Below are 57,671 nucleotides of genomic sequence, written 5' to 3' on the forward strand. Positions count from 1 at the left end.
TGCTGACCAGTGAGGTGGAAGAAGAAAACACCACGCTGAGCGCTGAGTACGTGATCCGTAACGAACACGGCCTGCATGCCCGTCCGGGCACGGCGCTGGTCAATGTGATCAAGCAATTCAGCAGTGAAATTACCGTCACTAACCTGGATGGCAGTGGCAAACCGGCCAACGGACGTAGCCTGATGAAGGTGGTGGCGTTGGGCGTGAAAAAAGGACATCACCTGCGTTTTACCGCCAAAGGTGAAGATGCTGAAACGGCGCTGAAGGCGATCGGTGAAGCGATTAACGAAGGACTGGGCGAGGGCGCAGCATGAGCAGAAGAGTAGCAACAATTACCTTGAATCCGGCTTACGATCTGGTGGGCTTTTGCCCGGAGATCGAGCGCGGTGAAGTGAACCTGGTCAAAACCGCCGGCCTTCACGCCGCCGGGAAAGGCATCAACGTCGCCAAGGTGCTGAAGGATCTGGGTATTGATGTGACGGTGGGCGGCTTCCTGGGAAAAGACAACCAGGACGGTTTCCAACTGCTGTTCAGCGATCTGGGCATTGCCAACCGCTTCCAGGTGGTGCCGGGACGCACCCGTATTAACGTCAAACTGACCGAAAAAGACGGTGAAGTCACCGATTTCAATTTCTCCGGTTTTGAAGTCAGCGGGCAGGACTGGGAACGTTTCGTGACCGATTCCCTGAGCTGGCTGGGCCAGTTCGACATGGTCGCGGTCAGCGGCAGCCTGCCGGCGGGGGTCGATCCCGACGCTTTCACCGACTGGATGATCCGTTTGCGCGCCCAGTGCCCGTGCATCATTTTCGACAGCAGCCGTGAAGCCCTGGTTGCCGGCTTGAAAGCGGCGCCGTGGTTGGTGAAACCGAATCGCCGCGAACTGGAAATTTGGGCCGGGCGTCCGTTGCCGCAGCTGGCTGACGTGGTCGAAGCGGCGCATGCGCTGCGCGATCAGGGCATTGCCCACGTGGTTATCTCCCTCGGTGCCGAAGGCGCGCTGTGGGTCAACGCGTCCGGCGCCTGGATTGCCAAGCCACCGGCCTGCGAAGTGGTCAGCACCGTGGGTGCCGGCGACTCGATGGTCGGCGGCCTGATTTACGGCCTGCTGATGCGTGAATCCAGTGAACACACTTTGCGTTTGGCCACCGCCGTGGCTGCGCTGGCGGTAAGCCAGAGCAACGTTGGCGTGACCGACCGTCCACAGTTGGCCGCGATGATGGCGCGTGTCGATCTGAAACCTTTTAATCAATAGCAGGAGGCAGAATGAAAACACTGCTGATGATAGACAATTCGCTGGGGCAGGCACGTAGTCACCTGGCGAAACGCATGCTTGGCGCTGCTGCGGTGAAAACCGGCCTGACGTTGGTTGAGTCAGCCGTCGACGCTGAACTGGTGGTGGTGGCAGGGCAAACTGTACCTGCTGACGCCGCGCTGAACGGCAAACGGGTTTATGTGGGTGATGTGGCGCATGCGGTGCGTGAGCCGGAAGCCTTCCTGGCGCAGGCGATGGCCGAAGCGAAAGCCTATCAGGCACCGGCCGCGGCAGCCGTCGAACCGGCTAAAGCTGCCGGTCAAAAACGTATCGTGGCCATCACCGCTTGCCCGACCGGCGTGGCCCATACCTTTATGGCGGCCGAAGCCATTGAAAGTGAAGCCAAAAAGCGTGGCTGGTGGGTGAAAGTTGAAACCCGCGGCTCCGTCGGCGCTGGCAATGCCATTACGCCAGAAGAAGTGGCGGCGGCCGACCTGGTGATCGTGGCGGCGGACATTGAAGTGGATCTGGATAAGTTTGCCGGCAAGCCGATGTACCGTACCTCTACCGGCCTGGCGCTGAAAAAAACGGCGCAGGAACTGGACAAGGCGCAGGCCGAGGCCGAGATTTTCCAACCGCAAAAAAGCGGTGCGCCGGCCACCGCCGGTAAGAAGAAAGAGAGCGCCGGCCCGTATCGTCACCTGTTGACCGGCGTGTCTTACATGCTGCCGATGGTGGTGGCGGGTGGTTTGTGTATCGCATTGTCGTTCGTGTTCGGTATCAAGGCATTCGAAGTCAAGGGCACGCTGGCAGCGGCGTTGATGCAGATCGGCGGCGGCTCAGCCTTTGCGCTGATGGTGCCGGTATTGGCCGGTTTTATTGCCTTCTCGATCGCTGACCGTCCGGGCCTGACGCCGGGGTTAATTGGCGGCATGCTGGCCGTCAGCACCGGCGCCGGTTTCCTCGGCGGTATCATTGCCGGTTTCCTGGCGGGCTATGTGGCCAAATTTATCAGCACCAAACTGCGTCTGCCGCAGAGTATGGAAGCGCTGAAGCCGATCCTGATCATTCCCTTGGTCGCCAGCCTGATTGTCGGCTTGATCATGATTTTCATCGTCGGTACGCCGGTAGCGAAAATTATGGAAGGCCTGACTCACTGGCTGCAATCACTGGGTACCGCCAATGCGGTGCTGCTGGGGGCGATCCTCGGTGCCATGATGTGTACCGATATGGGCGGTCCGGTTAACAAGGCGGCCTATGCTTTTGGTGTGGCGCTGCTGAGCTCGTCGGTATATGCCCCTATGGCGGCCATTATGGCGGCCGGTATGGTGCCACCGCTGGCGATGGGTCTGGCAACATTACTGGCGCGTCGCAAGTTCGAGAAGTCCGAGCAGGAAGGCGGTAAAGCAGCGCTGGTGTTGGGCCTGTGCTTTATCTCCGAAGGTGCAATTCCGTTTGCCGCCCGTGATCCGATGCGCGTGTTGCCATGCTGCATCGCGGGTGGCGCATTGACCGGCGCACTGTCGATGGCATTCGGCGCCAAGCTGATGGCACCGCACGGTGGGTTGTTCGTTCTGCTGATCCCTGGCGCTATCACACCGGTGCTGTTGTATCTGGTGGCGATCGTTGCCGGTACGCTGCTGGCGGGGGTGTCTTACGCACTGCTGAAACGTGCTGAAGTCCCTGCGGCTACGGTAGCGTAACGCTGGCGCAGGCAATAAAAAACCGGAGCTCAGGCTCCGGTTTTTTTTATCTGGCAATTACTGCTGCGCCTTCAGCCAGGCGATCTCTTCCGCCCAGATATCCGGGTTTACGGTTTCCAGGATCAGCGGGATATTGTTGAAACGATCGTCACGCATGATATAGCTGAATACTGTTTTACCGATATTGCCTTCACCCAGGCTGTGGTGACGGTCGACGCGGCTGCCAAACTCGCTCTTGGCGTCGTTCAGGTGCATGCCGCGCAGGTACTTGAACCCCACGATGTCGCCGAGCTCTTTAAACGTCTGCTCGCAGGTTTCTTCGGTACGCAAATCGTAACCGGCGGCAAAGGCGTGGCAGGTATCGATGCAAACGCCGACGCGGCTCTTGTCTTCCACGCCATCGATAATCGCCGCCAAATGTTCAAATTTGAAGCCCAGATTGCTGCCCTGACCGGCGGTGTTTTCGATAACCGCCGTCACGCCCTCGGTCTTGTCCAGCACCATGTTGATGGATTCAGCGATGCGTGCCAGGCATTTGTCTTCCTCAATTTGCAACAGGTGGCTGCCGGGGTGGAAGTTCAGCAGGGTCAGCCCCAGTTGTTCGCAGCGCTGCATTTCATCAAGAAAGGCTTCGCGGGATTTTTCCAACGCCTCGGTCACCGGGTGGCCAAGGTTAATCAGATAGCTGTCGTGCGGCAGGATCTGCCCTGGGCCGTAGCCGTACTGCGCACAGGCGCTTTTAAACTTATCGATCACGTCGGCAGGCAGCGGGGCGGCCTTCCATTGACGCTGATTTTTAGTGAACAGGGCGAATGCGGTCGCCTCCAATTCGTGCGCGCGGATAACCGCCTGATCCACGCCGCCTGACGCGCTGACATGTGCACCGACAAACTTCATTTTCATTCTCCTGTGTAATCGGCGTCATTATGGCATTGATAGCGGAAGGATTGAATGGCAGGAAAAGCGCAGGCCCGCGGTTGCGGGCCTGAAGGGAAGCAAATCAGATAAAATGCTGCACCAGAAGGTTAATGGCGCCGCCGCCCACAATCAGCCAAACGAACAGCAGCGTGGCGAGCAGGATTGGCTTAACCCCGGCCTGGCGCACCGCGCTGATGTGGGTGGTCAATCCCAGCGCCGCCATGGCCATCGCCAGCATCCAGGTATCGGCGGTAATCAGGTGTTTTACCAGTGCCGCCGGGATCAGGTCGAATGAGTTCAACCCGGCAACGGCGATAAACAGCACCGCAAACCACGGAATGGTTATCGCGGATTTTTCTGCCTGGCTACCGGTGCTTCCTGCGCTACGGCTGCGGCTGATATAGCCTGAGAGCAGCAGCAGGAAAGGGGCCAGCATCATGACGCGGATCATTTTGGCGATGACCGCGGCGTTTTCAGCATCCGGCCCGATAGCGTGCCCGGCAGCGACCACCTGCGCCACTTCATGAATGGTTGAACCGGTAAAGATGCCGAAACTTTCCTGATTAAACGGCAGCCACTGGAAATGCTCGTTCAACTGATACAGCCACGGATAAGCGAAGATCGCCAGCGTACCGAAGACCACCACGGTGCTTACCGCCACCGCCACCTTGTTGGAGTCGGCTTTCAGCACCGGCTCGGTCGCCATCACGGCCGCCGCGCCGCAAATGCTGCTGCCGGCGCCGATCAGCATCGCGGTCTGGCTGTCGATACCGAACACTTTTTTACCCAGCCAGCAGGCGAGCAGGAAAGTGGTGCTCAGGGTCAATGCATCAATAATGATGCCGGTGGTGCCTACGTCAGCAATTTGCTGAAACGTCAGGCGAAAACCGTAAAGGATAATACCCAGACGCAATAAACGCTGTTTGGCGAGCTGAACACCGCCATGGCAGCTCGGTTGTAGCCAGGGATACAGCGTATTGCCGACTAAAATACCGAGCAAAATCGCCAGCGTCAGCGCGCCCAGTCCCAGCCCGGCTACCCAGGGAATATCACCTATCCAGACCGCCAGCGCAGTGATGGCACCGGTTAGCAGCAGCCCCGGCACCAGCCGAGGTAGACCGAATAGCGGAAATTGCCGCGTTGGAAAATCGTGTGTGGTATTGGTCGCCATAAGTCAGCCCTTGTCATCAAATCCTTGAGCCAAAGACTACGTGCTGGCGACATAAAAGAGAAATTGATTATATATTTATAACCTATCTGAATAAGTGGTTAGTCTGCGGCCTGAAGCATGAGTGGCCCCCATGTCGATTTCTGCAAACGTGATAACCTTAGTGTTATTCACCCTGTGCGTTGCTGCTGGCCAGTGGCGCAGATTTAGCATTAGTTTCAGTGGCTTTACTGACAGGCCGCTTTTTTGTATATCGAGAAGTTTATGCATATCACCTTACGTCAATTGGAAGTTTTTACCGAAGTGCTGAAAAGCGGTTCGACCACGCAGGCCTCGGTAGTTCTGGCGTTATCGCAATCGGCAGTCAGTGCGGCGCTGGCCGACCTCGAAGGGCAGCTGGGCGTGCAGTTGTTCGATCGTGTCGGTAAACGTCTGGTCATCAATGAGCATGGGCGGCTGCTGTACCCGAAGGCGCTGGCGTTGCTGGAGCAGGCCGGAGAGATTGAGCAACTCTTCCGTCATGACGGTGGCGCGCTGCGCATCGCGGCCAGCAGCACCATCGGTAACTATATGTTGCCGGAGATGATTGCCCGTTATCGGCAAGATTTTCCCGCCACGCCGCTGGAGCTCAATGTGGGAAACAGTCAGGACGTGATTGTCGCGGTCGCAGATTTTCGGGTCGATTTAGGCCTGATCGAAGGCCCTTGCCATATGCCGGAGCTGGTCACTCAGCCGTGGCTGGAGGATGAGCTGGTGGTGTTCGCTGCACCTGACAATCCGCTGGCGGGCCAGCCTTTAACCTTGGCGATGTTGGCGAATGCGCCGTGGATCCTGCGCGAACGGGGCTCGGGCACGCGTGAAGTGTTGGATCATCTGTTACTGGCGCATCTGCCGCACTTTCAGCTGGTGATGGAGCTGGGGAACTCGGAAGCGATCAAACATGCGGTGCGCCACGGCATTGGCATCAGTTGCCTGTCGCGGCGGGTGATAGGCGAACAGTTGGCCAGCGGTGCGCTGGTGGAACTGCAGCTGCCGTTGCCGCCCTTGATGCGAACGCTTTATCTGATCCATCACCGGCAAAAGCACATCTCCAATGCCCTGCAGCGTTTTCTCAGCTACTGCACGCTTGCGTCCTGAAAATGCCTCCGTAAGCAGAAACGAAGCATAAAAATCTGCACCCTGTCACATTAATGACAGTAAGTAAGGCCTAGAGGGCCGTTGCTAATAATTAGCCCTGAATTATGAAGCTATCTTATATCAGTGCAATGTTACTAGTTCGCCGGCGGGTATTTGTTACAATCCGCCCTTATTTTTTTTGACCAGCAGATAGGGTAAGAATGGCTCAGCAGGATATAAAAACATCGGGGCAACCAGCACCCGGATTGCGGCGCGAGCTGAAAGCGCGGCACTTAACCATGATTGCTATTGGTGGTTCTATCGGCACCGGTCTGTTTGTCGCCTCTGGGGCGACCGTTTCGCAGGCAGGCCCAGGCGGGGCATTGCTGTCTTATGCGTTGATCGGGCTGATGGTGTACTTCTTGATGACCAGCCTGGGTGAACTGGCGGCCTTTATGCCGGTGTCCGGTTCTTTCTCCACCTACGGCGCCAAATATGTGGAAGAAGGCTTTGGCTTCGCGCTGGGTTGGAACTACTGGTACAACTGGGCGGTGACCATCGCCGTTGACCTGGTAGCGTCGCAGTTGGTCATGACCTATTGGTTCCCGGATACTCCGGGTTGGATCTGGAGCGCGCTGTTCCTGTGCCTGATGTTCCTGTTGAACTACATTTCGGTTAAGGGTTTCGGCGAAGCAGAATACTGGTTCTCACTGATCAAAGTGACCACTGTCATCATCTTTATCGCCATTGGCGTGCTGATGATTTTCGGCATCCTCAAAGGGGGCGAGCACGCGGGGTGGCAGAACTGGACCATCGGCGACGCGCCGTTTGCCGGAGGGTTCTCGGCGATGATAGGCGTGGCGATGATTGTCGGCTTCTCGTTCCAGGGTACCGAGCTTATTGGCATCGCGGCCGGCGAATCTGAAAATCCGGGCAAAAATATCCCGCGCGCGGTGCGTCAGGTGTTCTGGCGTATCCTGCTGTTCTATATCTTCGCGATCCTGATTATCAGCCTGATTATTCCTTATACCGATCCGAGCCTGCTGCGCAATGATGTGAAAGACATCAGCGTCAGCCCGTTCACCCTGGTGTTCCAGCATGCCGGTTTGCTGTCGGCGGCGGCGGTGATGAACGCGGTGATCCTGACGGCGGTATTGTCTGCCGGTAACTCCGGGATGTACGCCTCAACCCGTATGCTGTTTACTCTGGCGTCGGAAGGCAAAGCGCCGCGTATCTTCGCCAAACTGTCGAAGGGCGGGGTGCCACGTAATGCATTGTATGCGACGACCGTGGTTGCGGGCTTGTGCTTCCTGAGCTCGATGTTCGGCAACCAGTCGGTTTACCTGTGGCTGCTGAACACCTCGGGTATGACCGGCTTTATTGCCTGGTTGGGGATTGCCATCAGCCATTACCGCTTCCGTCGCGGTTATATGATCCAGGGGCATGACCTGAACGACTTACCTTACCGTTCCGGCTTCTTCCCGCTGGGCCCGATCTTTGCCTTTGTGCTGTGCCTGATCATCACGTTGGGTCAGAACTATCAGGCATTCCTGCAAGATCGAATCGACTGGTACGGCGTGACCGCGACCTACATCGGCATTCCGCTGTTCCTGATCATTTGGTTCGGTTACAAGCTGACGCGCGGCACCCGTGTCGTGAAGTACAGCGAAATGGAATTCCCGAAAATGGACGTGAATTAACGTCTTGTATGAAACGCGGCGGGAGCCCGCCGCGTTATCCTTATCCCCTGACTAGCTATTCCTTCCCTTTTACCGTCAGCGCCCGCTGCGCCGCGGCCATCAAACTATCAACCGATTGATAATCCTGGGTTAACGCCAATACTCCGGTATTGAGCTGCAGCGATACCTCACCGAATGCGCCAAAAGCGTAGGGGGCTTCCAGCGCCGGAATGAAGCGTGCCAAAAATTCACCTTCGGAACCGTAAGGCAGATCGTGAACCAGGATCAGAAACTGACCGCCGGTATAGCGGCAGACAAAATCACTGGGGCGCACCAACATTTTCAGGCGTTCGCCGATGGTGCGCAGCACGTCATCGCCGATCTGCACGCCGTGGCTCTGATACAACGCCGCCAGCGGGGTAAAGTCGAAAATAAACAGATGGGAAAGCGGATGCACCGTTGCCGAAGGACGACAAATATCCTGCATCACGGCTTCACCGCCTGCACGGTTGAGGAAACCGGTCAAATGATCCTGATGGGCGGCTTGCTGTTTTTCCGCGCTCAGGGTGACGCGCTCAGCGAGCTGGCGATGATAAGACGTGGTCAACCCATGGGCCAACACTAGCCACAGCGGGATGATATCCGCCAGTAAAAACAGGTTTTGCACGCGTGACAGCGGCGCGGCCAGCAAATAGGGGAGCGTCAGCACCATGATTTCCAGCAGGGCAAAACGCGGTGCTGCGGCGTGGCGTTGCATCAGCCAGAAGGCCAGTCCGGTAATCAGCAAGCCGGCAAACAAGATGAGCACCATGCGGCCAGAAAGCATGGCCATCAGGGCGACAGCGCCCACCAGTGCGCACCACAGCAGTACCGTCACCAGCATCGCGTTGGGCCAACGGAGCGGATTGGCTCGCGCCAGCCACCAACGTCCGCCGGTCAGCAACAACAGCAGCAGCATCAGACCCACGCCGATCGCCTTGTGGCTCAGCCAGATATAGCCCAGCAGCAGCAGCGCCACCCCGGCGGCATTCAACCATGGCGTGGCGGGAGAAGGCACCAAGGTAAGCCGCATCTGGCGTTGTAATTTGGCGTCATCAGCCAGCCGTGGGCTTTGCACCAGCCAGTGCAGCAGGGCGGGTTTTTTAGGCGTTAACGCAGGTGTTCGACTTCTCATTGCAGCCTCTTTGATAAGGGTCCCGAAAACCGGCCCTAAATATCCGGCCCGGCGCGGGCGCCAGTGACCAGTCAGGATTTGGATTCTATGTGGTTTTATTGCAATTTGTCACAGCTGTGCAGAGTGGGGCGATATTTTCGGAATTGTTAACCCTGGGTGCTGAGGCGAGGGTATGGCAAGGGTTTGGCTAATAACGTTATAAAATAAAGTGTTACATCTTTATATGGCAGGTAATAGCTATTGATATGATTGATAAGTATTATCGTTTGCTTTATTGTTAGCGGCTGCTTATTCCGTTCAGGCGGCCGTTTCCGCGCCGCTGTGGTCATTGTCGTAACAGGTATCCGAAATAATGAGCGTATCCACCGATCCTATGCCTGACGCCAAGGGTAAACCCGACGTCAACGCCATGGGGCGTTATCACCATATTCTCCGCCACCGTTTATTGATGATGGGGGTGTTGGCACTGGCGATTATGGGTTCGCTGCTGCTGGATTTTACCATGGGCCCATCCGGGCTCTCTTTGTCTTCCCTGTGGCAAACCCTGATTGATCCTGCGGCGGCCGACGCCGGCACGCGGGTTATCGTCTGGGATATTCGTCTGCCTTACGCCTTGATGGCGGTGGTGGTGGGCTTTGCGCTTGGCCTGGCCGGTGCAGAAATGCAGACCATCCTCAACAACCCACTGGCCAGCCCCTTTACCCTCGGCGTCTCTTCTGCCGCGGCTTTCGGTGCGGCGCTGGCTATCGTGTTGGGGATTGGCGTTCCAGGCATCCCCGATCAATGGTTTATTTCCGCTAACGCGTTTATTTTCGCCCTGTTCGCCGCATTGATGTTGGACGGCATTACGCGTTGGACACGGGTGGCCACCTCTGGCGTGGTGTTGTTCGGCATCGCGCTGGTGTTCACCTTTAACGCCCTGGTTTCCATGATGCAGTTTATTGCCAGCGAAGACACGCTGCAGGGGCTGGTGTTCTGGACTATGGGCAGCCTGGCGCGGGCTTCGTGGGACAAACTGGGCATTTTGCTCGGCGTATTCGTCGTGCTGCTGCCATTGTCGATGATGAGCTCGTGGAAGTTGACCGCGCTGCGTTTGGGAGAAGATCGGGCAGTGAGCTTCGGTATCGACGTGCGCCGTCTGCGTCTGACGACCCTGTTGCGCATCAGCATTCTTTCCGCGCTGGCGGTGGCCTTTGTTGGGCCTATCGGTTTTATCGGGCTGGTGGCGCCACACATCGCCCGAATGATCTTCGGTGAAGATCACCGTTTCTATCTGCCGGCCAGTGCGTTGATTGGCGCGCTGGTACTGTCGATGGCCTCCGTGGCGTCGAAAAACCTGATCCCGGGCATTATCATTCCGGTGGGCATCGTTACCTCGCTGGTGGGCGTGCCATTCTTCCTGAGCATTATTCTGCGTCATCGGGGGAATGTATGAATCAGGGATTGCGTATTGAAGGCTTCTCCGCTGGCTACCCCAAGCGTCAGGTTATCAGCAACCTGGCGGTCCCGATGCTGCCGCGCGGGCAAATCACCGTGCTGCTGGGGCCGAACGGCAGCGGTAAGTCAACGCTGCTGCGCTCGCTGGCGGGTTTAAACCCTGCACAGGGGAAACTGTGGCTGGACGACATCGATTTGATGCAGATGCCATTCGCCCGCCGTGCGGAGAAGGTGGTGTATTTGCCACAGTCTTTGCCAGCCGGTGTGCATCTGCACGTGCTGGAATCGATCATCGTGGCGCAACGCGCTTCGGGCGGCCGCAGCAATGCTGGCAGCGAGGCCGAGGTAATGGCGCTGCTGGAGCAGCTTGGCATTGCCCACCTGGCGCTGAGCTATCTCGATCAGCTTTCCGGCGGACAGAAACAGTTGGTGGGGTTGGCGCAGTCGCTGATCCGTCAGCCTTCGTTGCTGCTGCTGGATGAACCGCTGAGCGCGCTCGATCTTAACTATCAGTTCCACGTGATGGATTTGGTACGCAAAGAGACGCGCAAACGCAATATCATCACGGTGGTGGTGGTGCATGACATCAATATAGCGCTGCGTCATGGCGATCATGTGCTGATGCTGCAGGATGGCGAATTGATTGCCGACGGTGCGCCGGAAGAGGTGATCACGCCGCAGAGTCTGGCACGGGTGTATGGCGTTCGTGGGCGCATTGAGCGTTGCTCGCAGGGAACGCCGCAGGTGCTGATTGACGGGTTGGTGAACCAACCGTCGATTTGATCCCTGGTGGATAGCAAAAAACCCGGCACTTCACAGCGCCGGGTTTTTTATTACTTCTTGTTCAGCGCCTCGGCGACGCGTTCGACGATATGCTGGCTGGTGATGATGCCGCCGGAAAGATAGACCTCAGCCGCCGGCAGATAAACCACCTGACCTTTCTTGACCGCTGCGGTGTTTTTCAACGCCGTGGTGGTGAGGATCTTCTGCGGAGCTACCGCGTTCGGACGACCGGTGGCTGCATCGCGATCGATAATGAACAGCCAGTCCGGGTTCAACTGAGCCACTTGTTCCGGGGTGAGTTTATTGCCGCGGACATCGGCGTTGTCGCTTTGCAGCGCAGACTGGAACCCGAGGGCGTCATAGGTAAAGCTGAAACGGCTCTTGGGCGCGTAGGCGCTGATTTTCCCGCCGGAGAACAGCACAACCAGGCCACGCCCGGCTTTGGCCACCTGCGGTTTGATCGCCGCAATCTCGGCGTCCAGTTTGTCTACTGCAGCCTGAGCCTGCGGCTGTTTATCGAATAGCTCACCCAGTTGCAGGGTGCGTTGTTTCAGGCTGCCCAGTTGATCCTGCGGATCGATTGCCATATTTAACGTCGGCGCAATGCCGCTGAGTTCGGCATAGGCCTTGGAGGAACGACCGGCGATCAGGATCAGATCCGGTTTGGCAGCGCGTAGCGTGGCCATATCCGGCTCAAACAGGGTCCCGGCATTGAGGTATTTGGCATTTTGGTACTGTTTCAGGCTGTCCGGCAGCATGGTGCGGTTGCCCGGCAGTGCCAGCGGCTCTACGCCCAGCAACTGCAATGTTTCCAGCGAAGCATAGTCCAGCACCACTACGCGCTGTGGGTGCTTTTTCACTTCGGTGGTGCCGTTCAGATGTTGAAAACTGACGGTCGCAGGGGCATCCGCGGCCGGTGTGCGAACCTTGCCGTTACAGCCGGCTAGCGCGATACAGGCCAGCAGGGCGAGAACCATAGGGGAGCGGCGTAATGTCATTGTGGCTTCCTTGGGTGAGAGAAATAAAAAGGGCGCGCAGCGCGCGCCCAAAGTGGCATCAGAAGTTGTAGGTCATGCCGACGGTGTAACGGCGGCCATCCAGCACGGTATTGTAGTTATCGTAATCGACGGTCTTGTCGAGGATGTTGTAAACCCCGCCGGTCACCATCAGATTTTTATTCGCCTGGTAGCTCAGGCCGGCGTCAACAAAGGTATAAGACGGCGTGCTCTTGGCCATCGAAGAACGGCTCATGTAGTCCGAAGTCTTGCTGCGGAAGTTAACGCGCGACCACAGGCTGACGTCATGCGTGGCCTGCCAGTCCAGGACGCTGTTAACCATATGCTTCGGCATTTGGTTCAGCGGTTTGCCCTGGAAATCCCCGCTCTTCTGTTCGGAGGTGGTGTAGGTATAGTTGGTGGTCAACTGCCAATCTTTGGTGATTTCCCAACCGAAAGTGGCTTCTACGCCGCGCATATTGGCTTTATCGACGTTGGTGCGGTCGCTGATAAAGTAATACGGCGTATTGCCGATCATGCACTGCGCGTCACCGTCGCCGCTGTCACAGCGACGCACTTCGGTGATTTTGTCTTTGAAGTCGGTGTTAAACAGGGTAACGCTGGCGTTCAGACCTTGCAGGTTATCCCACATCACGCCGATCTCTTCGCTCAGGCTCTTCTCTGGTTTCAGATCCGGGTTACCGATAATGATTGAAGTGCGGCCACCGCCGGTGATTTGCCCCCAGCCGGCAGAGGATTGGCGCAGATCCGGCGAGCGATAGCCCGCGGAGACGCCGCCTTTCAACGTAAATTGCTCGGTCAGGTGCCAGACGCCATACATGCGCGGCGTCCAGTGGTTGCCGTAGTTCTGGTCCTGATCCATACGGATACCGCTGGTCAGGCTGAAGTCGTTGGTCATCGCCCATTCGTCTTCGGCAAACAGCGCCCAGCTCCAGCGCGTCAGCTGGTTCAGCTTATCGGCTGCGGCTAACTGATTACCGCCATCACTCAACTTTTCGTAACGGTACTGGCCGCCCAGGTTCAGCATATGGCTGCCGAGATCAAACTGGGTTTGCGTATTGAAGATGGTGTTGTACATCTTCATATCGCGGCCGGGGTTGTTGGTCTCTTCGCGCTGAATATAACTGGTGGTGTTGCCGAAGTCGTAATAACCGTTGTGGGTTAACGCGTAGTTGGTACGGGTGTACAGGCTGTCGCTGGCACTGTTCGGCGTACACTTTTTGTTGCGGCAGTTTTCGGTCGCCATGGATTTGCCCGGCGTACTGTTTCGATCCTGCAAAGAGCGGCCGATTTCGAAATCGAAGTCGTTCTGTTCGTTTGGCGTCAGGCTGAATACCGCGGTGCCGCTGCGCATGCGCTGTTCATTGAAGCCGTTGAGGATTTGGTCCTCGGCGCGGCGCGACAGCAGGCCGTTGACCCGCAGGCCCAGCAGGCCTTCAATCAGCGGGCCGGAAGCGTAGGCGTTGGTCTGGAAAATATCGCCGGAATTGCTGTTTTCCTGGAAGGTGGCGTCACCGTGCAGTGAACCTTTCCATGCCTGAGTGGTGGAGGTTTTGCGGGTGATGACGTTGATTACGCCGCCCATGGCGTCGGAGCCGTACAGCGAAGACATCGGGCCGCGTACCACTTCGATGCGTTCAATCGCTTCCAGCGGCGGCAGCCAGCCTTGTTCAATGCCTGCGTTGTCGCTGTTCGGGCGGGTGCCGCGGGTGTCTACGCGTTTGCCGTCGACCAGGATCAAGGTGTATTTGGAGGACATGCCGCGGATGCTGATATCGCTGCTGCTGCCACCGCCGGTTACGACGACGCCCGGCACGTCTTTCAACGCATCGGTAATGTCGCGGTAGGCTTTGTCTTCAATTTGCTGACGTGGGATGACCGAAATGGACGCCGGGGAGTCCTGGATTTTCTGCTGGAAACCGGAAGCGGTTACCACCATGGTGTCCTGAGCGTCTGGTTGCGCAGCGACGGCGCCGGCGCTGGTCAATGTAGCAATGATCAATGCGGTTAATTTGTTATAACGTGGCTTTTCCATGAGGCAAACCTTTCCTGGTCTGATGTAAATCGACAAAGTGTCGTTTTAACGTGTTGAATAATAATTAGAAACTTGCCCCGTCATTGCGGGGTTCGCCGTTTCGTCAGGCTATTGTAAGGATTTTCGACAAAATGTAAACGCAAATGATAATTCGTATCATTTGTATGTGTTTAGGGGAGGAGAATCATTAACCGCATGAATACAAGGGAAAAAGGGCGCAGCAGAATCTGCGCCGAGAGAGGGAGTTAGCGTTTCTGGATGTAGGTGATTGCCAGCGCCAGGGCCAACACCAAACCTTTGATAATGTCCATGGCATAGTAGGGAACGGAGAGCATCACCAGGCCGTTTTGCAACACGCCGAGGATCACCGCGCCCACCAGCGTGCCGAGCGCGTTGGGCTTGCCGGAGCCGGCCAGCGAGAAACCAATGTAAGCGGCAGCGACCGCATCCATCAGATAACCGCCACCGGCATTCACCTGCGAAGAGCCGATACGTGACGCCAGCAATATGCCGCCAAGCGAGGCCAGAAGGGCAGAGATAACATAGGCGGCAACCCTGTAACGTACTGTGCGAATACCCGACAGGCGCGCGGCTTCCGGATTACCGCCAATGGCATACATGCGGCGGCCATGTTTGGTCAGCGACAGGAAAAGCTGCACCACTACCGTGACTGCCAGCATGATCAACACGATCACCGGCACCTGGCCCAGTGAGGAAAAGACCTCCGGGATCAGGCCTTCGGCCATATCGCCGTTCGGCAGCAGCATATTCTGGGTGATTGATCCGCCGTAGCTGTAGGTCATCGCCACGCCCTGGATCACAAACAGGCTGGCCAGCGTCGCCAGCATATCGGGGATTTTCAACACCACGATCAGGAATGCATTGAACAGGCCGACCAGGGTACAAATCAGTAACGTCAGCACAATCGCACCGGTGGTGCCGAAGCCGTACCAGACGAACAGCGAAACCACCAGGGCGTTGGCCAGTGAAGCGGTGGAGCCAACGGAGAGGTCGAAACCGCCGACCGACAGCGATATCGATACTCCGATGGCGATGACAGTAACGATGGCAATCGAACGCAGAATATTGATGATGTTGTTCGGATCGAGGAAGTTGTCCGACGCTATCCCGAACAGGGCAATCAGCGCGACAACGGTGAGTAACATCCCCCATTTGTAGAGAAACTCAAACAGCTGATGGCGCCAGGGTTGCGCAGTTTGCAGGGACAATTCTTTACTCACGCTGGGGTTCCTCCGGTGGAATACAGTAATAGGGTTTCTTCATCAATGTCGGCGGCATTCAGTTCCGCGACGACCCGGCCATCCCACAGCACGCAGATGCGATCGCACAGGCCGACCAGCTCCGAGAACTCGCCGGAAGCATAAATAATGCCTTTGCCGTTGCGCGCCAGGCCGTCGATCAGGGTGAACAGCTCTTGTTTGGCCTTGATGTCCACACCTTTGGTTGGTTCGTCGAAAATTAGTACGCTAGCGTCGCCGCGCAGCCATTTGCCAATCGCCACCTTTTGCTGATTGCCACCGGAAAGCCGCGCCAGCTTCTGCTGCGGGCCGGAGGCGCGAATATTCAGGCGCTGCATGATGTCGCGCGCCCAACGCAGTTCCTGGCGGCGGCTGAACAGGCTCCAGCGGGAAAAGCTGTCGTCGGCGCTGACGCTCAGGTTCATCGGAATAGCTTCGTCGATAAAAATGCCTTCTTTACGCCGCTCTTCCGGCACCAGCGCCAGCCCTTGCTCGACGCTAAGATGTGGAGCGCGGGGGGCCCAGGGTTTCCCCAGCAGTTCACCCCGTTCAATTCGCGCCGGTGAGGCGCCAAATAACGCCTTGCACAGTTCGGTTTTTCCCGCGCCGGCCAGCCCGGCGATGCCAAGAATTTCCCCCTGATGCAGTTGCAGGCTGACGTCGCGCAGCTTATGGCGATCGTGCAGGCCTTCCACCCGTAGCAGCGGGCGAGAACCGTGCGGTGGGCGTGGGGGAGGAAAAATATCGTCCAGCCGGTGACCGAGCATTTTCTCGACGATCTGCTCGCCGGTCAGGCCCTGCATGGCATCCTCACTGACGTGACGGCCATCGCGCAGCACCGTCAGGCGGTCGCAAATTTCACTCAATTCGTGGATACGGTGGGAAATAAACACCACGCCGATACCTTCGGACTGCAGGCGGCGCACCACGCGAAACAGGCGTTCGCTTTCGGCGCGATCGAGCGGGGCGGTGGGTTCATCGAGCACCAGAAAACGACAGCGGTGGGAGAGCGCGCGTGCCAGCAGCACCTGCTGTTTTTCCGCCAGGGTGCACTCCGACAAATGCTGGCGCAGGTCAATAGTCAAATCCAGCTGTGTCAGTAGCTGCGCCGCCTGGCGGTACAGTTGCGCCCAGTTAAGCAGATGGCCCGGTTCGTTCAGCCAATCGAGCATGATGTTTTCCGCCACGGATAGCGTGGGGATCAACGCCACGTCCACTTCCTGCTGCACCACGTGGATGCCGTGTTGCCGGGCCTGCAGCGGGGAATGAATATCCACTTGCTGGCCGTCGATAAAAATCTCGCCGCGATAATGGTCGTGCGCGCCGGAAAGGATCGCCATCAAGGTGGATTTTCCTGCCCCGTTGGCCCCGACCAATGCGTGTGTTGAGCCTCCTTGCAGGGTGAAATCGACGTTTTGCAGGGCATTGAAGCCGGCAAAGGCGATCGAGATATTGCGCATCTCGAGGCGTGAGGGCGTAGGGGTTGGCATAGTGTAATTAAAGACGTTTAGGTGTTTAGATGGCTAAAGTAAGTCTTTTGTAACACAGATTGCGTATTTCGCAACAAACTAAAAGGCATAACTGAGATGAAAAAATTCCTGGCGGATGACGCTAGAACCCCAGGCGGTCGCGCAACGCATAATAGGCCGCCCCCAGGGCGGTGAAAGGCACACGCAGCTGGCGGCCCCCAAAGAAGGGCAGGTGTGGCAAGCGAGCGAAGGCGTCAAAACGTTCGGCATCACCGCGCAGCACTTCGGCGATCAGCTTGCCGGCCAAATGAGTGCAGGTGACGCCGTGGCCGCTATCACCCTGCATATAATAGACATTGTTTTCCAGGCGACCGAATTGCGGCATGCGCGAGAGCGTCAGCAGAAAGTTGCCGCTCCAGCGGTAATCAATGCGCACCTGTTTCAGCTGCGGGAAGGTTTTCAGCATTTTGGGCAGGATCAGCGGATCGATATCGGCGGGATCGCGAGCGCCGTATACCACGCCGCCGCCATACAGCAACCGGTTGTCGGCGGTCAGACGAAAGTAGTCCAGCAGGTAATTGCAGTCTTCGACGCAGAAATTATTGGGCAGCAGCGACAGCGCCATATCTTTGGATAACGGTTCGGTGGCGAGAATTTGCGAGCCGCAGGGCATGCTCAACCGGCTGAGCCGCGGTTCAAGCCGATCGCCAAGGTAGGCGTTGCCGGCAGCGATCACAAAGTTGGCGCTGACCGAGCCTTGGGCGGTGTGTACCTTTGCCGGTTCCGCGTAATCAATGCGCGTGGCGGCTGACTGTTCGAACAACCGCCCACCGTGACGGCGCACCGCGTCGGCTTCGCCCAGCGCCAGATTGAGAGGGTGCAAATGGCCGCCGTTGCGGTCCAGCAAACCGCCGACGTAACGATCGCTGGCGATCTCGCGGCGGATAGCCTGCCGATCCAGCCATTCCAATTGGTCATTGCCATAGCGCCGCCAACGGGCCTGTTGCCGCTGCAGCGCGTGGCTTTGTTTAGGGTTCAAAGCGGCGAAGATGCCGCCGGGCCGGTAGTCACAGGCGATGGCGTATTGATCGATGCGCTTGCGGATAATCTCTGCGCCTTCGAACATCATGCTGCCGAGCATGGCGGCGGTGTCAGCGCCATAACGCGCTTCAATGACGTCGATATCGCGGCTGTAAGAGTTGACTACCTGCCCGCCGTTGCGGCCGCTGGCACCCCAGCCGATGCGTGCGGCCTCCAATACCACCACGTCATAACCGGCTTCGACCAGATGCAACGCCGACGACAGGCCAGTGAAGCCGCCGCCAATAATGCAGACGTCACAGCGGATATCCTCGTTCAGCGCCGGGTAGGGCGCGAACGTGTTGGCGGTGGCGGCATAATAACTGGCAACGTGTTCCGTCATGGGGCCTCCGCCAAACAAGGTCAGAAGGTTGTCGGGGTATGTGCGCTGACGATGCGGCAGACGCGCGCCGAGGTATTGCTGAAACTGTGTGGAATGCCGGTGTTGATGGCATAGCTTTGACCGGCGGTCAGGCAATGGGTCTGGCCGTTGATCGTCAGCATGATCTCCCCTTCCAGCAGGGTGCCGATCTCCTCGCCCTGGTGCTTAATTTTTTCGCCGGTGGTGGTGCCGGGCTGATAGGTTTCCAGCATCATCGCCAGATTGCGCGTTGGACTGCCGTTATGCACCAGCTTCATCGATACCCCCTGGCTACCTATCTCAATCAGATCCTCGGCTTCTATGACCACTTTGGGCTCATTGGCGGCTTCAGGTTCGGCAAAGAAGGCAGACAGCGACAGCCCATAAACTTTCAGCAGCTTTTGCAGCGTACTGATAGCCGGACTGACTTTGTCCTGTTCGATGGTGCTGATTGCGCTGTGGGTTAACCCGGACAGTTCGGCGACCCGGCGCTGCGACAAACCCAATTGCAGACGGATCTGTGACAGGCGCTTACCCGGCGCCAAGCTGACTTCGCTCATAGCGGTACTTCCTTCTGGTAGGGACGACAGGCAGAAATGAATATGGGTATCAGGTGCCTGCCTGAGTGATATCGGCACAGCATGATATCGGTAGTTGTGTCGGAATTGGAAAATATATTGCCCATGACCACCCCCGTTCTGGCGGACGAAATTCTGCACGTAAAAAGAGTGTTAACGCCTTTTCGGTCAATATTTTATCAATTTAGCAGCCGGTGGCGAATAATCAAACAGGATTGTAACATTTGCAAACTATTTGTGTTAAGGCTATGTTTCATATTATGGATGTTATTTTGAGCGCCCGCTGTGGCGCAGTCTACAGAGAAATCAGACCATGTGTTGAACCTATCGGCAGGCGGACGCAGCAGCGTTCTCAAAGCATAATGGCGGGTGATGTATGCAAACCAATATCGCAGCAGTTGAAAATTTTGCACAGCATAATGAAGAGAGGCGAAGTAGCGCGTTCCAACGTGAAGTTGCTCACTATTTGGAACGCCATCCCTCAACGCAGTATATCGACATCCTGCTCACTGACCTGAATGGTTCCTTCCGCGGTAAACGAATTCCCGTCTCCGGACTGAAAAAATTGGAAAAAGGCTGCTACTTCCCCGCCTCGGTATTCGCTATGGATATTTTGGGCAACGTGGTGGAAGAGGCGGGCCTGGGTCAGGAACTGGGCGAACCGGACCGCGTGTGTATGCCGGTGGCAGGAACGCTGACGCCGTCAGCGGCGGATCCGGACAATATCGGTCAGGTGTTGCTGACCATGCTGGATGAAGATGGTACTCCCTTTGACGTTGAACCCCGTAATGTCCTGAATCGAGTTTGGCAGGCATTGCGCCAGCGCGGCATGTTCCCGGTGGTAGCGGTAGAGTTGGAGTTCTATCTCATTGATCGACAGCGAGACTCTGAGGGGTATTTGCAACCGCCCTGTGCGCCCGGCACCCAGGAGCGCAATATGCAGAGCCAGGTTTATTCGCTGGACAATCTGAATCATTTTGCCGAAGTACTCAACGACATCGACACCCTGGCGCAGATGCAGGGCTTACCGGCGGACGGTGCGGTGGCGGAAGCGTCACCCGGCCAGTTCGAGGTAAATCTGCAGCATACCGATAACGTGCTGCTGGCCTGCGATCACGCGCTGTCGTTGAAACGCCTGGTACGGCTGGTGGCGGAAAATCATCACTTGCACGCCACCTTTATGGCCAAGCCCTATGAGGAATACGCCGGTAGCGGCATGCATGTGCATATCAGCATGCTGGACGGCAACGGCAATAATCTGTTCGTGCAACCCGATGGCGAAGACTCGGCGCTGTTGCACCGTGCGCTGGCGGGGATGATCACCCTGATGCCGGCCTCGATGGCATTACTGGCACCCAATGTGAATGCCTTTCGCCGCTTCCAGCCGGGCATGTATGTACCCACTCAGGCGTCCTGGGGGCACAACAATCGTACCGTGGCGCTGCGCATTCCCTGCGGCGAGCCGGAGAATCATCGCGTGGAATACCGCGTAGCGGGGGCAGATGCCAATCCTTATCTGGTGGTGGCGGCGATCCTGTCAGGCATACTTTACGGGCTGGACAATGAATTGCCATTGCCTGAGCCGGTAACCGGTAATGGTCTTGAACAAGAAGGGGTGCCGTTCCCCATTCGCCAAAGCGACGCGCTGTACGAGTTTGAGCATCAGCAAGCCTTGACGCAGTATCTGGGCGAACGTTTTGCCCACGTTTACCATGCCTGCAAGATGGATGAACTGATGCAATTTGAGCGTCTGGTGACTGAAACCGAGATTGATTGGATGTTGAAAAATGCCTGAAGGGGCGTAAAATGTGTGGCATTAACTTGATGTGCGATAGAACGATAGCGGATTAATTCACCTGTAAGGGTTGTTTTCCGAACGATCGCGAAAAGAATTTGTTTAAGAAGCCTTCCTGATCTTGTCATCAGGAGGGTTTTTGGTGCAAAATATCCCTAATGCAGATAGCCGACGTTTTAACGCGTCGGTTATTTTTTTTGCATTTATGTTCTACAAACTGTGCGTTTCATACACCAAGCGAGGCCGGACACCGATCCGGATAGATAAATAGTTTCGTGCGCGATCAAACAAAACTTTATGGTCGTGACTCATGAGGATAAGAAAGATGGGGCAATTTTTCACTTTAGCACCGGTGCCCGCCGGTTTCCGCTGCGGTCGCAGCGATTATGGAGCAGCCAAGGCAGCCTTGACTCGTTATCCAGCTTCCAATCCCCTTCTTTTTGAATTCAGTCGCAAGTTGCGAAGTTTCCCCGCAACCTTAAGTCTTGGCGTGTCTATATTCCGCAAGGCAGAAGGTAAGGGGGGGCTGCGCAATGTCCGATAACATCATCAGCGCCGCACCGGCTCAACGCGCACAGCTGCGTAAAACCCTGACTTTAGTTCCGGTAGTGATGATGGGCCTGGCTTACCTGCAGCCAATGACCATCTTCGATACCTTTGGCATCGTTTCCGGCCTGACCGATGGTCACGTCGCGACGGCGTACGCCTTTGCTCTGCTGGCGGTTCTGTTTACCGCACTGAGCTACGGCAAACTGGTACGGAAATTCCCGTCCGCCGGTTCTGCTTATACCTATGCCCAGAAGGCCATCAGCCCGCACGTCGGCTTTATGGTGGGCTGGTCATCACTGCTGGACTACCTGTTCATGCCGATGATCAACATTCTGCTAGCAAAAATTTACCTGGAAGCCATCTTCCCGGGCGTGCCTTCGTGGATCTTCGTGGCAGCGCTGGTCGGGCTGATGACGATTTTCAACCTGCGCGGTATTAAGCTGGTAGCAAACCTGAACTCCATTATCGTGGTGGTGCAGGTGGCGATCATGATCGTGTTCCTGTTCCTGGTGGTGAATGGCATTTCGCATGGCGAAGGTGCAGGCACGCTGATCAGCAGCCGCCCGTTCTGGTCTGAGAATGCGCACGTGGTGCCGATGATTACCGGCGCGACCATTTTGTGCTTCTCGTTCCTCGGTTTTGACGGCATCAGTTCGCTGTCTGAGGAAACCAAAGATGCAGAGAATGTGATCCCGAAAGCTATCTTCCTGACGGCATTGATCGGCGGCATCATCTTTATCGTGGTGTCTTACTTCGTGCAGCTGTACTTCCCGGACATCTCGCGCTTTAAAGATCCTGATGCGTCCCAGCCGGAAATCATGCTGTACGTGGCTGGTAAGTTCTTCCAGTCGGTGATCCTGGTGTTCTCCTGCGTAACCGTACTGGCTTCAGGCATGGCGTCGCACGCCGGTGTTTCACGCCTGATGTACGTGATGGGCCGTGACGGCGTATTCCCGGAGCGTTTCTTCGGTTATGTGCATCCGAAATGGCGTACTCCAGCGCTGAACGTGCTGTTGGTCGGCGTGATTGCGCTGTCTGCGGTGTCGTTTGACCTGGTGACTGCGACGGCGTTGATTAACTTCGGTGCGCTGGTGGCGTTCACCTTCGTGAACCTGTCGGTTATCTCGCAGTTCTATATCCGCGACAAGTTGAACCGTACCGTTAAAGATACCTTCAACTACCTGATCCTGCCGGTATTGGGGGCGCTAACTGTTGGCGCACTGTGGATCAATCTGGAAGCCAGCTCAATGACGTTGGGTCTGGTATGGGCGGCGATTGGTCTGATTTATCTGGCCTTCGTGACGCGCAGCTTCCGTCTGCCGGTACCGCAGGCTAGCGAAGACGTGGCTTAAGCCTTTATCGCTAAGCATTAAAAAGGGCGCCTTGGCGCCCTTTATTGTTTTTGTTACCCCACCAACTCTTTGCCGTATTCAAACAGCGCTTTCAACAGCGCGGTCTTTTCTTTATCGCCTTCATGCAGGTTATACAACGACTCCAGTTGCAGCACGTAGCTCTGCACTCGCTCGGCGCTTAATACTTCCTGGCGGTGCTGTAACCAGCGGCGTTGCTCGGCGTCGTCCAGCGTATTGGGGTAGTTGCGGGCACGAAAACGGAACAACAGTTCCTTCATGCGCCCATCGCTGAAAGTCAGATCCAGTGCCGGCAGGTTCTGCGGCTTGGTTTGCTGGATGATTTTCATCGCAGCCTTGTCGGCATCGCTGAAGAAACCGTCATACAGCCGGGCGTCGACGTCGTCAGAGCCTTTGAAAAGTTCGGCCTCGGCGAACAACACCACCACTTTTTCGCGCACCTCCGGATGCTGGCGCAGCAACTGCAAGTTTTGCAGGCAAGCCTGACGGTCGATTCCCAGTCGCTCGGCGTTTTCCGGCAACAAGGTCTTGGCCGGCGCCAGTACCGGGCACTTGTTGATATGCACCAGTTTGATCGGTACCGGTGATTGTTCGGGCGCCAGATCTTCCCGGCGGGTATACAGCCGTTCGCGCAGTTCATCGGCACTCAGCGTCAGTAATGGCGTCATGTCACCGGCTAAATCGCACATGATGACGGCGTTTTTGTTGTCCGGGTGCCAGGCCAGCGGCGATACCCAACTGGTGTTGCCGCGCGCGGCGCCGAACATGCCGGAAACGTGCACCAATGGCGTCATCTCTGCGATGTCGATCAGGGCGTTCAGCTTATGCTTATTGCGGTGTTGCAGCAGGAAATCAAACAGTCGTGGTTGTGCCTGTTTGACCAGTTTAGCCATGGCGATAGTGGCGTAAACGTCTGACATGGCGTCATGGGCATGCTCATGCTCGACGCCGTTGGCACGAGTCAGGTGTTCCAGCCGGAAACTGGGGAAGCCGTCTTCGTTTTCTGGCCACACGATGCCGTCCGGGCGCAGCGCATAGCAGGCGCGCATCACATCGAGCAGATCCCAACGCGAATTACCGTTCTGCCAGCTGTAGGCGTAGGGATCGTAGAAGCTGCGGTAGAAAATATTACGGCTGACTTCGTCGTCGAAGCGGATGTTGTTGTAACCGAGAATGCAGGTGCCAGGCACGCTGAACGCCTGATGGATCTGCCGCGCAAATTCGGCCTCGTTGACGCCTTTGGCTAACGCCAGCTGCGGCGTGATACCGGTGATCATCACCGCTTCAGGATCGGGCAAGTAGTCATCGGCCGGGGTGCAGTAGATGACCAACGGCTCTTCGATAATGTTGAAATCCATATCGGTACGCACACCGGCAAACTGCGCCGGGCGATCCATAGAGGGACTTTTACCGAAGGTCTCGTAGTCGTGGATATAAAATGTGGCCGGTGCCTTGCTGCTCAAAATCGCATCTCTCAGGTGGCGTAGGGAATATTGCTCTATTGTAACGGCGAGATGTGCGATGCCAAGCAGTCGTTAGCGTTAATCACCGAAATGAGCGGCATTACGCATTGCGGTAGTAGTTCAGGCGCAGACGAAAGTAGGGACGTAAATAATCGGGTACTTGTTCTTCGGCACTGGCACCGTTGTTGTTGGGGCTGATGCCATAACGTTCGTTATAAATAACGCTGAGAGCGAGTAAATCGGCTTCAATTTTTTCACGTTCTGCTTGTGGCAAGCTATCCAGCTTTCGACCCATATTATTCTCCCTGTGATCATAGGGGCATCATAGGATCCTTAACCCAGCTTGTCCCTACCCCATTCAGGGGGGAGGCGCATCAAGTGTGTGAACGTGCCTGCAGGGGCTGGCTTGATGCCGCTGCCCCCTGATAATGCTGAGAGTATTTGGCCGTATATTCCTGCTGATTTTGCAACTGTGCGCGATCAAAGGCTTTATGGGCCGATAACACACCACCAATCACCGCCAGCCAGAAAAGGCTGCACAGGACTAGGATGCCCAACCAGACTTTTTGGTTATAGCTCATAAAACCTCCTGATGGATAAAGAGAATGATATTGACCAGGGAATTAAATCAGAGTTTATATCAATGCTCTGTCAACGGCGGTGTTTATTATGGTTTGTTTTTTATTAATGTGTTACCAAATACCGCTGCGATGTTTCAAAACATTCCTTAAGATAATATTAAGAAAAGATAAGATAAGACTACTGAGTTTTATTTAATATCCGTTTAATTACCCCCACATACAATCAGCAACATTCAATACCAATGTGGGTGCACATTATGAAAACTCTGCTGTTAACCGGCGCTACCGGCTTTCTCGGTGGTGCAGTGCTTGAAAAATTACTGAAAGAAAATCAGGCGATTAACTATCTTCTGTTAGTGCGAGCTGATAATGCACAGCAGGGGCTAGACCGTATTCGGATGAATATGGAGAAGTTTAATATTGAAGCCGAACTATTTTCTAAAATCACGATAGAAAATATATTGTTGGGGGATCTGAGTGAGCCAGCTGACTTTTTAGCAGACACAAGGATTAACAATGTAACGCACGTTATTAATTGTGCCGCCGTAGCCTCTTTCGGTAATAACCCTCTTATTTGGAAGGTTAACGTGGAAGGCACTTTGGTATTCGCCAAAAGAATGGCGCAGGTGTCTGGATTAAAACGTTTCCTGCATGTGGGAACGGCAATGTCCTGCGCACCGGAACCTGGTTCACTGGTCGCGGAAAGCGGTGAATTTGAAGAAACGGCCGAGCATTTGGTGGAATATACCCGTTCCAAATCCACCATTGAGCAGCTCATGCGTCAGCATTGCCCGCAGCTACCGCTGGTGATTGCTCGTCCTTCGATCGTGGTAGGGCATACTCGCCTGGGCTGTCAGCCTTCCAGCAGTATTTTCTGGGTGTTCAGCATGGCGCTGATGCTGCGTAAGTTTATGTGCTCGCTGCAGGACAATATCGATGTGATCCCGGTTGATTACTGTGCTGATGCGATGGTGATGCTGTTGAACAGCGAGACGCTGGATAACGACGTTTACCATATCTCCGCCGGTGAAGAGAGCAGCGTTAGCTTCGCGGACATCGATCGCGCCATTGCCGCTGCGCTGGAGAAGCCTCCGCTCGGCGATCACTATGCGCAGGTCAGTTATGAAGCCCTGTTGAAAATGCGCAAGCAGCTCAAAGATATTTTCGGGCCGTGCAATGAACGCCTGATGCTGAAAGCGATGCGCCTGTATGGATCTTTCGCCATGCTCAACGTGCGGTTCAGCAATGACAAAATCCTTAAGCTGGGCATGCCGAAACCGCCGCGTTTTACCGACTACATCGCCTGTTGCGTGCAGTCGACCCGGGGCCTGTCCATTCAGCAGCAGATGGTGGTGGATTTCAAATAACAGCACGGCGCCGGTTAGCGGCGCCTGCTGCATCCTCGCATTACCAGGACGAAGACGACCAGAAAACGCGCCCCAGCACCACCAATTGGTCTTTACGCTGCGGGTAGCTCAGGTGTTCGTCCTGGTATTCTTCCCGGTTCAACGAACGAATAGTGACGCCACCGTCGGGCTGTTCGATCAGCACTTTTACCCGCAGCAGGTTACCGTGGCGAATCGCGTAGGTTTTCCCTTCACGGATGCGAGTATCATCGGTATTGATTCCCACCACGTCGCCGTCTTGCAGCCGGGGCTCCATGCTGGATCCTGAAATGCGGATGATCCGCGCGGCATTCACCGCCACCCCCATCTTGTGCAGGTAGTAGCGGCGGAAAATCAGCGAAAACTCTTCACGATCGACAATTTCATAACAGCCATCGCCAGCAGAAAAATTGATATCCAGCAGGGGAATTTCCACAAACTCTTCCTTGTCCTGTTCGGTATCTTCCCACACCACCGGCTTGAGGCGGGCAGGTTGAAAATCCGACTCTGCCGCCACGTTATCGAACGGGCGCACCAATTCTTTTTCATGGAACACGTCGAACCAACCCTTGGGCAGGTTCAGTTTGGCCTCGATCCGCCTGGCGAGATTATCGCCCAGGTTACGGGAGGACTTTTCACCGCTGATTTGGCTCAACGTGGGCGAAGAGGACTCAACCAGCACCGCAAAATCATTCTGGTTGATACCCTGCCGGGCGTAGCTGGCCATCAGCTCGCGCAAATTATTGCGTCTTATTTCTTTGGTTTCCATGGCCGGATGATCGCATTCTTTAGCAAAAAGGTAAATATCGTTTTTGCTAAATTTAGCTTGCTTTAAATTTAGCAATTGGCTAAACATTGACGGGTGGACAAGGTCCATGAAGGAATTGTAGGGCGCTGCAAGTTGCGCCAGTATGAACCGGGGCGAATACTCTTGCCCTTTACAGTGGTTGGATTACACGTGTTTAACCCACAAGGAATCTACGATGTTCAGTATGGATTACAACAGCTACCGTTCGGTAGCCAGCTTCGGCCACCGGGTGCGCTTTTTGGTGCTGCACTATACCGCGCAGAATTTTGCCGACTCGGTGCAGTCATTGACCGGCAAGTCGGTCAGCGCCCATTATCTGGTGCCGGATCCCGAAGATCCAACCTATAAGGCGGCAGGCTTTAGCGGCGTAAGGATTTTCAATCTGGTCGATGAAGTCGAGCGGGCCTGGCACGCCGGCACCAGCCAGTGGGGCAATCGTTCGAATCTCAACGATACCGCGATTGGCATTGAGATCGTCAATCTGGCGAGCGGCGATGGTGAAGACATCACTTTCCCACCCTTTAACCCGCAGCAGATCGCGGCGGTAACTCAATTGACGCAAAATATTCTGCAGCGCTATCCGGATATCACGCCGGTTAACGTAGTGGCACATTCCGATATTGCCCCCGGCCGCAAAAGCGATCCCGGCCCGCAATTTCCATGGCATCAGCTGTACCTGGCCGGTGTCGGTGCCTGGTATGACGACGCGGTGAAGCAGCGTTATCAGCATGAGTATCAATGCCAGGGTGTACCCGCACAGCAAGATTTACTGGCGCTATTTGCCAGGTACGGGTACGACACCTCGGCGGCGACCAATGCAGAGGGTTACCGCCAGCTGGTTCGCGCCTTCCAACTGCATTTCCGTCAACGCAAATATGACGGTGTGATGGATGCCGAAACCGCCGCCATTTTACGCGCGTTGGTAGATAAATATGCCGCTTAAGGCTTGAGCGCGGATGAGGGACGCCTTATCCGCCTTTTCTCCCAACCCTTTCCTCCGTTAAACTGATGCTCTTTCTCGCCACTGATAACGGGATGCATCGTGCGCCTCGACAGAAAAATATCCTCGTTCGAACGTCTGACCTATCGCCATTACCGCATTGTGCACGGCGTGCGCATTGGGCTGGCGTTTATCCTGACCTTTATGCTGATCCGCCTGCTCGAAGTGCCGGAAGGCACCTGGCCACTGATTACGCTGGTGGTGGTGATGGGGCCGATCTCGTTCTGGGGCAATGTGCTGCAACGGGCGTTGCAGCGTATCGCAGGTACGGTGTTTGGCGCCGCCTCGGGGCTGATTGCCCTGTATCTCGAGCTTTACTCATTGCCGCTGATGCTGGTGTGGTGCGGGGTGGTGATGTTTTTCTGTGGCTATCTGACGCTCGGTAAGCGGCCCTATATGGCGCTGCTGGTGGGGATCACGCTGGCGGTGGTTTGCGGTGCGGGGGCCGGTGATATGCATACCGCACTGTGGCGCAGCGGTGACGTAATTTTGGGTTCGCTGTTGGCGTTGCTGTTCACCAGCATTTATCCGCAACGTGCTTATATTTTGTGGCGTATGGAGATGGCGGATTGCCTGGAAAACGTCAGCAAGATCTACGGCGCTTACCTGTCACCAAATATGATAGAACGGCCGCGGCTGGAGCCACAGCTGAAAGACCTGCTCAATAAGGTCGTTAAATTACGCGGCCTGATTGTCCCCAGCAGCAAAGAGACCCACATCCCCAAAGCGGTTTTCGAGGCGGTGCAGACGCTGAGCCGCAACCTGGTTTGTACGCTGGAATTGCTGGCCGACGCTTATTGGGCCTCGCGCGAAACCCACTTTATTATGCTGAATGCCAAAACGCTGCGCAGTGCGCAACTGCTAACGCTGAATTCGTTGCAGTCGCTGGCAGTAACGATGCGTGACGGCCCGCAGACACAGTTGTCGGCAGAGGCGGGGCAACTGAGCGAAATTGCCGCCGAATTGAAAACCCTGATGCAGGAGGCCAGCTTCAGTCAGCACGGCGAAGCGCCAATTTATGGCTACGTATGGTTGAGCATGGAACTGACGCAACAGTTGGAAGAACTGGGCGATCTGCTCAAGGTGTGTACCGCCAGCGGGCGTGAATAGGGGGTCAGATCATGAAGCGGGCGCTTCGGGTTTTTGTCATGACGCCAAAGTGAGTAAGATAGGGCGATGAGTGTTGTGCCTGACCGCCACAAACCTGTATCTTGGTACCATTGTGGCCGTAAGCAAATGAATCTGTGTATTACTAAAGCAAGGGTATGAAGATGGATAATGCAAATAAGCCGAGTTTCCAGGACGTTCTGGAGTTTGTGCGTATGTTCCGACGTAAAAATAAGCTGCAGCGTGAAATTGTCGACAACGAGAAGAAAGTTCGTGATAACCAAAAACGCGTGCTGCTGCTCGATAACCTGAGCGAGTACATCAAGCCGGGCATGAGCATTGAAGACGTTCAGGGCATCATTGCCAATATGCGCAGCGACTATGAAGATCGCGTTGATGATTACATCATCAAAAATGCCGATTTGTCCAAAGAACGCCGCGAACTGTCCAAAAAGCTGAAGGCTATGGGCGAAGTGAAGTAACCGTTTTTATCGGGTCAGGCATTCGCCTGGCCCTTTTATTGTTTTCCCTCTATCCCCATTCCAGCCCCTTTAGTGGCCTGCGCCGTACACGTCAAAATCAAAGTATTTATCATTCACCTTCTTGTAGGTGCCGTTGGCGATGATCGCCTGCAGCGCAGCATTGAACGCGTTACGCAGGGCGATATCCTCTTTACGCAGCCCAATGCCGTCACCGATACCGAAATATTTGCTGTCACTGAGTTTGGCACCGATAAAGGCAAAGTCTTTTCCTGCTGGGGTGTGGAAAAACTCGCTGGCACTGACGCTGGCCAGCAACGAAGCATCTAAGCGGCCGTTGATCAAATCCTCATTGGCTTCCTGCTGGCTCTGGTAGGACACCACGTTAACGCCGGCCGGCCGCCACAGGGCGTTGGCATAAGTTTCCTGACTGGACCCCTGCTGCACGCCAATGGATTTGCCTTTCAGCGAAGCCGCCGTGGGTTGCAGGTTGTTGCCTTTACGGGCCACTAATCGTGCTGGCGCATTGGACACTTTGTCCGAGAAGGCGATCTGCGCCTGGCGCTGCGGCGTAATGGTCATCGACGAGGCAATCGCATCAAATTTTTTCGCCAGCAACCCCGGGATCATTCCGTCCCAACTGCTCTCAACCCAAACGCATTTGGCCTGCATTTGATCGCACATCGCCTGTGCAATATCGACCCCAAATCCGGTCAACGCCCCCTGTGGCGTTTTAAATTCCAGCGGTGGATAGGTCGGATCCACGCCGAGTTTAATTACTTTTCCGCTGAATTCCCCAGCAGAAACGGCGAAACTTAACGCCAGCGGCAGCAGGAGAACCAGGCTAATCTTTGTTTTCATTTTATGTTCCTCGGCGTAATGGTGTGCAAAAGGGATCAAGCCAAAAAGCGCTCGACCAGCTTGACCCAGTAAGTGGCGCCAATCGGCAGGCACTCGTCGTTAAAATCGTAACCGGCGTTATGTAGCGAATTGCCGGGCGTACTTTCCCCATTGCCGATCGAGATATAGCTGCCGGGGCATTTTTCCAACATAAATGCGAAGTCTTCGCTAGCGGTAAAGGGGCGCAGAGACGGGATCAACTGCTGTTCACCCGCCCAGTCCAATGCGACCGTGCGTGCCAGCTCAGTTTCCGCCACGTGATTTATCAAAACCGGATAACCCTGTTGGTAATCAATGTCCGCCCGAGCACCAAAACTGGCGGCTTGCGCTTCTACCAGCGCCGTAATGCGGTTTTCCAGCCGTTGGCGAACTCCCGCATCCAGTGCGCGTACGCTTAGCGTCATGGTTGCTGTGGCAGGGATCACGTTGGCGGCACGGCCTGCCTGGATCGCGCCAACCGTCACGATTGCCGTTTCCTGCGGATCGATATTTCTGGAGACGATGGTTTGCAGACTCATCACAATAGCGGCGCAAACCACCACTGGATCGACCGTGTGCTGCGGCACCGCGCCGTGGCCGCCATGACCGTGCAGGGTAATATTGACCGTATCGGCCGAACACATGAAAGCGCCGCTGGCAAAGCCCAACTGGCCGACCGGAAAGCCGGGTACGTTGTGCATGGCGAACACCGCATCACAGGGAAACCGGTCGAACAAGCCGTCTTCAATCATCACTCTGGCGCCGCCGCCGCCTTCTTCCGCCGGCTGAAAAATCAGATGCAGAGTCCCGGTAAAATCAGAGTGTTGCGCCAGGTAACGCGCTGCTGCCAGCAGCATAGTGGTGTGGCCATCATGACCGCAGGCATGCATCACGCCGCGGTGGGTGCTGGTGTAGCTTAATCCGCTGGTTTCTTCAATCGGCAATGCATCCATATCGGCACGCAAACCCAGTGATCTTCCCGAGCCTCGCCGCAAGGTGGCGACAACGCCTGTTTGCCCCAATTCCCGAGTAACCTGATAGCCCCAGTTGGACAGCAGTTTTGCGACCAACTCGCCGGTGGCAAACTCGTTGAACCCCAATTCGGGGTGAGCATGAATATGGCGGCGGATAGCGACCATTTCATGCTTAACTGCCGCTATTTCAGGTAAGACAAGCGGATTATTCATCGCGATATCCTGATTGAATATTCGATTTCCGACGTTCGATAAGCGGAAAACAAGATACTCCCGACACTAGCAAACAACCCGTTGGTCGGGGAGCCGCCGTTCGGTTATGCTGACAACAATGGGTTGTCATGGGGGCATCATGAAACTGCATCAGTTACAGGCATTGGTGGCCAGCGCTGACGGCGGCAGTATCCGCGCCGCAGCGAGGCAATTGGGGCTTTCACAGGCAGCGGTTACGCGCGCTTTGCGTGAACTGGAGCAACAACAGGAACTGCCGTTGCTGCTTCGCTCTCCGAGCGGGCTGGGGTTTACGCCGTACGGGAAAACGCTGTTGGCACATGCCCGGTTGGTGCTGAATCAGCTGGAACAGGCTAATAATGAAATGGCGGGGTTACGCGGGTTAGCGCAAGAGCAGGTGAAAGCGGCCATTACGCCGTGGTTGATGTTGACGGTGTTACCGACGGCGGTGTTGGCCTTTCGCAAAAAGATGCCCAAGGTGAAACTGGAACTGTTTGAAAGCTTGATGGCCAACGCGCAATCACAACTGCGTGAGGGCACGATGGATTTTGCCATCACGCCGCTTCCGGTTTCGATGGCACCGCAGGAGTTTCATTGCGAACCCTTGCTCGATTATGAAACGGCGGTGATGGTGCGGCAGGGGCATTCGTTGAGCCAAAGCACCTCGATTCACCAGTTGCTGGAGCAGGATTGGGTGCTGAACTACACACCGGAAAATCATGACGATTTAATTCATCAGCTGTTCAGCCGCCACGGCGCTCACCTCGATCCGAATCGTATTATTCATGCGCATTCCCTTGGCATGCTGCAGGCGATGGTGGAATCGGCGGACATGTGTACCTGGTGTCCGGCGCCGTTGGTCGGCCTGCCGCAGTTTGCCGGGCGTTTGCAGCCGTTGGCGCTGCGGGAAAGTTGCGATCCGGCACGGCTGAATATCGTGACTCGGCGCAACAGCATTCTCAGCACCGCCGCTCATGCGCTGATAGATAACCTGATTCGCACTCTGCGCCAGCACGCCCGCTCCGCACGACAGGAGGACCGACTGATTTATGATCGGGTGAGGTTGTTGATTTAGGAATAGGGAGTGGTACGAGCGGGTTGGAGGGGCGGCTATTCAGGGCGTGAAGCAGATGTCTTCATATCGAAGAAAACGTTATACCGTATTCAGTGTTAGTTAGACGCTATCTTCATTTTTTCGGGGGGATGTGGATACATGAAAAATACGAAATTGCATGTTGTCGTGGCGTGGTAGAGTGTGGGCTGCCCGAAGATCGATTAGAGATTTACGCCATGCAACAAATTGATTTTTACATGATAGATGCCTTTAGCAACACGACTTTTGGCGGTAATGCCGCAGCGGTATGTCCGTTAACAGAATGGTTGCCTGATGAGACATTATTGAAAATGGCCCAGCAGCATAACCAGTCAGAAACAGCATTCTTTGTCGCAAATGATACTGGCTTTGAGTTGCGATGGTTTACCTCCCTGGCTGAAATAAATCTGTGTGGGCATGCCACACTGGCAGCTGCGCACGTTATCTTTGAACATCTTGATTACCCAGGTTCGACTATTCATTTTGCTACCCGATTTGTTGGCCCGCTGACGGTGGTACGCAACGATAAATGGCTGACGCTCGATTTTCCTGCATGGGAAACCAAGCCTGTCATGCCACCGGCATTATTGCTGGACACGTTGGGCATCACAGAATGCAAAGAAGTGCGCGTGGCGCGTGATTACCTGGTAGTAATGGAGAATCGGCAGCAGGTCGAAACTGTACGCCCGAATATCAATGGCATGCTTCCCCTGGGAAAAATGGTGTGTATAACGGCTGCAGGTGACGGTGAATACGATTTTGTTAGCCGTTTCTTCTGCCCAGGTGAAGCCGTAGCGGAAGACCCTGTTACAGGTTCGGCGCATAGCATGCTCATTCCTTACTGGGCTGAAAAACTGAATAAAACGCAGATGTTGGCGCATCAGGGATTAGAGCGTGGCGGGGATTTACGCTGCCAGCTAGTGGGCGATCGCGTTTACATCGGCGGACAGGCAACAACCTATTTGATAGGCAAAGTGCTGTTGCGCTAGACCTATTGAATGCTGCTCAAAATATAAGGTCTGCTGTTCTCTATAACTGCCTCCGGCAGCTCAGCCCCATAAGCTGCCACAACTAACTTCATAGTTCATCCATCCTCAGGGCACAGGCCAATGGACTTACTCATGATAAGAATATTTATTCTGATGTTAATAGCAGCAGTTGCCGTCAGTTGTGCATCTCTGACGGGCAATCACCATCAGCCCTGAGGGGCTTATCTGTAGAGTGTTATTGAACCACTGAAACTCGAGGCGTGATATCCGCTATCGAGCAGTACGCCGACTTCTGAAGACGCCATCCGGCGTCTTTTTTATCGCCAAACGGTCAAATCCTCATAAACGGTCATTCGTGGTCATCGCAGGCCGCGAGGAATTGTGACCGTTTGCAAAGCTGTCACTGTCCTGTTGCAAGGCAAATGACGATTTAATGCAGTTCTCGCCACAGCTCCAAACTTTAACATTTCATCTTTTCTCACCTTTTCGTGACAACTATCACGGGGCGAGGGTAGCAAAAAATACACAGAGCCGCCTTTGAGGCATTGCGCATTCCGTGAACGTCCGGCTGCGTATCCTATTTGACATCGGGAAAGAGGAATCACCACATGCTGCCAATAGAGCGACATCGTTATATCACCGAAATTCTCAGCCAGCGCGGACGCATCCTGGTACAGGAAGTGGCGCAGTTATGCCGTATCTCGCTGGAAACGGCGCGGCGGGATTTGGCGCTGCTGGAAAAGCGCGGCGTGCTATTACGCAGCCATGGCGGTGCGGTGTTTATGGAACATTCGACGGCAGAAAAAACGTATGTACCGTCGCAGATTGAACAGGGGGAATCGTTTCGCGATCGCAGTAATCAGTCGCCGGACAGCAAAACTCGCATCGCCAAACGGGCATTGCAGCTCATTAATACCGGTGATTGCCTGCTGCTCGACAGCAGTTCCAGCAGTTGGTTTCTGGCCCGCCAGTTGCCCGACATTCAGTTGGTGGTGCTGACCAACTCGGTGCACATCATTCAGACGTTGGCAGTGAAGGCCAATGTACGCGTCATCGGGCTGGGCGGCGAATACTCGGCGAAATATGAAGATTTCGTTGGCGTGCTGGCCGAGCAAATGCTGAAAGAGTTCGTTATCAACAAACTGTTTTTCTCCTGTCACGGCATCTGTCACGAAGGCGGTATCCGTGAAAGCAACGAACATCACGCACGGCTGAAACAGCAAATGCTGCTTTCCTCCGAGCACAAAATTTTGTTGGCTGACTCCAGCAAATTCGGCCGCCGCTCTTTTGCGCGGATCTGCCACTACCGGGAAATCGACACACTTATAACAGACCATCTGGAAGATGAAGAATTCCGCCAGGAACTGGCCTGGAGCAACGTTAACGTTATTGAAGTTTCGCCATCACCCCTACAGAAAAAAACTAAAAACAGCCGCAACGGCCCGTTAGCTGCGGCACATAACTGACCTCCCAGGAGAGTAAACATGATCACGAAATCCGTTCTTGCCTGCCTGTTCGCGACAGCCATGTTGTCCCTGTCGGCACACGCCGCCGACAAAATCCGCATGGGCGTGGTGGTGAAAGTCGGCGGTAACGCCTGGTTCAACGCGATGGAAGCCGGGATCAAAAGTGAAGCGGCCAAACGTGGGATCGACGCGTGGCAGGTCGGGCCGACCAGCGCGGATCCGGCATTGCAGGTGCGTGCGATTGAAGATCTGATCGCGCAAAAAGTGGATGTGATCGGTGTGGTACCTAACGACGCCCGCGTGCTGGAGCCAGTACTGAAACGTGCCCACGATGCAGGGATAAAAATCATCGTGCATGAATCGCCGGATCAAAAATATGCCGACTGGGATTTCGAAATGGTCGATGCCACCCAGCACGGTATCAATCATATGGTCGCGCTGGCGCAGTGCATGAAAGAGAAGGGCGATTACGCGGTGTACGTCGGCAGTTTGACCGTTCCGCTGCATCAGAAATGGGCCGATGCCGCCATCAATTATCAGAAAGAGCACTACCCGGATATGCATCTGGTCGGCGATAAATTTGGCGTGGGTGAGTCACTCGATGACAGCATCCGCACCACCAACGACCTGATGTCCAAAGACGCTAACCTGAAAGGTATTCTGGCGATCGGTTCTCAGGGGCCGATTGGCGCTGGCCGCGCAGTGCTTAACCGTGGCAAAACTGACGACGTCTGCGTCTTCGGGCCGTTCAGTCCGGGTCAGGGCGCAAGTCTGGTCAAAGCCGGGGCGATCAAAGGGGGTTTTATTTGGAATCCGATGGTGGCTGGAGAAGTCTTCGTGCGCATCGCCGAGAAACTGGAGAAAGGTGAGAAAATTACCGACGGCATGACCATTGAAGGTATGGGCAAAGTGAAAGTGGATGAAGCAACCCGCACTATTCTGGGCAACGAAACCGAAAGTCTGGATAAAGCCAACCTGCCGAAACTGGTCAAAATGGGGCTGTAATCATGGCAATCTCCGAGATCGTTCAAACAGATAACGCGCCGCTGATTGATGTGCAAAACCTGTCGGTGACCTTTGGTGGACAGCGTGCGCTTAACGACATTTCCCTGCGGCTGATGCAGGGCGAAGTTCACTGCCTGGCGGGCACCAACGGCTGCGGGAAAAGTACGTTGATCAAAGTGATCTCGGGGGTTTATCAGCCGGACAACGGTTGCCAGATCACGCTCAGCTCGCCGTCGCAGGGCAGCCAGAGTTTCGGCAAGCTGTCACCGGATCAGGCACGGCAGTTTGGTGTGCAGGTGATTTATCAGGACCTGTCGCTGTTCCCGAACCTCAGCGTGTTCGAGAATATCGCCTTCGACCACAACTTACAGGGGTTGATGGGCTGGTACCGCCCGTCACGTCTGCGGGAAACCGCGCAGCGCATTCTGACTGAACTGAATTACACGCTGGATCTCGACAGCAAAGTCTCGGCGTTGCCGATTGCCCAGCGTCAGCAGGTGGCGATTTGCCGGGCGTTGGTGGCCGATGCGCGCTTAGTGATTATGGATGAGCCGACCGCCTCGCTGACCCGCACCGAAGTGAATCAGCTGCTGCGCACCGTGCACTATCTGAAAAGCAAAGGCATCAGCGTGGTGTTCGTCAGCCATCGCCTCGATGAGGTGCTGGAGATTTCCGACAGCGTGACGGTTATACGCGACGGCAAAAAAGTCGGCACGTTCCCGGCGTCTGAAGTCAGCAGCGAATACCTGACCGAACTGATGACCGGGCTGAAACTCGATTACCGCCTGAAAGCCGCCAACATGAATGACGAACGCATCATGCTGGAAACCGACAAACTCACCCGTGCGGGCCAGTATCACGACGTCAGTTTTAAACTGCACGCCGGAGAAGTGCTGGGGCTCTGCGGATTGCTCGGTAGCGGTCGTACTGAACTGGCGCTCAGCCTGTTTGGCATGACCAAACCGGACAGCGGAAAAATCTACCTCGACAGTAAACCGGTGCGCTTTCGCAGCCACGAAGACGCGATCAAATCCGGCGTCGGTTACGTCTCGGAAGATCGCCTGACGCTTGGTCTGGTTCAGCAACAGTCGGTCGGTGACAACACTGTGCTGGCGATCATGGATCAGTTGCGTAATCGTTTTCACCTGATCGACGAATACCGCAAAAATAAAATTATCCATCAGTGGATCGAAAAACTCGGCGTAAAAGTCGCCAATCCGGACCAGGCGATTTCCACGCTTTCCGGTGGCAATCAGCAAAAGATCGTGCTCGCGAAATGGGTACTAACGCAGCCGAAAATCCTGATCCTCGATTCGCCGACGGTTGGCGTCGATGTCGGTGCGAAAGCCAGTATTTATCAGCTGATCCAACAGATGGCAGAAGAGGGGATTTCCATCCTGCTGATTTCCGACGAAGTGCCGGAAGTCTATTTCAACTGCGATCGCGTGCTGCATTTCAGTGACGGCACGGTGGTCGGCGAATATCTGCCGGGCGCGATCACCCAGCAACAACTTGCGGAGGCGGTCAATGCTTAAGCTCAGCCGGTTACGCCCGTCCAGCAACGAAGGCTATTTAGCCTGGGTATTGCTAGTGGTGATCGTCACCTTTTCCTTACTCACCAACCAGTTTCTGACCTTGCAGAACTTGCTGGATCTGACCGAAAGCTACGCGGTCAGCGGCATCTTCGCCCTCGGCCTGTTTATGGTGCTGGTCACCGGCGGTATCGATATTTCGTTCGCCGCTGTGGCTTCTGTCGTGCAGTACCTCATCGCTACGCTGGCGATCCACTACGGCCTGAGCAGCCCGACCGGCAGCATTTTATTGGCGGTCGCCATCGGCACGGTGCTAGGGATGATCAACGCGATTCTGATCTACTGCCTGCGCATCGTGTCGATCATCGTCACCATCAGTATGCAATCACTGCTGTTTGGCATGCTGATGTGGCTGACCAACGGCACCAGTTTATACGACCTGCCGGACTGGCTGACGACGCCGATTCGCGTGCTGCCGTTCAGCGTCGGCGAGCAGCATTACCAGATTGGTTTGCCAGTGGTGGTCATGCTGGCGGTCGCCGGACTGAGCTGGATCCTGCTCAACAAAACCCATCTCGGACGCCAGCTGTTTGCCGTCGGAGGTGATCAGGAATCCGCGCGACGTATCGGTATCCGCGTCGGGCTGCTGCATCTGTTTGCCTACGGATATCTCGGCGCGATGGCGGCGATTGGCGGGTTGGTGCAGGTGTATCGCGTCGGTGAAGTGGTGCCGAATGCGCTGGTCGGCGGCGAGCTGGATGTACTGGCGGCCGCGGTGCTCGGCGGCGCCAGTCTCAACGGTGGCAAAGGCAGCGTGGTCGGCACACTGATGGGCGTGTTCCTGATTGGCGTGATGAAAAACGGCCTCAACCTGATCGGCGTTTCCAGTTACTTCATGAACATCGTCATCGGTGCGGTGATCGTCGTCGCCATTACCGTCACCCATTATAAGAAACGCAAAGAAACCGAAGTCGGCTTCGCCTGAGGAAAACCGCTATGTTCGAGAAAAGTAAAAATATCAGTTTTAAAGCCAAAACAGATAATCGGCAGCGGTTGAAAATTGACAACACCACGTTCGGATTATCGCTGTTATTGCTGGTGGTGATTACCGGCTTCAGCCTGGCGATGCCGGGGCGTTTCTTCAATGATTCTACCTTTATGAGCGTGGCCTTCCAGTTGCCGGAGTTGGGTTTGCTTACGCTGGCGATGTTTATTCCCATTCTCAGCGGCGGACTGAACTTGTGCATTATCGCTACCGCTAACCTGACCAGTCTGCTGATGGCGTGGGTGTTTCTCACCTGTCTGCCACCTGATGCCGGAATGATGATGCAAGCGGTCTGGCTGACACTGGCGCTGGTCGGCGCAATGATCCTGGCGCTGGTAATTGGCATGCTGACCGGTGCGCTGGTGGCGTATGTCGGCGCGCATCCGATTCTGGTGACTCTGGCAACCATGACCATGGTGAACGGAGTCGGCATTTACCTTTCACGCGGCGCGGCTATCAGCGGTATGCCGGATATCGTGCGCTTTATCGGTGCGGAAACCCTGCTCGGTGTGCCCGTCCCGCTGATTATCTTCTTGCTGACTGCGGTCCTGGTTGCGGTGTTATTAGAGCGCACCCGTCTCGGTAAATACGTCTACATGAGCGGCAGCAACATCAACGCTACTCATTTCAGCGGTGTCAATACGCACCGCGTACTGATCGCCATCTACGTGATTTCCAGCATGCTATGCGTGATTGCCGGGCTGATTATGATGGCGCGCTTCAACTCGGCACGCATGGGTTACGGTGATTCGTATCTGCTGCTGACGGTTCTTGCCATCATTCTCGGCGGTACCGATCCGAACGGTGGTTTCGGTAAAGTGGCAGGCGTGGTGCTCTCACTGATTGTCCTTCAAGTGATTTCCACCGGCCTGAACCTGATGAACGTCAGCCCGCATTTCAGCCTGGCGATGTGGGGTGCGGTATTGATTGTGGTACTGGCGGTGAAATTCTTCCGCAGCCGTTATCTGCAAAAAAGGGCGGGGAGAATGAGCGCCGCCAAAGCGCGTGCGGCTCAATCTTAATTTGAAAATTGCTTCTGACTTAGGAAAACATCATGGAATACAAAATTTCTCCGTCGCTGATGTGCATGAGCCTGATCGACATTAAACAGCAACTCGAAGTGTTGAATCGCCGCGCGGACATGCTGCACATCGACATCATGGACGGCCATTACGTTAAAAATATTACGCTGTCGCCGTTCTTTATCGAGCAGATCCGTCCGTACACACCGCTTGTTCTGGACGTGCATATGATGGTGGAAAATCCGGCGGACTTTATCGAGCCGATTGCCAAAGCCGGTGCTGATTTTATCTGCCCTCACGCCGAAACCATTAACCGCGACGCGTTTCGCATCATTAATCAGATCCGCTCGCTGGGGAAAAAAGTCGGCGTAGTGCTCAACCCTGCGACGCCGGTGGAGTACATCCAGCACTATATTCATCTGCTGGATAAAATTACCGTGATGACCGTGGACCCGGGCTATGCCGGTCAGCCGTTCATTCCTGAAATGCTTGGGAAAATCGCTCAGCTGCGAGACCTCAAACAGCAAAAAGGCTACCGTTATCTGATCGAAATCGACGGCTCCTGCAACCTGCGTACCTATCAGGATCTGATGGGTGCTGGCGCGGAAGTACTGATCGTCGGCAGTTCCGGCCTGTTCACGCTGGACAGCGATCTGGATGTTGCCTGGGACAAAATGCTTGATCAGATGCGTCAGGCGCGTCACGCAGCCTGAGGGCAGGAGAGTCGTATGCCGCACTTTCTTGGAGTCGATGTTGGGGGCACCAATACCCGTTTAATGCTGATGGACAGCCAGCGCAATTTTCGCGGTTATCACAAAACCCCGACACAAAGTTGGGCGGGACAGTCTGATCCGTTACAGGGGCTGAAAAACCTGATCACGGCATATTTGCAGGAGCAAGATCCGCATCATCAGGTGTCGCAGGTGATGCTCGGAATGCCGGGCATACTTTCGCGTGACCGCCAGATCGTATTGTCGCTGCCGTTTATCTCCGCGCTGGATAACCAGCCGGTGGCGGCACTGCTTTCAGCACGTTTGCATCTACCGGTAGCGATGGATAAAGACGTTAACCATCTGATGTGGTGGGATTTAACGCAGCAGAGTGCGCTGCCGGATATCGCCGTCGGGCTTTATCTTGGCACCGGGATGGGCAACAGTTTGTGGATCAACGGCGATTTTTACCACGGCGCGCACGGCGGTGCAGGCGAGATCGGGCACATTCCTCTGGCGGGAAATCCGCTGCTCTGTCCGTGCGGTAAAGCCGGCTGCGTCGAGACGGTGACTTCGGGTAACTGGCTGACCGGCTGGGCGCGGCAACACGCGCCACAGACGCCGTTCGCCGAACTGTTTGTACATCATGCCGGGCACGTCGATTTAATCGAATTTGTAGCACGACTGGCGCGCACCGTGGCCAGCGAAATGAACATTCTTGATCCCGAGTATTTAGTGTTGGGCGGCGGCGTGCTGGCGATGGAGAACTTCCCGCTGGCCGAACTCGAACAGCAGTTACGCAGCCATTTACGCAGTCCGTTTCCGGCTGCCAGCCTGACAATCCATTTCAGCGCCGTCACCGACGAGACCGGGTGTCGTGGCGCGTGTTTAGCCGCACAGCGCATTTTTCCGCCGCAGCCAGCCTTGGCCGGCGGAACATTTTCCTTCAGGAGAGAGGCATGAACAAAGGCAAGGTGTGCGTATTTGGTTCTTTCAACCTCGATATTGTCGCAGGCATGGCTCGTTTCCCCCAACCGGGAGAATCCCTGATTGCCCGCAACAGCATGATGGGTGCGGGCGGCAAAGGAGCGAACCAGGCCGTAGCTGCCCTGCGAGCTGGTGCGCGAGTGCATTACATCGGCAAAGTCGGCCGCGATGATTTCGGCATGTTTGCCCGCCGGCACCTCGAGAGCGCTGGTTTTGATGCCGTCACATTGTTTTCCACCAGTGAATGCCCTACTGGCAATGCGTTGATTTATGTCGCCGGGGCCGAGGCTGAAAACATGATTGCGGTAGATCCCGGCGCGAACCTGACGGTTACCGACGAAGAAGTCGAACAGTGCCGTCCTGCGGTGGCGGCAGCAGATATTCTGCTGACCCAGTTGGAAAATAACCTGCCGGCAATCGAAAAACTGATCGCTATTGCGAAAGATAATGGAACCTACATTATTCTCAATCCTGCACCGTACCAGCCGGTTTCCGATCGTTTACTGAAACAGGTAGATTTGCTTACGCCAAACGCCACCGAATGCACGCTGCTAAGTGGTATTGAAGTCCATGACATTCCCTCCGCCCAGCGTGCTGCTCATGTGCTGCATGCCAAAGGAATTCAGGCGCTGATAATTACCCTCGGCACTCGGGGTTCGCTGCTTTCGGTGAAGGGGGAAACGCAACTGATCGCCGCCTGCCCGGCCGCGCCGGTCGATACCACCGGCGCAGGTGACGCCTTCAACGGTGCACTGGCCTCACAGCTTGCTGCTGGCCTCACCCTTTCAGAGGCCGCGCAGTTTGCCTCCGCCTATGCGTCCATATGCGTCGAACGCGCAGGCGCAGCAGCTTCAATGCCGAACTATGAAGAGGCTAAGGAAAGAATGGGGAGAAGGTAGTTTAACGCCTTCTCGCAGAGGGTTTCAGTCAGCTTTGCCTTATACTTTCTGCTCACAACGAGGGAAGGCTGGAATATTATCGTGGCAAGAAGTTGCTGCTTTTGTTGTTGGTAAAAGGGCATTTTCACTAGCCATGTGAGCCCGGAGCGGTAAGCGACTGGAACTATACCTGACGCTGTTGTGAATGAAGTGCTGGCCAGACTGGAAGCCATTCTGAGCTGATGCGAGGGTACGACTGATAAATGTCCGGCGTAAGTTCCGTATGATTATCTGATGGCGCAGCGCTGATTGGGCCTACAGCTTATGTAATTCACAGTATCAGAATGCCTGAAAGCAAAACGCCCGCTTAAGTTTCCTTAAGCGGGCGTCTTTAATATGGCTCCTCTGACTGGACTCGAACCAGTGACATACGGATTAACAGTCCGCCGTTCTACCGACTGAACTACAGAGGAATCGTGTGAACGGGGCGAATAATAGCGGGGTGGTGCGGCTTTGTCAAAGCACTAAACTGCGAAAAAAGTGCGTTTGCTGTCAGAATGAACATGTTGCGTTGTTTTTCGGCATTTATCCCCCCCTGTCAGCTCTGATTATCACTGTAAAACCCCTGGCGTGATGTTGCACCGGCCTTTGCACATTTACGGTGCGAAGGATCTCGCGGTTGATTTGCATGTGGCCAACATCGCCGAGAAGTTTTTTCGCACAATTGCCGCCAGAGCCCCCCACAGAGCCACCTGACGGCAGTGATTGCCCCGTGTTTTCCCTCTGATATGTAGGATGAATAAACAGAAAATATGTATTGGCCGTCACAATGGCTGGATTTTTGCTTGCTTAAATTCGGGTAATGCGACTGCGCTCTCGCGCAAATTATTTTCCCCGTCTACACATAAAGTGACTGCTCCACGCCTCTGGGCGTTTCGCTAAAACAGTGCTGAGGAATACAACAATGTCATCGAAATTGATTAAAAGTCCGCTCGCTGCTCTGCTTATCGGTTGTTTAGGTTCTGCTTTTTATGCTCAGGCCGATATCGTTATCGGCGTCGCCGGGCCGTTCTCCGGGCCGAATGCGACCTATGGCGATCAGTACTGGCGTGGTGCCTCGCAGGCGGCTGCGGATATCAACGCCGCCGGCGGGATTAAAGGGGAAAAAATTAAGCTGGTGCAGGGGGATGACGCCTGTGAACCCAAACAGGCGGTTTCGGTCGCCAACCGCCTGGTCGATCAGGACAAGGTCGCTGCGGTGGTGGGACACTTCTGCTCATCCTCCACCATGCCGGCCTCCGAGGTGTATGACGAAGCCGGTATTATCGCCATCACCCCTGGCTCTACCAACCCGCAAATCACCGAGCGCGGCATGACCAACATGTTCCGCATGTGCGGCCGTGACGATCAGCAAGGGGTGATCGCCACCAATTACATGCTGAATACCCTGAAGGCCAAGCGTATCGCGGTGATCCACGACAAGGACACCTACGGCCAGGGGCTAGCGGATGCCGCCAGGGCGGAAATGAACAAGCGCGGCGTGAAAGAGGTGCTGTATGAAGGGTTGTCGCGCGGTGAAAAAGACTTTAACGCGCTGGTGACCAAAATTGCCTCGGTCAAACCCGACGTGGTCTATTTCGGCGGCTGCCACCCAGAAGCCGGACCATTGGTGCGCCAGATGCGTGAGCAGGGCGTCACCGCCAAGTTCTTCTCCGGCGACTGTATCGTGACCGAAGAGCTGGTGACCGCTGCCGGCGGGCCGCAGTACACCAACGGCGTGCTGATGACCTTCGGTAACGACCCGCGCCAAATCCCGGAAGGCAAGGCGGTGATCGCCAAATTCCGCGCCAGCGGTTTCGAGCCGGAAGGTTACACCCTCTACTCCTACGCCTCTATTCAGGCGATCGCCGCGGCCTTTAACGCCACCGGCGGCAAAGACAGCGCCAAGGCCAGCGAATGGCTGAAATCTCATGATGTGGATACCGTGATGGGCAAAAAGGCCTGGGATAAGAAAGGTGACCTGAAGGTATCGGATTACGTGGTCTATCAGTGGGACGACAAGGGCAAATATCACCAACTCTAAACAATCCTCGGCGTCTTTCAAGCCGCAGCGTTGTTGGCTGCCTACGTTCGCCCCAGTCACTTAGTGGACCTAAGCTCCTGGGGATTCACGTACTTGCCGCCTGGCTGCAGTTTGAAATCCATTGAGGATTAACCTGCAAGCGGATCCGCATGTGCTGCGGATCCGCGCCGATTCTTCCCTTGGGCCGCGCCTGCTTTCGCTTGCGGTCCCACCAGGCGAGACTGCTCATTATGGACGTTTTCTTTCTGCAACAATTGATCAACGGCCTGACGCTCGGCGCAGTTTATGGCCTGATCGCCATCGGCTACACCATGGTTTACGGCATTATCGGCATGATCAACTTCGCCCACGGCGAGGTGTATATGATCTCCGCCTACCTGTGCGCCATCGGGCTGGCGCTGCTGTCGTTCTTCGGCCTGCAGTCGTTCCCGCTGCTGATCCTCGGTACGCTGGTGCTTACCATCGTGATCACCGGCGTGTATGGCTGGGTGATCGAACGTATCGCCTACAAACCCTTGCGCAACTCTACCCGTTTAGCCCCCTTGATCTCCGCAATCGGCATGTCGCTGATCCTGCAAAACTACGCGCAAATCAGCCAGGGACCACGCCAGCAAGGGATCCCAACCCTGCTGGATGGAGTGTTCCGCCTCAACTTTGACGGCGGGGTGATTCAAATCACCTACACCAAGGTGTTTATCCTGTTCGCGTCGCTGCTGGGCATGGCGATCCTCACTTACATCATTCAACACACCCGGCTGGGGCGCATTTGTCGCGCCACTCAGCAAGACCGCAAAATGGCGTCAATTCTCGGCATCAACACCGATAGGGTCATTTCCCTGGTGTTCGTGATCGGCGCCGCCATGGCCGGCCTGGCGGGGGTGTTGATCACCATGAACTACGGCACCTTCGATTTCTACGTCGGCTTTATCATCGGCATCAAAGCCTTTACCGCCGCGGTATTGGGCGGAATAGGGTCGTTACCCGGCGCGATGCTGGGCGGCCTGCTGCTGGGCGTGGCGGAGGCGCAGTTCGCCGGCATGGTGAACTCGGATTACAAAGACGTGTTCTCCTTCGGTTTGCTGGTGGTGATCCTGATTTTCCGCCCTCAGGGCCTGCTCGGACGGCCAATGGTCGCTAAGGTTTGAGGGGAAAACTTATGTCGCACTCTGAGGTTCACCCAGGGCTGAACGTTAAGCGCAGCCTGCTGGACGCCGTATTGGCCGGGCTGATTGCCCTGATCGTGTTTGGGCCGATCGTCGGCATCGTTCTGAACGGTTACAGCTTTAACTTCGAGCCGCACCGTCTGGTGTGGATTATCGCGGTGGTGATGGCCGGGCGGCTGTTACTGAGCCTGTTTCTGCAAACCACACCGGGCCGTAAATTGCTGACGCGCTTTGACGGCGGTAACGACGGGGTGTATGTCCGGCCGATCGGCGCCAAGACCAGCCTGCGCTGGATTATTCCGTTAATGGCGGTCATCGCGCTGCTGTTTCCGTTTGTCGCCACCAAATACCTGCTGACGGTGGCGATACTGGGGCTGATTTACGTGCTGCTCGGGCTGGGCTTGAACATCGTTGTCGGGCTCGCCGGGCTGCTCGATCTGGGCTACGTGGCGTTCTACGCCATTGGCGCCTATGGGCTGGCGCTTGGCTACCAGTATCTCGGCCTCGGGTTCTGGGCGATGTTGCCATTGGGGGCGCTGATGGCGGCGCTGGCCGGCGCGCTGCTGGGGTTCCCGGTGTTGCGTATGCACGGTGACTATCTGGCGATCGTCACGCTGGGGTTTGGCGAGATCATCCGGCTGGTGCTGAACAACTGGATGTCGCTGACCGGCGGGCCGAATGGCGTCTCGGTCCCGGCGCCGACGATTTTTGGCCTGGAGTTTGGCCGACGCGCGAAGGACGGCGGCGTGCCGATTCATGAATTCCTCGGCATCACTTATAACCCTAACCTGAAATTTATCTTTATCTATGCGGTGCTGTTCCTGGTGGTGCTGCTGGTGCTGTACATCAAGCACCGGTTGACGCGCATGCCGATCGGCCGCGCCTGGGAAGCCCTGCGCGAGGATGAAATCGCCTGTCGTTCGCTCGGCTTAAACCACGTGTTGGTCAAGCTGTCGGCCTTTATGATGGGCGCGTCCACCGCCGGGCTGGCCGGGGTGTTTTTCGCCACTTATCAGGGGTTCGTCAACCCCACCTCGTTTACCTTCTTCGAATCGGCGTTGATCCTGGCGATCGTGGTGCTGGGCGGGATGGGATCGACCATCGGCGTGGTGCTGGCGGCGTTCGTGCTCACGGTGGCACCGGAACTGTTGCGCAGCTTCGCCGAGTACCGCGTGCTGTTGTTTGGCGTGCTGATGGTGGCGATGATGATTTGGCGACCGCGTGGGCTGGTGCGGATCAGCCGAACCAGCTTTGCGCCGCGCAAGGGGGTGGCGCCATGAGCGACGCAATCTTGCAGGTTGAGCATCTGATGATGCATTTTGGCGGCATCAAGGCGCTCAACGACGTGAATCTGGCGGTCGAACGCGGCTCGATCACCGCGTTGATCGGCCCCAACGGCGCCGGCAAAACCACGGTGTTCAACTGCCTGACCGGCTTTTACCGCGCCACCGGCGGCGCCATCCTGCTTAACACCCACAAACGGCCAACCGACGTGATCCAGGTGCTGGGGCAGAAGTTTCGCGCCGGCGACTGGGTAAACCCGAAGCGGTTGGGATCGCGCCTGTACTACAAAATGTTCGGCGGGACCCATCTGGTCAATCGCGCCGGGCTGGCACGCACCTTCCAGAACATCCGTTTGTTCCGCGAAATGTCGGTGGTGGAGAATCTGCTGGTGGCGCAGCACATGCTCAGCAACCGTAATCTGGTCGCCGGGGTGCTCAATACGCCGGGCTATCGCCGGGCGGAAAGCCAGGCGCTGGATCGCGCTTTTTACTGGCTGGAAGTGGTGGAGCTGGTGGACTGCGCCAACCGGCTGGCGGGGGAGATGTCGTACGGCCAGCAGCGGCGGCTGGAGATCGCCCGGGCGATGTGCACCACGCCGGAGATGATCTGCCTTGACGAACCCGCCGCCGGGCTGAACCCGGTGGAGACGGCGACCCTGAGCCGCATTATCCGTTTCCTGCGTCAGCACCACGGCATCACGGTGCTGCTGATCGAGCACGATATGGGCATGGTGATGGAAATTTCCGATCGGGTGATTGTGCTGGACCATGGCGATGTGATCGCCGAAGGCACGCCGAAAGAAATACAGCATAACGACACGGTGATCGCCGCTTACCTTGGCGCGGATGAAGAGGAGCTGGCGGGATGAGCAATGTGATGTTGGAATTTCGCAATGTGGACGTGTTTTACGGCCCGATCCAGGCGTTGCAGCAGGTCTCGTTACAGGTCAATGAAGGGGAAACGGTAGCGCTGATTGGCGCCAACGGCGCGGGCAAGTCCACGCTGCTGATGTCGATCTTCGGCCAACCGCGCATCAGCGGCGGGCAGATCCTGTTTCGCGGAGAGGATATCAGCCAGCGTTCTACCCATTATGTTGCCAGCAGCGGTATCGCCCAGGCGCCGGAGGGGCGACGGATCTTTCCGGACATGAGCGTGGAGGAAAACCTGCTGATGGGCACCATCACTGTCGGCAATCGCTATGTGGATGAAGACCTGCAGCGCATGTTCGAGCTGTTTCCACGCCTGAAGGAGCGGCGCAACCAGCGGGCGATGACCATGTCCGGCGGCGAACAGCAGATGCTGGCGATTGCCCGAGCCTTGATGAGCCGTCCGAAGCTGCTGCTGTTGGATGAGCCGAGCCTGGGGCTGGCACCGATTATCGTCAAACAGATCTTCAGCATTCTGCGCGAATTGACCCGTGGCGGCATGACGCTGTTCCTGGTGGAGCAGAACGCCAACCATGCGCTCAAGCTGTCCGATCGCGGTTATGTGATGGTCAACGGGCAAATCCGGCTGACCGGCAGCGGCGCGGAGCTGTTAAGCAATCAGGAGGTGAGGAAGGCTTATCTGGGCGGCGCTTAAAACTGGCGCTGGATCACACGCACGTTCAGCCGTACCAGAGCGATGATGCCACTGGACAAGATCCGCAGGCCGCGTGGCAAATCGCGGCGGCGGATATCCAGCAACAACACGGTGCGCACCTGGTCGCTGTCGTTCCACACTTCGTGTTCGAAGGTGTCGTCCCACAGCATAAATTCCCCCTCGTTCAGCCGGTACTCCCGCCCGTCGACTTTCAACACCGCAGCGGGTTCACCGTCGGCGCGTTTGGGCATCGACAACACCAGATAGCCGCGCAGAATGCCGCGGAATGGGCCACGGTGCGCGGGCACCTGTTTGCCGGGTGCCAGGAACGACAATGAGGCTGAAAGCACATCCGGGGAAGAGGCGATCAATTGTGCAAGCTGCGGGCAACGGGCGAGGTTGCGCGCTATCGGCTGCCCATAGGCCTGCATGATAAACATCCGCCAGTCGCGAGCGTCGTTGGCGGAGATCGACGCCTGTTCGCTCATGATCTCGTGAAAACGTGGGATATTACGCAGATCTTGCGCTACGGTCAGCGCTTCCTCGCGTATCTGCTGCCAGTGAGCGGTAAAGCGTTGGGCGTCGGGAAACAGCCGGTTGCTGTCGAGGACCGGTGAACTGCTGATGCGGCGATCGTAAATACGGCGAAGAGCAAGCACAGACCAATCGTAGATAGCTGACATAGTGACCTCAATAGCAGTGAGCCGATTTCTCGCCGTCTTAGGGTTGTTTTAGATGTGATTGCCGGACGATCAATTCGCCGGTATACAGCCGTTGTCCGCCGGGTTCGAAGGCCTGCGTCAGGCAGTGAATGCCATCGGCTATCAGCTGCTGCATCGGCTGGCGGTAAGTGGTTAGCTGGTAGCTGGGGGAGGCCGCCAGCTCAATGTCGTCAAAGCCCACCACGGCAATCGGCGCACAGCCCGGCGTGGCGCGTATGGCATCGATAACGCCGACCGCCAGAATGTCGTTCTCGCAAAAAATGGCGTCTATCCGTTGCTCTGCCGGGGTGGCGGCCAGGTAGGTCGAAAAGGCCTCCATCCCGCAAAGACGCTGGTAGTGCGGAGCCTGCAGCACCAGGTTGACCTCACGCTGCTGTTGCGCCAGCGCGGCACGGAAACCGTCCAGGCGGCGCAACTGGGTAGATTCGCTGATTGGTCCCGCCAGATAGCCCATACGCGGGTAATCTTGCTGGAGCAGCAACTCGCCGATATCGAACCCAGCCTGATAACCGTGGGTCGCCAGCACCTGGATATAGGGGCTTTCACTGTAGCGATACAGCACTACCAGCGGAATACGGTGAATGTCCTGCGCCAGGCTGATCAGCCGGTCATTGAGCAGCGTGCCGAGGAACAGCAGCCCGTCCACCTGCATTTGGTCCGCCAGCGTCAGCACCGACTCGTAATCGTGCTCAGAGGTGATATTGAGCAGCAATGCCATATAACCGCGGCTTTGCAACTGCCGGGTCACTTCATCCAGCAGCGTAAAGATATGCGGGTTTTTCAGTTCGTCCGCCACCAGCCCGATGATGCGGGTACTCTTTTTCGACAGGCTGCGCGCCAGCAGGTTAGGGCGATAACCCAATTCACGCGCTGCGGTTTGAACCCGTTGCATGGCCTGCGGTGAGATCGACGCGCCGTCGGTAAAGGCACGCGATACCGTCCATTTAGACACGCCGGCGCGGGCGGCCACATCGCTGGCCGTCGCCTTGCGTGCTGCGGGCGCTTGGGTGGAGCCGGGTTTCTTCGCCATCATCTTTCGCTCGTGATGAAAAAACGGTATGGGTTCAACAGATTAGCACAGCGTGGTCGAATGCGGGAGTTGCCGACGCCGGCGCGAGGATCCTGCGGGCCATCGGCACAACGCAGCGGATCTTTTTAGCGGTATTTTGTGATCCTGATCGGCAGATTTATTATGGCGCATTTGACTTATTTTTAACCCTCTCCAATAGTCCATCGCAAGTGGCATTTGTTGAGCGGTCAAGTTGCTACCTAATTTTGCACCCGGGTGCAGTTAAAATTTGCACCCGGGTGCAATACGGCGAAAACGATGAAATCCAAGGTTTCGGGAGCAACTATGCTAAATGGCGAAAGAAAAACGGCGCGCCCTCTGCGCTGGGCAATGGTCGGCGGCGGGCGGTTGGGGCAGGTGGGCTACAAGCATCGCTGCGGGGCGCTACGGGATAATACCGCTTTTGAGCTGGTGGCCGGCGCGTTTGATATCGTGCCGGATCGCGGCCGCGAGTTTGGCGTGAACCTGGGGGTAGCGGCCGAACGCTGCTATGAAGATTACCGTACGTTGTTCGCTCAAGAGGCGCTGCGTGAGGACGGCATTGAAGTGGTGTCGGTAGCGACGCCGAACGGTACGCATTACGAAATTACCCGTGCGGCGCTGCAGGCCGGGTTGCACGTCATCTGCGAGAAACCGCTGTTTTTCACCAGCCAGGAAGCCTATGAGATTAAAGCGCTGGCGGCGGAAAAAAACCTGATCGTCGGCGTGACTTACGGTTTCTCCGGCCATCCGCTGCTGCTGCAAATGCGCGCGATGATCGCCAACGGCCAGATTGGCGAAGTACGGATGGTGGATCTGCAATATACCCACGGTTTTAATGCCACGGACGAAGTGGATCGCCTCAGCGAAGCGCAGAAATGGCGCATTGACCCCAAGATATCCGGCCCGAGCTTTGTGCTGGGGGATATTTCCACCCACACCTACTACCTCTCCCAATTGGTCATGCCGCAGATGCAGATCCGCGAGCTGCTCTGCGATCGGCAAAGTTTTATTCCCTCACGAGCACCGCTGGAAGACAACGCGCTGGTGATGATGCGCTATGAAAGCGGCGCGGTAGGGCGGATGTGGGCTTCATCGGTGAATGCCGGCGCGATGAGCAGCCAGCGCATTCGCATCGTGGGGTCGAAGGCCAGCCTGGAGTGGAGCGACATCAACCCCAGCGAGCTGCGCTACGAGGTGCAGGGGCAGCCAAACCAGACGCTGTATCGCGGCATGGCATATCTGGACGATACCTGCAACGCCTGGGAACGGCTGGGGGCTTTGCATACCGAAGGCCTGACCGAATCCTGGGCCAACATCTACCTGAAATTTGCTCTGGCTATCGACGCCACCCGCCGCGGCGATCGGCAGGCGCTGGCGCAGCTGGTGTATCCGGATATCGACGCCGGGATCGAGGGCGTACGCTGGATTGAAAACTGCGTGCGTTCCGCCAACCAGGGCGCCCGTTGGGTGGCCTTTGAATAAACCTATTTACCCGGAGCAAGAGCATGAAACTTTCTTTTTGTACCGATAGCCTGGGCCACCTGCCGTTTGAAGCCATGCTGGATCGCCTGGGCGAACTGGGGGTGTTTGGCGTGGAAATGACCACCGGCGGCTGGTCTTCGGCACCGCATCTGGACACCGTGGCGCTGTTACAGGACGCGGGCAAGCGGCGGCGGCTGATGGCAGCGCTGGAAAGCCGCGGCATGAAAATTGCGGCGCTGAACGTTTCCGGTAATCCGCTAGAGCCAGGCGTGCTGGGCGAAAAACACCGCCATGATACCGACAACACGCTGGCTCTGGCCGCCGGCCTGGGGGTGAAAAAAATCGTCATGATGAGCGGATTGCCGCCTGCGGCGCCCGGCGACAGCATCCCTAACTGGATCACCTATACCGTCAGTTGGCCGCCGACGCTGAAAAACTGCCTGGACTACCAGTGGAACGAGGTGGCGATCCCGTATTGGCAGAAGCTGGTGGATAAGGCGCAGGCGTTCGGCATAGAGAAGTTCGCGCTGGAAAATTTCAGCTCGATGCTGGTGTGGAACCCGGACACGCTGTTCAGGCTGCGCGACGCGGTGGGGCCGATGGTGGGCTTGAACCTCGATCCCAGCCATCTGATCTGGATGGGGGCCGATCCGATTGCCGTCGTACGGCGTCTGGGGAACGCGATCCACCACGTGCACGGCAAAGATGTGCGGCTGGAAAGGGGGATAGTGGCGGTCAACGGGCTGCTGGAAACCCGGCCGGTGGAACAGGTTGCACAACGTGCCTGGAACTATGTGGCCGTTGGGTGCGGGCAGGATTTGCAGTGGTGGAAGGAATTCTTCTCGGTGGTACGCATGATGGGTTACAACGACTGGGTCTCGCTGGAGATGGAAGATCTGACCATGTCGGTCGATGCCGGTATTAATACCTCGGTTGAGGCGTTACAACGCTGCATCAGCCAATAACGCCTGTTTATTTCTGCCAAAGGCCTGCAGGTTTGCAGGCCTTTGCGCGGCAAAAGACTGTCGAAAAAAACAGGCCAATAAAAGTGTGATCTATATCGCATTTACCCCGCCAGTTGGTTAAAATATCGCTACTTCCCGCACCTGTCCGGATCTCGTTTAACATGGAACAAACCCAGGTATCTCGCTCAACCGCCTGGTTGCGCGTGGTCATCCTTGCCGTCTCGGCCTTTATCTTCAATACCACCGAATTTATTCCGGTGGGGTTGCTGAGCGACATCGCCAAAAGTTTCTCAATGCAAACCGAGCAAGTGGGTTTGATCATCACTATTTACGCCTGGATTGTCGCCTCCGCCTCTCTGGTGTGTATGCTGCTCACCAGCAAAATTGAACGGCGCAAGCTGCTGATCGGGGTGTTCATACTGTTTATCGCCAGCCATGTGCTGACCGCCGTGGCCTGGAACTTCACCACGCTGGTGATTTCCCGTGCCGGTGTGGCGCTGGCCCACGCGGTATTCTGGTCGATTACCGCCTCGCTGGCGATCCGGGTCGCCCCGGCGGGCAAAAAGGCGCAGGCGCTGAGCCTGCTGGCCGGCGGTACCGCGCTGGCCATGGTGCTCGGCCTGCCGCTGGGTCGCGTGATTGGTCAGATCCTCGGTTGGCGCATGACCTTTATCGGCATCGCGGTTTGCGCCACTCTGGCGCTGGTGCTGCTGTGGCGTCTGCTGCCGGTGCTGAAAAGCGAGCATTCCGGTTCACTGTCCAGCGTGCCGATGCTGTTTAAGCGTCCGGCGCTGGTCAGCCTGTATATGCTGACCATCATCGTGGTGACGGCGAATTTCACCGCCTACAGCTATATCGAACCCTTTATTCAGACCGTGGCCGGGCTGTCGGAAAACTTCACCACCCTGATGCTGTTGCTGTTCGGCGCCGCCGGTATCATTGGCAGCCTGCTGTTTAGCCGCTTCAGCGAACGTTTTCCGTCGGGCTTTTTCATCGGCGCCATCGCGCTGTTGATGCTGAGTCTGCTGCTGCTGTTGCCGGCCTCCGGCAATGAAAATCACCTGACGCTGCTGTTTGCGGTGTGGGGCATGGCCATTATGGCGATTGGCCTGTCGATGCAGGCCAAGGTGTTAAACCTGGCGCCGGACGCCACCGACGTGGCGATGTCGATCTACTCCGGGCTGTACAACTTTGGTATCGGCGGCGGCGCGCTGCTGGGTAACCAGGTCAGCCGGCATCTGGGCATGGGCAACATCGGTTTTGTCGCTGCACCGCTGGCGCTGATCGCCCTCGGCTGGTGTGTGCTGAACTTTTACCGCAGCGAACGCCTGCAACACCACCACATCCGCTAAGCCCCACCGCACGACAGCGGGCCATCAGTTCGCTGTCGTGCATTGCTACTCCGGTTGAATTTTCTCTCAGCAAAACAGATTGCTGCAGTTTTTTATGCTTAAAATTTTTTCATAGTCTGCTAATTAAATATTTAACTCCGACGCCGAGCCGATAGCATAGAAAACTATCGATTATGTTATGGCGAGGTTAATGGTGAGTGAGTCTTTGGTTGCGGGAAGCGTGGGGGCGGCCCAGTCGCCGATCCATGAACGGGATCTGTCGGCAAGAATAGATGCATTGCCCACCTCTGCCGGGCTGTGGCGGTTTATTGCCTTGCTGGCGTTAGGCGGCTTTTTTGAACTCTACGACCTGTTCCAGACCGGATACATCAGCACCGGCTTAATCGCCGAAGGCATCTTCCATACCGGAGCGAAGGGCGTGTTCGGTGTCTCCGACCAGGCGGCATTCGCCTCCGCCACCTTCCTTGGCCTGTTTATCGGCGCCAGCCTGCTCAGCCCCTATGCCGACCGCTTTGGCCGCCGCACCACCTTTATGTTTGCCCTGGCCTGGTATGGCATCTTTTCGCTGTGTCTGGCTTTTCAGCATCAGGCCGAATGGGTGATCTTCCTGCGCTTTTTGGTCGGTGTCGGCTTGGGTATTGAGCTGGTGACGATCGATACTTACCTGACCGAATGGGTGCCCGCACATCTGCGCACCCGGGCGTTTGCCTTTTCCTTCTTCATTCAGTTTCTCTCGGTGCCGACGGTGGCGTTAATGTCGTGGTGGCTGGTGCCGCAAACCATCCTGGGCCTGAGCGGCTGGCGTTACGTGGTGATCGCCGGTGCGGTGGCTTCGCTGGTGATCTGGCTGGTGCGTAAAGGCCTGCCGGAATCGCCGCGCTGGCTGGCACAGCAGCGGCGCTACCCGGAGGTCCGGCAGGTGATGCAGGCGATGGAACGACGCTGCGGCGTCACCCATACGGCGGATTTCCCCGCGCATGACGCGCAAGCACACAGCGAAATGCCAGCGCAGGGGAGCTTTAAGGATATTTGGTCGCCGCGTTACTGCAGTCGTACCCTGATGCTGGTGGTGATGAATTTCTTCCAGGCCATCGGATTCTTTGGCTTTGGCAACTGGCTGCCCGCTTTGCTGGCCGGAAAGGGAGCCTCCATCACCCACAGCTTGCTGTATGCCTTCTTTATTACTCTGGCTTACCCGTTGGGATCGCTGCTGTGCAGCCGCTATGCCGACAAGATGGAAAACAAGTGGCAGATTGTACTTTCCTGCCTGGTGACGGTGATCTTCGGCTCGCTGTTTGCCCTGCAAAACAACCCCGTCTGGCTGATCCTTTGCGGTTTCTTCATCACCTGGTCCAATGCCTGGCTGACCTACAGCTACCATTCTTATCAATCGGAAGTGTTCCCGACCTACATACGCGCCCGCGCTGTCGGCTTTTGCTATTCGTTCAGCCGATTGTCGACGGTATTCAGCAGCCTGATCATCGGTATCATTCTGCAATACGGCGGCTCGGTGGGGGTTATCGCGTTTATCGTGGCCAGCATGCTGATGGTGATGGTGGTGATCGGCGTGTTTGGCCCGAAAACGCGCGGTATCGATCTGGAAAATATTTGAGTACTACTCGCGCGAGATCCTGTGAAATAAAAAGCCCGCTTAAGCTGACCTAAGCGGGCTTTCAGGCTACTGACAAAGCCTTCACTGGTGTTTGGCGTAGGGGCGCTGCATGCTGCGCCCGTTACGTCTCTTAGGCGAGATCAAAACGATCGAGGTTCATCACCTTAGTCCAGGCGGCGACAAAGTCGCGTACGAAGCTGCCCTGGGCGTCTGCGCTGCCGTAAACTTCCGACAACGCCCGCAGCTGAGAGTGCGAACCGAAGATCAGATCGGCACGCGTCGCCGTCCATTTGAGCGCACCCGTTTGGCTGTCGCGCCCTTCAAACACGCCGTCTTCGTTGGCCGCCTTCCAGGTGGTGCCCATATCCAGCAAATTGACGAAGAAGTCGTTGGTCAGCGCCTGTGGGCGTTGGGTCAACACGCCGTGCTGGCTTTGACCGACGTTGGCGTTCAGCACCCGTAACCCGCCCACCAATACCGTCATTTCCGGTGCGGTCAGCGTCAACAGCTGCGCTTTATCGACCAACAGCGCCTCGGCCGGCACGCTGAATTGCTGCTTCAGGTAGTTGCGGAAGCCATCGGCCACCGGTTCCATCGCTTCGAAGGATTCGACGTCGGTCTGCTCCTGCGTTGCGTCCATGCGGCCCGGCGTGAAGGGAACGCTCACCGGGTGCCCGGCGCTGATCGCCGCCTTTTCGATGCCGGCCGCACCGGCCAGCACGATCACATCCGCCAGCGAGACGCGTTTATTACCTGACTGCGCCTGGTTAAAGGCCTGCTGAATACCTTCCAACGTGGCCAGGGTTTGTGCCAACTGAGCAGGCTCGTTCACCGCCCAATCCTTTTGTGGCGCTAGACGAATACGCGCCCCGTTGGCGCCGCCGCGTTTGTCGGAACCGCGGAAGCTGGAGGCGGATGCCCAGGCGGTGGAAACCAGCACTGATACCGGCAGGCCCGAGGCCAGGATCCGGGTTTTAAGATCGGCAATATCCTGATCGTTGATCAACTGATGATCGACCGCCGGGATCGGATCCTGCCAAATCAGCTCTTCGGCCGGCACTTCCGGGCCGAGATAGCGAGCGCGCGGCCCCATATCGCGGTGGGTCAGTTTGTACCAGGCGCGAGCGAAGGCGTCGGCAAGCTGATCGGGATGTTCATAGAAACGGCGTGAGATCTTTTCATAGGCCGGATCAAAACGCAGCGACAGGTCAGTCGTCAGCATGGTCGGGCGCTGCTTTTTGTTGGGATCAAAGGCATCGGGAATGGTTTCGCCGACGTCTTTGGCCACCCACTGGTGTGCACCGGCCGGGCTTTGCGTCAGCTCCCACTCGTATTCGAACAGGTGCCGGAAGAAGTCGTGGTTCCACTGGGTTGGGGTGGTGGTCCAGGTGACTTCCAAACCGCTGGTGATGGCGTCTTTACCCTTGCCGGTACCGAAGCTGCTATGCCAGCCGAGGCCCTGCAGCTCAAGGCCTGCGCTTTCAGGATCGTCACCGACGTGCGACGCCGGGCCCGCGCCGTGGGTCTTGCCGAAGGTGTGGCCGCCGGCAATCAGCGCCACGGTTTCTTCGTCGTTCATCGCCATGCGGGCGAAGGTTTCGCGGATGTCGCGCGCCGCAGCGACCGGATCGGGGTTGCCGTCCGGGCCTTCCGGGTTGACGTAGATCAGGCCCATTTGCACTGCGGCCAATGGGTCCTCAAGGTCGCGATCGCCCGAGTAGCGGCTGTTCTGACCGCCGCTCAGTTCCAGCCAGATCTTTTCCGAGCCCCAGTAAACATCATCCGGTTCCCAGGTGTCGGCGCGGCCGCCCGCGTAGCCAAAGGTTTTAAAGCCCATGGATTCAAGCGCCACGTTGCCGGTCAGGATAATCAGGTCGGCCCAGGAAATTTTACGGCCATATTTTTGCTTAATCGGCCACAGCAGGCGGCGGGCCTTATCGAGGCTGACGTTGTCGGGCCAACTGTTGAGCGGCGCAAAACGCTGCTGACCTTCACCCGCA

The 57,671-nt window shown here is 56.4% G+C and carries 50 protein-coding genes, 1 tRNA gene and 1 pseudogene (2 of these 52 cut by a window edge); 33 read left to right on the plus strand and 19 right to left on the minus strand.

Features of this window, described 5'->3' with window-relative positions; all coding sequences use genetic code 11:
* The 3 genes in view from fruB to fruA are tightly spaced (at most 11 nt apart) and all read left to right on the plus strand, a layout consistent with a single transcriptional unit that may run on beyond the window.
* Window positions 1-314 carry the 3' end of a fused PTS fructose transporter subunit IIA/HPr protein gene (fruB, locus tag AC1RKC_RS15950; protein WP_122079869.1) on the plus strand. 820 nt of this gene lie to the left of the window's left edge, so the window shows 314 of its 1,134 coding nt (coding positions 821-1,134); its start codon lies off the left edge, out of view; the stop codon is at window positions 312-314.
* Window positions 311-1,252 (plus strand): 1-phosphofructokinase, encoded by a 942-nt coding sequence (gene fruK / locus AC1RKC_RS15955; RefSeq protein WP_012145945.1) that lies wholly within the window; start codon window positions 311-313, stop codon window positions 1,250-1,252. The genes fruB and fruK overlap by 4 nt, the downstream gene beginning before the upstream one ends.
* 11 nt (window positions 1,253-1,263) lie before the next feature.
* Window positions 1,264-2,955 (plus strand): PTS fructose transporter subunit IIBC, encoded by a 1,692-nt coding sequence (fruA, locus tag AC1RKC_RS15960; RefSeq protein ID WP_493092296.1) that lies wholly within the window; start codon window positions 1,264-1,266, stop codon window positions 2,953-2,955.
* A gap of 57 nt (window positions 2,956-3,012) precedes the next feature.
* Here the strand turns inward: fruA and nfo are convergent, their stop codons facing one another.
* The gene (gene nfo, locus AC1RKC_RS15965) at window positions 3,013-3,852 is read right to left on the minus strand and encodes a deoxyribonuclease IV (protein ID WP_020827759.1); all 840 of its coding nucleotides are present in this window, start codon (window positions 3,850-3,852) and stop codon (window positions 3,013-3,015) included.
* Window positions 3,853-3,955: 103 nt separating this feature from the next.
* Window positions 3,956-5,044: a YeiH family protein gene (locus AC1RKC_RS15970; RefSeq protein WP_261449194.1), complete on the minus strand. Its 1,089-nt coding sequence runs from the start codon at window positions 5,042-5,044 to the stop codon at window positions 3,956-3,958.
* A 261-nt stretch (window positions 5,045-5,305) separates the two neighbouring features.
* On the opposite strand from AC1RKC_RS15970, the gene yieE reads away from it, so the two are divergent.
* Together yieE and AC1RKC_RS15980 are read left to right on the plus strand one after the other, a co-directional pair.
* Window positions 5,306-6,178, plus strand: coding sequence for a DNA-binding transcriptional regulator YeiE (yieE, locus tag AC1RKC_RS15975; RefSeq protein WP_041415520.1), 873 nt, complete (start codon window positions 5,306-5,308; stop codon window positions 6,176-6,178).
* Between the two features lie 200 nt (window positions 6,179-6,378).
* The gene (locus AC1RKC_RS15980; protein WP_041414759.1) at window positions 6,379-7,857 is read left to right on the plus strand and encodes an amino acid permease; all 1,479 of its coding nucleotides are present in this window, start codon (window positions 6,379-6,381) and stop codon (window positions 7,855-7,857) included.
* A 55-nt stretch (window positions 7,858-7,912) separates the two neighbouring features.
* Here the strand turns inward: AC1RKC_RS15980 and AC1RKC_RS15985 are convergent, their stop codons facing one another.
* Complete coding sequence (locus AC1RKC_RS15985; protein WP_493092297.1) at window positions 7,913-9,010, minus strand: GGDEF domain-containing protein; 1,098 nt, start codon at window positions 9,008-9,010, stop codon at window positions 7,913-7,915.
* A gap of 352 nt (window positions 9,011-9,362) precedes the next feature.
* Between AC1RKC_RS15985 and AC1RKC_RS15990 the strand changes: the two genes are divergently transcribed.
* Both AC1RKC_RS15990 and AC1RKC_RS15995 read left to right on the plus strand, forming a co-directional pair.
* Window positions 9,363-10,445, plus strand: a complete 1,083-nt coding sequence (locus AC1RKC_RS15990; protein WP_020827754.1) for a FecCD family ABC transporter permease — start codon at window positions 9,363-9,365, stop codon at window positions 10,443-10,445.
* On the plus strand, window positions 10,442-11,230 hold the full coding sequence (locus AC1RKC_RS15995) for an ABC transporter ATP-binding protein (protein ID WP_020827753.1): 789 nt from the start codon (window positions 10,442-10,444) through the stop codon (window positions 11,228-11,230). The genes AC1RKC_RS15990 and AC1RKC_RS15995 overlap by 4 nt, the downstream gene beginning before the upstream one ends.
* A gap of 50 nt (window positions 11,231-11,280) precedes the next feature.
* Here AC1RKC_RS15995 and AC1RKC_RS16000 read toward each other — a convergent pair whose 3' ends face one another.
* The 6 genes from AC1RKC_RS16000 to puuR form a co-directional block, all read right to left on the minus strand.
* A complete protein-coding gene (locus tag AC1RKC_RS16000; protein ID WP_116690101.1) occupies window positions 11,281-12,228 on the minus strand; it encodes a siderophore ABC transporter substrate-binding protein in 948 nt (315 codons plus the stop codon).
* 58 nt (window positions 12,229-12,286) lie between these two features.
* A complete protein-coding gene (locus tag AC1RKC_RS16005) occupies window positions 12,287-14,281 on the minus strand; it encodes a ligand-gated channel protein (RefSeq protein WP_493092298.1) in 1,995 nt (664 codons plus the stop codon).
* A gap of 245 nt (window positions 14,282-14,526) precedes the next feature.
* Entirely contained in the window at window positions 14,527-15,522 is a 996-nt protein-coding gene (locus AC1RKC_RS16010; protein ID WP_020827750.1) for an ABC transporter permease, read from the minus strand.
* Entirely contained in the window at window positions 15,519-17,030 is a 1,512-nt protein-coding gene (locus AC1RKC_RS16015) for a sugar ABC transporter ATP-binding protein (protein WP_493092299.1), read from the minus strand. The genes AC1RKC_RS16010 and AC1RKC_RS16015 overlap by 4 nt, the downstream gene beginning before the upstream one ends.
* A 121-nt stretch (window positions 17,031-17,151) precedes the next feature.
* Window positions 17,152-18,432 (minus strand): NAD(P)/FAD-dependent oxidoreductase, encoded by a 1,281-nt coding sequence (locus AC1RKC_RS16020; protein WP_048759205.1) that lies wholly within the window; start codon window positions 18,430-18,432, stop codon window positions 17,152-17,154.
* Between the two features lie 20 nt (window positions 18,433-18,452).
* The gene (gene puuR / locus AC1RKC_RS16025) at window positions 18,453-19,010 is read right to left on the minus strand and encodes an HTH-type transcriptional regulator PuuR (RefSeq protein ID WP_020827747.1); all 558 of its coding nucleotides are present in this window, start codon (window positions 19,008-19,010) and stop codon (window positions 18,453-18,455) included.
* A 394-nt stretch (window positions 19,011-19,404) separates the two neighbouring features.
* On the opposite strand from puuR, the gene AC1RKC_RS16030 reads away from it, so the two are divergent.
* Both AC1RKC_RS16030 and AC1RKC_RS16035 read left to right on the plus strand, forming a co-directional pair.
* Window positions 19,405-20,823 (plus strand): glutamine synthetase family protein, encoded by a 1,419-nt coding sequence (locus tag AC1RKC_RS16030; RefSeq protein ID WP_020827746.1) that lies wholly within the window; start codon window positions 19,405-19,407, stop codon window positions 20,821-20,823.
* 533 nt (window positions 20,824-21,356) lie between these two features.
* Window positions 21,357-22,724, plus strand: a complete 1,368-nt coding sequence (locus tag AC1RKC_RS16035; RefSeq protein WP_020827745.1) for an APC family permease — start codon at window positions 21,357-21,359, stop codon at window positions 22,722-22,724.
* A 53-nt stretch (window positions 22,725-22,777) separates the two neighbouring features.
* Here the strand turns inward: AC1RKC_RS16035 and sbcB are convergent, their stop codons facing one another.
* The 3 genes from sbcB to AC1RKC_RS16050 all read right to left on the minus strand — a co-directional run bounded on the left by sbcB (window position 22,778) and on the right by AC1RKC_RS16050 (window position 24,786).
* Window positions 22,778-24,205 (minus strand): exodeoxyribonuclease I, encoded by a 1,428-nt coding sequence (gene sbcB, locus AC1RKC_RS16040; RefSeq protein WP_493092300.1) that lies wholly within the window; start codon window positions 24,203-24,205, stop codon window positions 22,778-22,780.
* Window positions 24,206-24,305: 100 nt separating this feature from the next.
* A complete protein-coding gene (locus AC1RKC_RS16045; RefSeq protein ID WP_020827743.1) occupies window positions 24,306-24,500 on the minus strand; it encodes a DNA polymerase III subunit theta in 195 nt (64 codons plus the stop codon).
* A gap of 79 nt (window positions 24,501-24,579) precedes the next feature.
* Window positions 24,580-24,786, minus strand: coding sequence for a hypothetical protein (locus AC1RKC_RS16050; protein WP_020827742.1), 207 nt, complete (start codon window positions 24,784-24,786; stop codon window positions 24,580-24,582).
* A 257-nt stretch (window positions 24,787-25,043) separates the two neighbouring features.
* On the opposite strand from AC1RKC_RS16050, the gene AC1RKC_RS16055 reads away from it, so the two are divergent.
* The gene (locus AC1RKC_RS16055; RefSeq protein WP_115060990.1) at window positions 25,044-26,153 is read left to right on the plus strand and encodes an SDR family oxidoreductase; all 1,110 of its coding nucleotides are present in this window, start codon (window positions 25,044-25,046) and stop codon (window positions 26,151-26,153) included.
* Between the two features lie 40 nt (window positions 26,154-26,193).
* Here AC1RKC_RS16055 and AC1RKC_RS16060 read toward each other — a convergent pair whose 3' ends face one another.
* Complete coding sequence (locus AC1RKC_RS16060; protein ID WP_020827740.1) at window positions 26,194-26,940, minus strand: LexA family transcriptional regulator; 747 nt, start codon at window positions 26,938-26,940, stop codon at window positions 26,194-26,196.
* Between the two features lie 214 nt (window positions 26,941-27,154).
* Here AC1RKC_RS16060 and AC1RKC_RS16065 point away from each other — a divergent pair, with 214 nt between their 5' ends.
* The 3 genes from AC1RKC_RS16065 (at window position 27,155) to tmaR (ending at window position 29,568) form a co-directional block, all read left to right on the plus strand.
* Window positions 27,155-27,922: an N-acetylmuramoyl-L-alanine amidase gene (locus AC1RKC_RS16065; protein ID WP_256813482.1), complete on the plus strand. Its 768-nt coding sequence runs from the start codon at window positions 27,155-27,157 to the stop codon at window positions 27,920-27,922.
* 99 nt (window positions 27,923-28,021) lie between these two features.
* Window positions 28,022-29,089 carry an FUSC family protein gene (locus AC1RKC_RS16070; protein ID WP_234528954.1) on the plus strand — a complete coding sequence of 356 codons (1,068 nt, stop codon included), beginning with the start codon at window positions 28,022-28,024 and terminating at the stop codon, window positions 29,087-29,089.
* Between the two features lie 161 nt (window positions 29,090-29,250).
* Window positions 29,251-29,568: a PTS system regulator TmaR gene (tmaR, locus tag AC1RKC_RS16075; RefSeq protein WP_020827737.1), complete on the plus strand. Its 318-nt coding sequence runs from the start codon at window positions 29,251-29,253 to the stop codon at window positions 29,566-29,568.
* Between the two features lie 69 nt (window positions 29,569-29,637).
* Here the strand turns inward: tmaR and AC1RKC_RS16080 are convergent, their stop codons facing one another.
* A complete protein-coding gene (locus tag AC1RKC_RS16080; RefSeq protein ID WP_493092301.1) occupies window positions 29,638-30,426 on the minus strand; it encodes an ABC transporter substrate-binding protein in 789 nt (262 codons plus the stop codon).
* A gap of 35 nt (window positions 30,427-30,461) precedes the next feature.
* Window positions 30,462-31,631 (minus strand): M20 aminoacylase family protein, encoded by a 1,170-nt coding sequence (locus tag AC1RKC_RS16085; protein WP_493092302.1) that lies wholly within the window; start codon window positions 31,629-31,631, stop codon window positions 30,462-30,464.
* A gap of 139 nt (window positions 31,632-31,770) precedes the next feature.
* On the opposite strand from AC1RKC_RS16085, the gene AC1RKC_RS16090 reads away from it, so the two are divergent.
* The 11 genes and pseudogenes from AC1RKC_RS16090 to AC1RKC_RS16140 form a co-directional block, all read left to right on the plus strand.
* The gene (locus AC1RKC_RS16090; protein WP_234528956.1) at window positions 31,771-32,724 is read left to right on the plus strand and encodes a LysR family transcriptional regulator; all 954 of its coding nucleotides are present in this window, start codon (window positions 31,771-31,773) and stop codon (window positions 32,722-32,724) included.
* 215 nt (window positions 32,725-32,939) lie between these two features.
* A complete protein-coding gene (locus AC1RKC_RS16095) occupies window positions 32,940-33,731 on the plus strand; it encodes a PhzF family phenazine biosynthesis protein (protein ID WP_020827733.1) in 792 nt (263 codons plus the stop codon).
* A gap of 608 nt (window positions 33,732-34,339) precedes the next feature.
* Window positions 34,340-35,197, plus strand: coding sequence for a DeoR/GlpR family DNA-binding transcription regulator (locus tag AC1RKC_RS16100; protein WP_129983392.1), 858 nt, complete (start codon window positions 34,340-34,342; stop codon window positions 35,195-35,197).
* Window positions 35,198-35,215: 18 nt separating this feature from the next.
* Window positions 35,216-36,202 (plus strand): substrate-binding domain-containing protein, encoded by a 987-nt coding sequence (locus AC1RKC_RS16105; protein WP_493092303.1) that lies wholly within the window; start codon window positions 35,216-35,218, stop codon window positions 36,200-36,202.
* Between the two features lie 2 nt (window positions 36,203-36,204).
* Complete coding sequence (locus tag AC1RKC_RS16110; RefSeq protein ID WP_046373104.1) at window positions 36,205-37,737, plus strand: sugar ABC transporter ATP-binding protein; 1,533 nt, start codon at window positions 36,205-36,207, stop codon at window positions 37,735-37,737.
* The gene (locus tag AC1RKC_RS16115) at window positions 37,730-38,719 is read left to right on the plus strand and encodes an ABC transporter permease (protein ID WP_046373105.1); all 990 of its coding nucleotides are present in this window, start codon (window positions 37,730-37,732) and stop codon (window positions 38,717-38,719) included. Before AC1RKC_RS16110 ends, AC1RKC_RS16115 begins: the two co-directional genes overlap by 8 nt.
* An 11-nt stretch (window positions 38,720-38,730) precedes the next feature.
* Entirely contained in the window at window positions 38,731-39,801 is a 1,071-nt protein-coding gene (locus AC1RKC_RS16120) for an ABC transporter permease (RefSeq protein ID WP_256813489.1), read from the plus strand.
* Between the two features lie 32 nt (window positions 39,802-39,833).
* Window positions 39,834-40,514, plus strand: a complete 681-nt coding sequence (gene alsE / locus AC1RKC_RS16125; RefSeq protein ID WP_046373107.1) for a D-allulose 6-phosphate 3-epimerase — start codon at window positions 39,834-39,836, stop codon at window positions 40,512-40,514.
* Window positions 40,515-40,529: 15 nt separating this feature from the next.
* On the plus strand, window positions 40,530-41,474 hold the full coding sequence (alsK, locus tag AC1RKC_RS16130) for an allose kinase (RefSeq protein WP_046373108.1): 945 nt from the start codon (window positions 40,530-40,532) through the stop codon (window positions 41,472-41,474).
* Window positions 41,471-42,397, plus strand: coding sequence for a ribokinase (gene rbsK, locus AC1RKC_RS16135; protein ID WP_046373109.1), 927 nt, complete (start codon window positions 41,471-41,473; stop codon window positions 42,395-42,397). Before alsK ends, rbsK begins: the two co-directional genes overlap by 4 nt.
* Window positions 42,398-42,536: 139 nt before the next feature.
* A pseudogene (locus tag AC1RKC_RS16140) lies at window positions 42,537-42,619 on the plus strand (type II toxin-antitoxin system PemK/MazF family toxin); the annotation flags it as partial.
* A gap of 154 nt (window positions 42,620-42,773) precedes the next feature.
* Here the strand turns inward: AC1RKC_RS16140 and AC1RKC_RS16145 are convergent.
* Window positions 42,774-42,849: transfer RNA gene (locus AC1RKC_RS16145), tRNA-Asn, on the minus strand.
* Between the two features lie 491 nt (window positions 42,850-43,340).
* Between AC1RKC_RS16145 and AC1RKC_RS16150 the strand changes: the two genes are divergently transcribed.
* From AC1RKC_RS16150 to AC1RKC_RS16170, 5 genes are all read left to right on the plus strand, one after another.
* A complete protein-coding gene (locus tag AC1RKC_RS16150) occupies window positions 43,341-44,459 on the plus strand; it encodes a branched-chain amino acid ABC transporter substrate-binding protein (RefSeq protein WP_020827729.1) in 1,119 nt (372 codons plus the stop codon).
* A 230-nt stretch (window positions 44,460-44,689) separates the two neighbouring features.
* The gene (locus tag AC1RKC_RS16155) at window positions 44,690-45,604 is read left to right on the plus strand and encodes an ABC transporter permease subunit (protein ID WP_493092304.1); all 915 of its coding nucleotides are present in this window, start codon (window positions 44,690-44,692) and stop codon (window positions 45,602-45,604) included.
* Window positions 45,605-45,615: 11 nt separating this feature from the next.
* A complete protein-coding gene (gene livM / locus AC1RKC_RS16160) occupies window positions 45,616-46,902 on the plus strand; it encodes a high-affinity branched-chain amino acid ABC transporter permease LivM (protein ID WP_115058463.1) in 1,287 nt (428 codons plus the stop codon).
* The gene (locus AC1RKC_RS16165; protein WP_044552471.1) at window positions 46,899-47,774 is read left to right on the plus strand and encodes an ABC transporter ATP-binding protein; all 876 of its coding nucleotides are present in this window, start codon (window positions 46,899-46,901) and stop codon (window positions 47,772-47,774) included. Before livM ends, AC1RKC_RS16165 begins: the two co-directional genes overlap by 4 nt.
* A complete protein-coding gene (locus AC1RKC_RS16170) occupies window positions 47,771-48,487 on the plus strand; it encodes an ABC transporter ATP-binding protein (protein WP_020827725.1) in 717 nt (238 codons plus the stop codon). Before AC1RKC_RS16165 ends, AC1RKC_RS16170 begins: the two co-directional genes overlap by 4 nt.
* Here the strand turns inward: AC1RKC_RS16170 and AC1RKC_RS16175 are convergent.
* Window positions 48,484-49,170, minus strand: coding sequence for an aspartyl/asparaginyl beta-hydroxylase domain-containing protein (locus AC1RKC_RS16175; protein WP_020827724.1), 687 nt, complete (start codon window positions 49,168-49,170; stop codon window positions 48,484-48,486). The genes AC1RKC_RS16170 and AC1RKC_RS16175 overlap by 4 nt on opposite strands.
* A 37-nt stretch (window positions 49,171-49,207) precedes the next feature.
* The gene (locus AC1RKC_RS16180; protein ID WP_115058465.1) at window positions 49,208-50,242 is read right to left on the minus strand and encodes a LacI family DNA-binding transcriptional regulator; all 1,035 of its coding nucleotides are present in this window, start codon (window positions 50,240-50,242) and stop codon (window positions 49,208-49,210) included.
* A 321-nt stretch (window positions 50,243-50,563) separates the two neighbouring features.
* On the opposite strand from AC1RKC_RS16180, the gene AC1RKC_RS16185 reads away from it, so the two are divergent.
* From AC1RKC_RS16185 to AC1RKC_RS16200, 4 genes are all read left to right on the plus strand, one after another.
* Complete coding sequence (locus AC1RKC_RS16185) at window positions 50,564-51,742, plus strand: Gfo/Idh/MocA family protein (protein ID WP_048758603.1); 1,179 nt, start codon at window positions 50,564-50,566, stop codon at window positions 51,740-51,742.
* A 23-nt stretch (window positions 51,743-51,765) separates the two neighbouring features.
* Entirely contained in the window at window positions 51,766-52,707 is a 942-nt protein-coding gene (locus AC1RKC_RS16190; RefSeq protein ID WP_261439337.1) for a sugar phosphate isomerase/epimerase family protein, read from the plus strand.
* Between the two features lie 161 nt (window positions 52,708-52,868).
* Entirely contained in the window at window positions 52,869-54,059 is a 1,191-nt protein-coding gene (locus AC1RKC_RS16195) for a sugar transporter (RefSeq protein ID WP_044552462.1), read from the plus strand.
* A 190-nt stretch (window positions 54,060-54,249) separates the two neighbouring features.
* A complete protein-coding gene (locus AC1RKC_RS16200; protein ID WP_260627945.1) occupies window positions 54,250-55,671 on the plus strand; it encodes an MFS transporter in 1,422 nt (473 codons plus the stop codon).
* A 130-nt stretch (window positions 55,672-55,801) separates the two neighbouring features.
* On the opposite strand, the gene katG is transcribed toward AC1RKC_RS16200, so the two are convergent.
* A protein-coding gene (katG, locus tag AC1RKC_RS16205) for a catalase/peroxidase HPI (protein WP_142814848.1) crosses the window boundary here: on the minus strand, window positions 55,802-57,671 show its 3' portion. Its footprint extends 329 nt past the window's final position; the window shows 1,870 of its 2,199 coding nt (coding positions 330-2,199); its start codon lies beyond the right edge, outside the window; the stop codon is at window positions 55,802-55,804.

Source organism: Serratia sp. GW822-FHT06E05 (assembly GCF_058799445.1).

Bases quoted from the DNA above. Each gene is read 5' to 3' on its own strand.
- fruK (WP_012145945.1), top strand. From the start codon at position 311: ATGAGCAGAAGAGTAGCAACAATTACCTTGAATCCGGCTTACGATCTG.
- fruA (WP_493092296.1), top strand. From the start codon at position 1,264: ATGAAAACACTGCTGATGATAGACAATTCGCTGGGGCAGGCACGTAGT.
- nfo (WP_020827759.1), bottom strand. From the start codon at position 3,852: ATGAAGTTTGTCGGTGCACATGTCAGCGCGTCAGGCGGCGTGGATCAG.
- AC1RKC_RS15970 (WP_261449194.1), bottom strand. From the start codon at position 5,044: ATGGCGACCAATACCACACACGATTTTCCAACGCGGCAATTTCCGCTA.
- yieE (WP_041415520.1), top strand. From the start codon at position 5,306: ATGCATATCACCTTACGTCAATTGGAAGTTTTTACCGAAGTGCTGAAA.
- AC1RKC_RS15980 (WP_041414759.1), top strand. From the start codon at position 6,379: ATGGCTCAGCAGGATATAAAAACATCGGGGCAACCAGCACCCGGATTG.
- AC1RKC_RS15985 (WP_493092297.1), bottom strand. From the start codon at position 9,010: ATGAGAAGTCGAACACCTGCGTTAACGCCTAAAAAACCCGCCCTGCTG.
- AC1RKC_RS15990 (WP_020827754.1), top strand. From the start codon at position 9,363: ATGAGCGTATCCACCGATCCTATGCCTGACGCCAAGGGTAAACCCGAC.
- AC1RKC_RS15995 (WP_020827753.1), top strand. From the start codon at position 10,442: ATGAATCAGGGATTGCGTATTGAAGGCTTCTCCGCTGGCTACCCCAAG.
- AC1RKC_RS16000 (WP_116690101.1), bottom strand. From the start codon at position 12,228: ATGACATTACGCCGCTCCCCTATGGTTCTCGCCCTGCTGGCCTGTATC.
- AC1RKC_RS16005 (WP_493092298.1), bottom strand. From the start codon at position 14,281: ATGGAAAAGCCACGTTATAACAAATTAACCGCATTGATCATTGCTACA.
- AC1RKC_RS16015 (WP_493092299.1), bottom strand. From the start codon at position 17,030: ATGCCAACCCCTACGCCCTCACGCCTCGAGATGCGCAATATCTCGATC.
- AC1RKC_RS16020 (WP_048759205.1), bottom strand. From the start codon at position 18,432: ATGACGGAACACGTTGCCAGTTATTATGCCGCCACCGCCAACACGTTC.
- puuR (WP_020827747.1), bottom strand. From the start codon at position 19,010: ATGAGCGAAGTCAGCTTGGCGCCGGGTAAGCGCCTGTCACAGATCCGT.
- AC1RKC_RS16030 (WP_020827746.1), top strand. From the start codon at position 19,405: ATGCAAACCAATATCGCAGCAGTTGAAAATTTTGCACAGCATAATGAA.
- AC1RKC_RS16035 (WP_020827745.1), top strand. From the start codon at position 21,357: ATGTCCGATAACATCATCAGCGCCGCACCGGCTCAACGCGCACAGCTG.
- AC1RKC_RS16045 (WP_020827743.1), bottom strand. From the start codon at position 24,500: ATGGGTCGAAAGCTGGATAGCTTGCCACAAGCAGAACGTGAAAAAATT.
- AC1RKC_RS16050 (WP_020827742.1), bottom strand. From the start codon at position 24,786: ATGAGCTATAACCAAAAAGTCTGGTTGGGCATCCTAGTCCTGTGCAGC.
- AC1RKC_RS16055 (WP_115060990.1), top strand. From the start codon at position 25,044: ATGAAAACTCTGCTGTTAACCGGCGCTACCGGCTTTCTCGGTGGTGCA.
- AC1RKC_RS16060 (WP_020827740.1), bottom strand. From the start codon at position 26,940: ATGGAAACCAAAGAAATAAGACGCAATAATTTGCGCGAGCTGATGGCC.
- AC1RKC_RS16065 (WP_256813482.1), top strand. From the start codon at position 27,155: ATGTTCAGTATGGATTACAACAGCTACCGTTCGGTAGCCAGCTTCGGC.
- tmaR (WP_020827737.1), top strand. From the start codon at position 29,251: ATGGATAATGCAAATAAGCCGAGTTTCCAGGACGTTCTGGAGTTTGTG.
- AC1RKC_RS16080 (WP_493092301.1), bottom strand. From the start codon at position 30,426: ATGAAAACAAAGATTAGCCTGGTTCTCCTGCTGCCGCTGGCGTTAAGT.
- AC1RKC_RS16085 (WP_493092302.1), bottom strand. From the start codon at position 31,631: ATGAATAATCCGCTTGTCTTACCTGAAATAGCGGCAGTTAAGCATGAA.
- AC1RKC_RS16090 (WP_234528956.1), top strand. From the start codon at position 31,771: ATGAAACTGCATCAGTTACAGGCATTGGTGGCCAGCGCTGACGGCGGC.
- AC1RKC_RS16095 (WP_020827733.1), top strand. From the start codon at position 32,940: ATGCAACAAATTGATTTTTACATGATAGATGCCTTTAGCAACACGACT.
- AC1RKC_RS16100 (WP_129983392.1), top strand. From the start codon at position 34,340: ATGCTGCCAATAGAGCGACATCGTTATATCACCGAAATTCTCAGCCAG.
- AC1RKC_RS16105 (WP_493092303.1), top strand. From the start codon at position 35,216: ATGATCACGAAATCCGTTCTTGCCTGCCTGTTCGCGACAGCCATGTTG.
- AC1RKC_RS16110 (WP_046373104.1), top strand. From the start codon at position 36,205: ATGGCAATCTCCGAGATCGTTCAAACAGATAACGCGCCGCTGATTGAT.
- AC1RKC_RS16115 (WP_046373105.1), top strand. From the start codon at position 37,730: ATGCTTAAGCTCAGCCGGTTACGCCCGTCCAGCAACGAAGGCTATTTA.
- AC1RKC_RS16120 (WP_256813489.1), top strand. From the start codon at position 38,731: ATGTTCGAGAAAAGTAAAAATATCAGTTTTAAAGCCAAAACAGATAAT.
- alsE (WP_046373107.1), top strand. From the start codon at position 39,834: ATGGAATACAAAATTTCTCCGTCGCTGATGTGCATGAGCCTGATCGAC.
- alsK (WP_046373108.1), top strand. From the start codon at position 40,530: ATGCCGCACTTTCTTGGAGTCGATGTTGGGGGCACCAATACCCGTTTA.
- rbsK (WP_046373109.1), top strand. From the start codon at position 41,471: ATGAACAAAGGCAAGGTGTGCGTATTTGGTTCTTTCAACCTCGATATT.
- AC1RKC_RS16150 (WP_020827729.1), top strand. From the start codon at position 43,341: ATGTCATCGAAATTGATTAAAAGTCCGCTCGCTGCTCTGCTTATCGGT.
- AC1RKC_RS16155 (WP_493092304.1), top strand. From the start codon at position 44,690: ATGGACGTTTTCTTTCTGCAACAATTGATCAACGGCCTGACGCTCGGC.
- livM (WP_115058463.1), top strand. From the start codon at position 45,616: ATGTCGCACTCTGAGGTTCACCCAGGGCTGAACGTTAAGCGCAGCCTG.
- AC1RKC_RS16165 (WP_044552471.1), top strand. From the start codon at position 46,899: ATGAGCGACGCAATCTTGCAGGTTGAGCATCTGATGATGCATTTTGGC.
- AC1RKC_RS16170 (WP_020827725.1), top strand. From the start codon at position 47,771: ATGAGCAATGTGATGTTGGAATTTCGCAATGTGGACGTGTTTTACGGC.
- AC1RKC_RS16175 (WP_020827724.1), bottom strand. From the start codon at position 49,170: ATGTCAGCTATCTACGATTGGTCTGTGCTTGCTCTTCGCCGTATTTAC.
- AC1RKC_RS16180 (WP_115058465.1), bottom strand. From the start codon at position 50,242: ATGATGGCGAAGAAACCCGGCTCCACCCAAGCGCCCGCAGCACGCAAG.
- AC1RKC_RS16185 (WP_048758603.1), top strand. From the start codon at position 50,564: ATGCTAAATGGCGAAAGAAAAACGGCGCGCCCTCTGCGCTGGGCAATG.
- AC1RKC_RS16190 (WP_261439337.1), top strand. From the start codon at position 51,766: ATGAAACTTTCTTTTTGTACCGATAGCCTGGGCCACCTGCCGTTTGAA.
- AC1RKC_RS16195 (WP_044552462.1), top strand. From the start codon at position 52,869: ATGGAACAAACCCAGGTATCTCGCTCAACCGCCTGGTTGCGCGTGGTC.
- AC1RKC_RS16200 (WP_260627945.1), top strand. From the start codon at position 54,250: ATGGTGAGTGAGTCTTTGGTTGCGGGAAGCGTGGGGGCGGCCCAGTCG.